Raw genomic sequence first — 41,036 nt, 5'->3', positions numbered from 1 at the left:
TGGCAAGCGGGCCGCAGGCTCCGAAATACAGAGGGGTTCAGCCCCGCTTGCGGGGAATCAGCAGCAGCTGGTCCCGGGGAAGGGCCTCCTCCCCCTCCAGCTGGTTGGCTGCCAGGATGGCGGGGATGGTGGTGTTGTATCGCTTCGCCAGGTCCCATGCATTTTCCTGCTTCCCCAGGCACCGCAGCACCAGAGACGGCGCTCCGGAGAGGTCCTTGGGGTGTTCCGTGTCCACCCGGGCGGCGGTGATGCACACCCGCTTGCTCCGGCTGGCGGCCTCTGCCCGGAAGTCCACCGGGAAACGGACTTCAATGCCGCCGGCAGTGAGACTTCCCTGGACCTCGTCGGCGCAGACGGCCCGGGCGGAGACGGTGCAGTCCTCTGGAAGCTCCAGCTGGCAGGAGACTTCTACGGTCCGCTCCGCTACCAGCGGTACGCCGCCCTCGTCCAGGTACAGCGCCCGCACTGCGGCGCCGGTGCGCAGCACCACCGACTCCCCTTCCCGGCTGACGTTTACCGTGCCGCAGGTCACCGACAGCGAGAGAACCGTGTCCGCCACCACGCCGATCTCCAGCACCTCCCGTACGTTCTGGCGGCGGGTCATGGGCTCCCAGAACCCGGTGAGGGCCAGGGGCGCGGCGTCGTAGGCCACATCGTAGGCGGTGGAGTACAGATCGCTCAGCAGTGTCACCTCCAGTTCCTGGCGCAGCAGCACCGTGGCGTGGAGATACAGCGTGACGGCGATTTGACGGCCCTCCGGGTCTCCCCCGTCAATCTGCAGGTCCGTACCGGTGAGCTGTAGCATCACAGAGGCCACGGCGCCCTCGGCGGCGCCTTCCACCTCCATAATCTGGGAGAAAGGCAGCTCGCCAGTGCTGGAACAGCAGCGGCCGTCGGCGGTCCGGTACAGAAGACTCACCGTAAAGACGCCTTTGAGGATCAGCTTGCTGCCCACCAGCTTGGTCTCCGTGACGGAGCTGGTGACCTGGCTGCTGAGCAGCTCGGCGGCGCCGTCCCGCCCGGGAGAGAGGTTCATCTCCTCCGAGCAGGTGAAGTCCTTTTCCGCGATGTGGGTCAGCAAAAATACCCGCTGCCGCTCCTGCCGCTTTTCCAGGCACAGCGTCTCATCCTCCGAGGCTGCATCCGTACAGAATTCCACCGGGAGGCGCCGGTAGCCGGTGAGGCGGCTGACCAGTTTGCAGTGAGTGAAGATCTTGCGGGGGTTGAGCATCCGAGACTCCAGAAACTCGGACTGGGTCTGGGCGGTGAGTACCGTACACTCCGGCAGCGCCCTGGATTCGCTCTCCACCGTGAAGGGCATGGCGAATTCCAGAGTGCGAATGCCGCCCTCCGCCTCCGGCGTATACAGGACCGTCACTCGGACCGTGCCGGAGAGCTCTGCCTTTCCGTCCCGCAGTTCCCGGCTATGTAGAAAGACCCGTCCCTCCGTCTCGATGATCCGGGCGATGTCCGGGCAGTAGTCCGGGACGATGGTCTCCGCCGTCTCCTCCTGGGTCAGCGTCAGCTCTCCGCCGATCTCATAGGTGTCGAACCCTGCTTTTTTCAATTCCAGTTCCATCTTGCGCCCTTCCTTTCCGGCTGTTCATGTTCTGCTCTACTGTATGAACCGCCGGTCCGGCTTATTCATGGACTTTGAAGAGTCTGCGCAAAATACCCCGCAGCGCCTTGGGAGACTTCCAAACCACAATATTCATTGCAATACCCCTTTCTCAATGTCTGCAGCAGGCGCAGCCGCACGCGATCAGCAAAAAGGCCACCAGAAACAGCAGCGCGCCTACCGGGAAAATCGCCGCGATTAGGATTCCGGCGCCCAGCGCCACCGCGCACACGCCCAGAACCCAGCAGCTTCCGCCTCTTCGAAACATGCCGCATACACCCCTTTCTCAGTACCAGTATATCCGCCGTGCCGCTGAAGCGTGCGAAAAAAACCGCCGGGCACCATGGGTGTCCGGCGGCTGGGGCTACTTTTTCCGTTTTTGCTGCCACTCCTGCAGCGGCTTGAGTTCCTCATACAGCCGCAGATAACTCTCGTGACGGCTCTTCTGGATGGCGCCGCTGCGAACGGCCTCCAGCACGGCGCAGCCCGCCTCTTTGGTGTGGCTGCATCCCACGAACCGGCACTTGCCCAGATACGGCACAAACTCCCGGAAGGTCTCCGGCAGATGGGCCTTAAGTTCCAGGTTCAGCGCATCGGTTTCGAAGGAGGAAAAGCCTGGGGAGTCCACCACGTCCGCCCCGCAGTCAAGGCGGTAGAGCTCCACATGGCGGGTGGTATGGCGTCCCCGGCCGAGAGCTGTGCTGACCTCTCCAACCTGGATATGGAACGTAGGGTCCAGAGCATTTAAAATGCTAGATTTCCCTACGCCAGAGTTCCCTGTAAAGGCAGATAGCTTTCCGGAGATCAGGGGCTTTAATTCCTCAATTCCCTCCCCGGTCTCGGCGCTCACCCGCAGAGTCTGGAAACCGGCGGCCCGGTAGAGGTCGTAGAGACTGTCCGCACTGTCCAAGTCACACTTGTTGAGTACCACGATGACGTCGCACTCTTTCAGCGCGGCGATGGCCGCCACCCGGTCGATGAGGAAGGGGTCTGTTTTGGGAATGGCGGCGGAGCCGATGACCACCAGTTGGTCGATGTTGGCTACCGCCGGCCGGTCAAAGGCGTTCCGGCGGGGCAGGATGGCCTCCACGAATCCTTCCTGGTTTCCCAGGGGGCGGACCTCCGCCCAATCCCCTACCAGGGGAGAGATGCCCTCCTTACGGAACTTGCCCCTGGCGCGGCAGGTCAGAAGGCCATCCTCCGTCTGTACATAGTAGAAGCCGCTGAGGGCTTTGACGATCCTTCCCTTAGCCATTGCTAAAATCCAGCGAATAGGTTTTATAGGGAGCGCCGTCCAGATAGACCTCCGCCTCTGCCGTACCGGAGCCATCGAAGGTGTGGAAGAAGGTCCAGTTCAGATCCCGGAAATTCAAGTCCGAATCATAGACGCTCTCTCCATTGATATAGACGGTGATCCGGCCGCTGTCCTGATCCGTGGGCAGCGGGACGGTGATGGAATCGGTTCCCTGGGAACCGGAGTCGGAGCTGCCGCCCTCCTCTCCGGTAGAGGGACCAGAACTGATGACGAAGTCGATTTCCGTATCCTTTTCCACTTCGGAATCTGCGGGGATACTCTGCTCCAGGATGGTGCCTTTGGGCTTGTCGCTCTCCTCCTCGGAGATCTTGCCTTCCGCCAGGCCCAGAGTCGGCAGCTGCTTGAGCGCGGTGTCAATCTGCATGTCCTTGAAGGGCGGGACTTTGACCTTTTCCTTGCCGCTGCTGATGATGACCTGGATGTTCCGGCCTTCCTCCAGGGGTTCGCCGGGGGCCGGGTCCGTGGAGAGGATCATGCCGGCCTCCACGTCGTCAGAGGGTTCCTGACCGGCCTCCTCGATCTCAATGTCGTACTTTTTCAGCAGGTCCGCCATTTCCAGACGGGCGCTGGCAAGACTGTAATTCTTGGAGGAGACCAGATCGGGCATCACGTCCTCCTCCATGCCGGAGCTGACCCAGATCTTGATGGTCAACAGCTCCTCGTCGGGCTTTTTGACCGCCTTGTCAGCCTCCGGACTCTGGCGCAGGATGTCACCGGCGTCCACGTCCTTGCTCTCCTCACTACCCTGGTAATCCAGGGTGAAGACGGTGTCCAGCCCCTGCTCCTCCAGCAGATCTTCCGCTTCCTCCTGGGTCATGCCCGTCACCTCCGGGACCGTGTACTCATCCACGGAGCCGAAGGAGCCCAGAATGGCCCGGAAGAGGAAGATAATGATGACCACGGCCACCACCGCCGCGCCGGCGATGATAGCGGTGCGCTGTTTGTTGTGCTTGGGGGCGGGCTCGTCATAATAGTAGTCCTCCCGGCGGCGCTCCCGTTCATGAGCGGGCTCCCGGGCGGAAGAATGATTGGAGGCGGCTGCCGCGGCGTAAGACCCGGTCCGCAGCAGGCGGGTGGGTTCGTCTGACTCCTCCGGCCGCAGATCGTCCATCTGGAAGTCCAGGTTCACGCCGGGATTTTTGCGGAAGGCCTCCAGATCGGCGATCATGGCGTCCGCCGAAGGATAGCGCTTCTCCAAGTCCGCTGCCATGGCCTTCATGCAGATCAGCTCCAGCTGTTCGGGAATATCGGGATTGATCTCTCGAGGGGCCAGGGGGATGGAGCTCAGGTGCTGGATGGCCACGGACACGGCGCTGTCTCCTTCAAAGGGCAGCCGTCCGGTAAGCATCTCATAGAGAACGACACCGGCAGAATAGATGTCGCTGCGGGCGTCGATCCGGTCTCCCCGGGCCTGTTCCGGGGAGATATAGTGCACGGAGCCCAGGGCCTCCTGCGTCAGAGTCTGGGCGGCGTTTTCCAGACAGGCGATGCCGAAGTCGGCCACCTTCACGCTGCCGTCCCGCAGCACCATCACGTTCTGGGGCTTGATATCCCGGTGGACGATGCCCCGGCTGTGGGCATGGCTCAGGCCCCGCATGATCTGGGTGATGAAGTGCAGAGACTCCCGCCAGTTCAGCTGGCCCCGCTTTTCCATATACTGCTTGAGCGTGATGCCATCGATGAGCTCCATGACGATATACTCGGTGTCCCCGCCCCGGGAGACGTCATACACCGAGACGATGTTGGGATGGGAGAGCTGCGCGACAGCCTGGGATTCGGCGTTGAAACGACGCCGGAAATCCTCGTCCTGTGCAAGGTCTGCCTTTAAGATCTTGATAGCCACCAACCGGTTGAGCCGATGGCACTTGGCCTTGTAGACCACGGCCATACCGCCGGTCCCGATACGCTCGAGGATCTCATAGCGGTTATCCAGCATCCTTCCGATATACGGATCTTTGTGTTCCATGTCTCTCCCCCCTTACTGCTTTTGCATCAGCACGGCGGTCACATTGTCCGCGGCGCCGCGGCTCTTGGAGATCTCCAGCAGCCGCCCCAGACAGGTGTCCGGCTCGCTGCCGTGGATCACTTCAAAGAGCATCTCCTGGTCCGTCACCGTGTCCACCAGTCCGTCTGTGCACAGCAGCAGGAAGTCTCCCGCTGCCATGGGGCATATGTACCCGTCGCAGACAGCGCTGATGTCCGGTCCCAGAGCCCGGGTGATCAGATTGCGGTTGGGATGGCGGCGGGCCTCCTCCGCGGTGATGTCGCCCCGGTCCACCATGCTCTCCACCAGGGAGTGGTCCTTGGTGACCCGGACGATGCCGCCCTCCGTGATGTGGTAGGCCCGGCTGTCGCCCACGTTGGAGATCACCGTGCCATCGGTATAGCTGACGGCAGCCACCAGTGTGGTGCCCATGTTGCGGCACTCCGGAGTGCTGCTGGCAGCTTCCCGTACCGCCCGGTTGGCCAGGGCCACCGCGTAGGAGGAGGCCTCCCGCAGCTGCTCCGGCGTCATCTCCGGCTTCAGGACCTTCTCCAGCTCGGATATGAAGGTCTCCGCCGCGATGTGGCTGGCCAGCTGACCACCGGCGGCGCCGCCCATACCGTCGCATACCACGCAGATGGTGCAGCCGTCATCCAGCTGCCGGGTGGCGAAGGCGTCCTGGTTGTCCTTGCGGACCAGACCCACGTCCGTCATGGTCCATAATTTCATCGGGTTCATTGGGATCACTCCCCTTTCTTTGCTTGTTCCAGCATGGCCTTCCGGCGGAGCTGTCCGCAGGAGGCGTCAATATCCCCGCCCAGGCTCCGGCGGACTGTGGCGGTAATATGATGGGATTCCAGCCGCTTTTGAAATGCCTCGATCCGGCGGGAGGGCTTGAATGGGCTCTCCGCCACGTCGTTGAGGGGGATCAGATTCACGTGCCCCGGCATGCCCCGGAGCTTTTGGGCGATGAGATCCGCCTGCCAATCGTGGTCGTTGACCCCGTCGATCATGGCATATTCAAAGGAGATGCGCCGTCCGGTCTTCTGGAAGTAGTCGTGGCAGGCATCAAAGAGCTCCTCCACGTCGTAGGCCCGGTTGACCGGCATGATCTTGGAGCGGGTCTCACTGTCCGGCGCATGCAGGGACACGGACAGCGTCAGCTGCAGTCCCAGCTCCGCCAGGCGGCGGATGCCGGGGATGACGCCGCAGGTGGAAAGGGAGATATGCCGCATGCCGATGTTCAGCCCGTCGGGATGGTTCACCAATTCCAGAAACCGCAGCACGTTGGCCAGGTTGTCCATGGGCTCGCCGATCCCCATCAGCACGATATTGGAGATCTCCAGCCCGGAGTCCAGCTGGGTGAAGAGCACCTGATCCAGCATCTCCGACGGGGTCAGGTCCCGCACCTTGCCGGCGATGGTGGACGCGCAGAAAGCGCAGCCCATCCGGCAGCCCACCTGGGAGGAGATGCACACGGTGTTTCCGTGGTGGTACTGCATGAGAACGGTCTCGATGCAGTTGCCGTCGGAGAGCTCCCACAGGTATTTCCGGGTCCCATCCAAGGCGGAGACCTGCTTGCGGGCTACGGTGGGGGCGGTGATGACGCAGGTCTCCGCCAGCTGATCCCGCAGCGCCTTGGGGAGATTGGTCATCTCCTCAAAGGAGCGGACGCCCCGGTGGAGCCAAGTGAACACCTGTTTGCCCCGGAATGCCGGCTGCCCCATGGATTTGAGAAAGTCGGTCAGCTCCGGCAGTGTTTTGGATTTCAAGTCAGTCATAGGAGTTTTCCCCCGGATGCTTGCCGCCGCATGCGGCAGATGTAAAAGCCGTCGGTGTCGTGGCGGTGGGGCCACAACGTCACTTGGCCGTCCGTCTGGCCGGCCTGAGCCGGCAGCGAGAGGTCCTCCCGGGAAAAGTCCGGGTGTTGGGCCAGGAACGCGTCCGTGATCTGCTGGTTCTCCTCCGGCAAAATGGTGCAGGTGGAGTAGACCAGCACGCCGCCGGGCTTCACATACCGGCAGGCATTGTCCAGAATGGCCTGCTGCACCACAGGAAGGGTAAACAGGTCATCGGCCTTTTTATACCGGATATCCGGCTTTTTTCGGATGATGCCCAGGCCAGAACAGGGGGCGTCCACCAAAACGGTGTCAAAAGCTGCCTCCCATTCCGACCGGAATTCCCGGCCGTCGGCGGCCGCTGTGCGGATGCAGGTGAGCCCCAGCCGCTGAGCGCCTTCCCGGATGCGCTTGAGCTTGTTTTCGTGGAGGTCGCAGGCCAGGATCTCGCCCCGGTCCTCCATGGCGAAGGCGGCGCCGAAGGACTTTCCGCCGGGGGCGGCGCACACATCCAGTACCCGCTGGCCCGGCATCACTGCTGCGGCCCGGGCCGCCAGCGCCGCCGCGCCGTCCTGGACCAGGAAGTGTCCCGCCCGGAAAGGCTCCAGAGCAGTCAGATCACCGGTGCCGGAGAGCTCCAGACAGCCGGGCACCCAAGCGTGAGGTGTCACACGGACGCCCAGGGCCTCCAGCTCCGCTGTCAGCGCTTCGGGGGTGGTTTTCAGGGGGTTGACCTGCACCGTCAGGGGTGCGGCGGTGTTGTCCGCCGACAGGAAGGCTTCCGCCTCCTCCCTGCCCAGCAGCTCCAAAAGCCGCTTGACCAGCCACTTGGGATGGCTGTACCGGATGGAGAGGAATTTGGCCTCATCCCGGTCGGGAATGGGCGGCAGAGCGTTTTTATTCTGGGAGAGCTTGCGCAGCACGGCATTCACCAGACCTGCGGCCTGGCCCCGGCCGGACCGTTTGGCAAGTTCCACCGCCTCACTGACGGCGGCCCGGTCCGGCACTTTGTCCAGAAAGAGGATCTGATAGGCGCCCAGGCGCAGGATGTCCAGCAGCGGAGGCTGGAGATGGTCCGGCTTCTGGGAGCAGTAGGCGGCGAGATAGAAGTCCAGCAGCAGACGGTTTTGCGTCACGCCGTACACCATGCGGCTGCAAAGGGCCGCATCCTGAGGGGACAGGCGGTCTCGGGCCAGCTGAGCCTTCAGCGCAGCATCCGCCCACGCGCCGTGAGTCCGGCAGGCAACCAAGACTCCCAGCGCAGTATCACGGGCAGAATGGCTCATTCACGACCTCCTCCCCGGTTCCCGCTGTTGCCGCCCCGAGCCAGAAAGATCAGCACGAACCGCAGCAGCTGCACCAGCGACATCAGAAGCGCCGCAACATACGTCAGCGCGGCGGCCCGCAGGACCTTGCGGGCACCGTAGAGCTCATCCTCATCCAAAAGTCCGCTTCCGCCGATGGTCTCAATGGCCCGGTGGGAGGCGTTGAACTCCACCGGCAGCGTCACCAGCTGAAAGAAGGTGGTGAAGGAAAAGAGAATGATTCCAAACAGAAACAGCGTCTGACTGTACAAAAACAGCCCGATCAGCAGCAGGATCATGGACAGGTTGGACCCCAGCTGCGTGATAGGGATGATGGCCGTCCGCAGCCGCACGGGGCCGTAATGTTCCGCGTACTGCACGGCATGGCCAGCCTCATGGGCCGCCACGCCCACCGCCGCGATGGTGGGAGCGTTGTACACCTCCTCGGAGAGGTAGATGGTGTTGTCCCGGGGGTCGTAGTGGTCCGTCAGGTGCCCCCGGCACATGCGGATGCCCACGTCAAAGACCCCGTGGGCCCGCAGCACTGCCTCTGCCGCCTGGGCGCCGGTGATGTGCCGGCGGTTGTTGACGGCGTTGTAGCGCCGGAAGTTGCCGGACACCTGGAACTGTGCCCACAGCGAGAGCAGCAGTACCGGAATCAGCACCAGCACATAGAGGTTGTTGGCCAGAAAGTCTCCGTAGCCGTAATAGCCATAGCCGTAAGGGTAGAACATAAAACGTTATCACTCACTTTTCAAAGGGAAATAGGGTGACCCAGCAGATAGGCTGCGGCGCTCATGCGCTTCCCGCCCTGGGCTTGCAGTTCTGTGACGAACAGGCTCATCCCATCGCCGCAGGCCACCTCGATCCCCTGTTTGCCGGCGGAAAGAATGGTGCCGGGTGCTTGGGTACAGGGGGCACCGGGGGTGGTTCGGTAGATCTTGAAGGACGTCCCGGCCAGCTCTGCCGTAGCGCAGGGCCAGGGCTGCAGGCCCCGGACCTGACAGTCGATAGCCCGGGCGGAATGGCTCCAGTCGATGGGAGAGAGCTCCTTGCTGAGCATGGGAGCGTAGGTCATCTGGGTCTCGTCCTGGGGCATGCGGACGGCGGTCCCGTCCGCAAGGGTGGGAATGGTCTCGGAGAGCGCTTGGGCGCCCAGCTGGGCCAGCCGGTCCCAAAGAGAGGGAAGATCCTCCTCCGGGCCGATGGGCGTCCGGGCCACCCGGAGCACATCGCCGGCATCCAGCGCCTGGGCCATATACATGATGGACACACCGGTCTCCGGCTCGTCATTTAGTATTGCCCAATTGATAGGCGCCGCACCCCGGTATTTCGGCAAAATCGATGCGTGGACGTTGATGGAACCGTACTTAGGGGTTTCCAGAATGTCCACCGGCAAAATCCTTCCGTAGGCCGCTACCACGATCAGCTCCGGTGCCAGCTCCTGCACAATGGCCAAGGCCGTGCCGTCCCGCATCTTTTCCGGCTGGTAGACCGGAAGATTTTGCGACAGGGCATATTCCTTTACAGGCGTTGGGAGCAGCTTGTGCCCCCGGTTTTTTGGCTTGTCGGGCTGAGTGAATACACCGCAGACCTCATGGCCGTCCCCCACCAGCCGCCGCAGCGAGGCAACGGCGAAGTCCGGTGTTCCCATAAACAGGATGCGCATGGACTCACTCCTCTCCCTGCTGGGCTTGGCGCTCCTCCTGCTCCAGATATTCCTGGAGCTCCTCGTCGGAGAGGAAGTGGTCGATGTGTTCCACAAAGAGGTGGCCGTCCAAATGCTCGATTTCGTGGCAGAAGGCCCGGGCCGTCAGACCCTCACCCTGTGCCTCAAACCAGTTGCCGTTCCGGTCCTGGGCGCGGACCCGTACCACCTTGGGCCGGGTGACGATGCCCCACTTCCCCGGAACGCTCAGGCAGCCCTCCAGGCCCGTCTGCTCACCGCTCCAGGTGATGATCTTGGGGTTGATGAGCTCAATGTATTCCCCGCTGTCCTCGTCCAATACCAGGCAGACCCGGCGCAGCACGCCCACCTGGGGCGCGGCCAGACCGGCGCCGTTGGCGTCCGCCAGGGTCTCTGCCATATCGTCCAGCAGGACATGCAGATGGGGATTAAACTCCGTGACGGGACGGCAGACCTTATTCAGGCAGTCCTCCCCGATTTCCACGATCTTACGCAGTGCCATGATTTGTCTCCTCCTTGACTGCGTCACTCCATGGTGTTGCAGTCCACAAAAATATTCAATCCGCGGTTTGCGCGGTCGCTTGCAAATTCTTTCAGCAGGCAGCTGAGGGATTCCCGGGTGGCGCGGTCATTGTGCCCCACCAGGGTGCAGCGGTAGCGGAAGCGGTTGTTGAGCTTCAGAACCGGTGCCGGGGCGGGGCCCAGGACCTCGTTTTCCGGTCCGGGACAGAGCTGGCGCAGTCTCTTCCGCACCAGGGCAGCTCCCCGCAATACCCGCCCCTCCTCCGTTCCGGAGACAGTGACGGTAAAGAGGTCCGCAAAAGGCGGGCAGCGCCGCAGCTGCCGCAGCCGGATCTCCCCACGATAGAAAGACTCGTAATCCTGCCGGGCGGCGCATTGGATGACGTCGTTTTCTGGGGTGTAGGTCTGGATGACCGCCCTCCCCTGTCGGGCGCCCCGCCCGGCCCGGCCCACCACTTGGGTGAGCAGACTGAACGTCCGTTCGGCGGCACGGTAGTTGTCTACATACAGGGAGAGGTCCGCCGCCAGGACCCCCACCAACGTCACATTTTCAAAGTCCAATCCCTTGGCCACCATCTGGGTGCCCAGGAGAATGGGAATTCGCTCCTTTTCAAAGCGGCTTAGGATCTGCTCGTGTCCGCCGGCGGCGGTGTCGGCATCCATCCGGAGGATGGGCGTGTCGGGGAACCGCTCGTGCAGCTCCTCCTCCACCTTCTGGGTTCCAGTGCCCACATGCTTCATGATACCACCGCAGACGGGGCAGGTATCGCTGGAGCGCTGGGAGTGGCCGCAGTAATGGCACATGAGCCGCCCGTTGGCAGAGTGATACGTCAGCGCTACGCTGCACCGGGGACATTCCGGCACATAGCCGCACTCGCCGCAAAGCAGCATCCGGCTGCTGCCCCGGCGGTTCAAAAAAAGAATGCTCTGTTCGCCCCGTCGGAGGTTTTCCTCCAGCTCCGCCTGGAGCGATGTCCCAATCAGGCCGGGGTTTCCGGAGCGGACCTCCTGCCGGAGATCTGCAATCACCACCTGGGGAAGGCTGCGGTCGTTGTATCGCCTGCGCAGCAGCGCGTGGTGGTAGATTCCCTGCTCCGCCCGCCAGGCGCTCTCCACCGCCGGGGTGGCAGAGCCCAGCACCAGCGTGGCATGATCCCGGGCGCAGAGGTACTTGGCGATGTCCCGGGCGTGGTAGCGGGGGGCGTTTTCCGACTGGTAGCTCCCCTCCTGCTCCTCGTCCAGCACGATGAGCCCCAGATTTTTCAGCGGGGCGAACACAGCGGACCGGGTGCCCAGAACCACCTGGACTTCACCCCGGCGGATGCGTTTCCACTGGTCATACCGCTCTGTCATCCGCAAACCGCTGTGGAGCATGGCCACCCGGTCTCCGAAGTAGGAGGCAAACTTGCGCATCATCTGAGGCGTGAGTACGATCTCCGGCACCAGCACGATGGCAGTGCGTCCGGCGGAGAGCACCTCCTGCACCAGCCGCAGATAGACCTGGGTCTTTCCGCTGCCGGTGACACCCTGGAGCAGCACCGCCTCCGGCTTTTGGCTGCGGGTCAGACTGAGAATTTGGGAAAAGGCTGCCTGCTGCTCATCGCTGAGTACGATGGGCGGCCCGGGAGGAACGTCCCGGGGCGGCGGCAGCCGCAGCGCCTCCTCCTGGGAAAAAGTCACAAGACCCGCCTTTTCCATGTTTCGGAGGGTTGACATCCCCACGCCGGTGAAGTAACACACCTCCTGGGCGGGCACGCATCCGGCAGCGGCCAGCAGCATGATGACATCCCGCCGCTGGGGGGAGATGCGCCGGCCCTCTCCCAAGGAGAGCAGTTCCCCGGCGTCTGCCGCCAGGGAAACCATCCGCCGGGTCCGGTCCCCCACCTTCCGCTGCGCCGCGGTCTCACAAATCACGGCTCCCGTCCGCTTCATGGCGGAGAGGGTGGCGGAGACCTCATCTCCGCACAGGTCCCGGAGGGTCTCCAGCTCCGCGGAACCGCCGTGGGCCTCCAAAGCGTCCAGCACGGCGCCGGCGCGCTTCATGCGCCCGCACAGTGCCTCTGCGCCGGAGCGGTCCAGGCCGTCCGCCAGACGCCAGATCTCCCGCAGCCGGTACCAGAGTCCCGCCGGCAGGATGGTCTTGACCGCCTCGAACATGGTGCAGAAATAGCGCTGGCGCATCCACAGGGCCAGGGCGATCCCCTGGCTGTCCAGCACCGGAGCGTCATCCAGCACCGCCTCCAGCGGCTTGAGTCTAGGCAGCTTTTCTCCGCTGCCCCGGGCCAGGATGATGCCCTCGCTGGTGCGGTTGCCCCGCCCAAAGGGGACGGTGACCCGCACGCCGGGCAGCGCCCGCTCCAGCAACGGTGCCGGAACCTGATAGTCAAAGGGCCGGTCAATGGAATAGGGCGCGGCGCTGACCGCGACTTTTACAATCTCTGCGGTCTCCATGCCTCGCCCCTCCCTTTCGTGTTTACGCCTCCATATCCTCCGGCTCTTCAATGGTCAGATCCATATGGCTGGCATCCAGTTTGCCGTCCGCCACCTCGTGGATGGCCAGTGTCACCGGCTTTTCATCCAGATGCTCACCGGTCTCCTCCGCAAGATCTGCGATCTGGCGGGCCCGGCGGGCCACCACGTTGACCAGCATATAGCGGTTGGGGATATAAGAGGTCAGTTTGTTCATTGCGGGATACAGCATCATAATAATCAACTTCCATTCTGCCGTTTACGGCTCAAAATATCAGAGAAAGCGGGAGAGGACGTCAGCGTCCGCTGATGATCTCCATCCGCTCCTTGGGTTTGCAGTGCTCCGCCGTCATGATGGCGTTGAGCTCTTCCACGGCATTTTCCACCGTGTCATTGATGACGAAATAGTCATAGGTGTGGGCGGTCTGGAACTCCACCTTGGCCCGCAGCAGGCGCTTTTGGATCTTCTCCTCGGTGTCCGTGCCCCGCTCCGTGAGACGGCGCTCCAGCTCAGACCAGCTGGGCGGCGCGATAAAGATGCGCACGGCGTCGGGCCGCTTGCTGGTGACCTGGATGGCACCCTGGACCTCAATGTCCAGAATCACGTCCTGGCCCTCGTTCATGGCGGCGTCCACGTACTTTTTGGGGGTACCGTAGAAGTTGCCCACGTACTCCGCATACTCCAGGAACTCGTCCTTTGCGATGCAGCTGCGGAAGGTGTCCACGTCCAGGAAGTGGTAATGTACGCCGTCGATCTCGCCGGGACGGGGGTCCCGGGTGGTGGCGGACACGGAGAAATACACGTTCTTGCGCCGCTCCATCAGGGCGTGGAGCACGGTGCTCTTGCCAACCCCGGAGGGGCCGGAGATGATGAAGGTTCTTCCTCTTCTCATTGGTCAGGTCTCCTCTCGTTCACTCTGGGCCCGCTGGCCGAATTTCTCCGGCGGCAGGGCGGAAAGAATCACATGATCGCTGTCCATGATGAAAATGGACGCGGTTTTGCGGCCGTAAGTAGCGTCGATGAGCATACCCCGCTCCCGGGTCTCCTGGACCATTCGCTTGATGGGGGCGGAATCCGGGCTGACGATGGCCACCAGACGCTCCTCCGACACCAGGTTGCCGAAGCCGATGTTGATGAGTTTCATGGGCGGGGCCTCACTCGATGTTCTGGACCTGCTCGCGCATCTTTTCCACTTCAGCCTTTAGCTGGACCACCACCTGGGCGATGGCCACATCATTGCACTTGGAGCCGATGGTGTTGGACTCCCGGTTGACTTCCTGGATGAGGAAATCCATCTTCCGGCCCATGGGCTCGTTGGACTCCAGCATGGTCCGCAGCTGGGAGATGTGACTGCGCAGGCGGACGGTCTCCTCATCCACAGCCACCTTGTCGGCGTAGATGGCGGCTTCCAGCAGAATGCGCTGGGGGTCAACAGAGGCACTTTGCAGGACCTCCTCCATTCTGGCCGTCAGCTTCTGACGGTACTCGGCCACGGTCTCCGGAGAGCGTTCCTCCACCTTTGCGGTGCAGGTGAGGATGGTGTCCAGCCGGCCGGAGATGTCGGCGGCCAGCTTCTCTCCTTCCACGGCGCGCATTTCGTTATATGCACCCAGGGCCTCTTCCAGCACGGCACAGAGGTCCGCACTGACGGTCTCCAGATCCTCGTCCTCCTTCGTGACGGTCAGAACGTCCGGGAATCGGGCCAGCGTCTCCGGCGTCAGCTTGTAAGCGGTGGGGCCGCACAGTTCCGCCAGCTCTCCCAGGGCGGCGGCGTACTGGGCTGCCAGCTCCCGGTTGACGCTGACCTTGGCTACGTCGGCGGCGGATGCGTCCACCGTGATGAACACGTCCACCTTGCCCCGGGAGACGGCCCGCTGGACGCAGGCTTTCACGGCCTCTTCCGCAAAGCTGTACATCCGGGGCATCTTCACCGTGCAGTCCAGATACCGGTTATTGACGGAGCGGACCTCCACGGTGATATCCCGCTTGTGGAGCTCCTTCCTTGCCCGGCCGTAGCCGGTCATACTTTTGATCAAAATGCTCTCCCTCTTTCCTGGTTAGATAAAGCAAAAGCGAATCCCGCCGTAGCCGCAGCTGTTGCACAGCAGGTACGCGCAGCACATCTTGGAGCAGAGGTTCCCGCCGCCGCACAGTTCCGTGCCGAAGGGGCCGTTGTCCGGGCGGTAGGCGTTCTGCGTCCCGTTTTCCATATATTCCAGTGCCTGCCGGTATTCGGCGTTGCTGGGGTCCATCTGGCAGGCGGTCTGGTAGTAGCGTTTCGCCTCGTCCATCCAGCCCCGGCGGTAGCAGATGGCGCCTTTCAGGAAGTTCCACTCTGCGTTGTGGTCGGAATAGTTGGCAAGCAAAGCCTCTGCCCGGGTCAGATTGCCGGTGGCGATGGCCATGCGCACCTGCTGGAGCACGGAGCTGCCGGAGGCGGAACGGCCGTACTGCTGCCCGTATCCCCCGTAGCCTGAACCGCCGTATCCGCCATAGGAGGATCCATAGCCGGCTCCACCGTAGGACGACGACCCGTAACCGGCGCTGCCGCCGGAAGAGGCGGAGGACCGTCCGCTGCGCTCCTTGGTGATCTGCTCGTAGGCGGCGTTGATCTCTTTCATCTTCTCCTGTGCCAGATCTGCCAGAGGGCTGTCATGGTAGTTGTCCGGATGGTATTTCCGGGCCAGGTTCAGGTATGCCTTTCTGACCTCTGCGTCCGTTGCGGTCTCGGGAACCCCCAAGACCTGATAGGGATCATTCATGTGGTTTCCTCAAATCCTTGCTTTTCTTTCTATCTTTTCCGGAGGGGGCGTCGTGAAAGGTGCCGTCCAGCACCGCCCGGCCCACCCGGAACAAGCCGTGGTAAAATGTGGCCTCCAGCAGCCGTCTCCAGCAGCCGAAATCCGCCAGCTCAAAGGCGGTGGTCATCATGTGGATGGAGTGATCCAGCGTATTGGCAAACGCGTGCCGGCTCTCCTCCGTCCAGACGCCATCCGTCAGACCGTAGCGCAGCGCCACAGGGTTATAATTCCCGGATGCGGCGTCTTTTTGCAGATCATCTGCCGCGTCGATCAAATATACCCAGCGGCCGAGATGATATAAAAGCTGTCCCAGGACCCTTCGCCGGATGGGATCGTCCACTTCCTCAGCGGCAGCCCCCAGCAGCACGGCAAAGGCGTCTGCCGCCGGGTCCAGGGCTGGGGTTTGCTCCATTTCCAGCCGGGCCAGCTTGTCCAGCTGAAGGCGGGTGTTCCGGTCAAACTCCGGCCGGGCCGCCGCCGCCCGCCGGTAGGCCCGGCGCAGCAGCCGGGAAAGCAGTCGGTACATGAGTCCCTTCCAGAAGCCGTGATCTGCCACGCCGTCCCGCAGCTGCCAATAGGCCAGGATCACGCTCTCGTCCGCCGCCAGCTCCATGGCAGCATCCGCTTCCAGATAGGGACGGCGGCGCAGCGGGCTTGCAGGACAGCGGGCACAGGCCACCGGGGCCGTCTCCCGCTGGGAGAGCAGAATCGCGAGAAACGTAAAGTCGTAGTTCAGAATGAACCGCGCCGCCAGGCCGTGCCGTCTTGCCAGTGTGTGGCACAGACCGCAGTAGGCCTGCCGGAACCGCTCGGTATCCTCCGGAGGAAGGTCCTCCAGAGGCGGGCGCACATAACCAAACATACCGCCGGCTGCTCAGAACAGCCGGACGATGCGGAAGGACAGTCCTCCCTGCCGGCGCAGAAAACGGTCATAGCGCACCGCAATCAAAATGCCGGCTACAAAGCCCAGTACCGCGATGAAGATGGAAAGGCCAGTGCTGGCGGAGAGCATGGTGGGAATTACATAGCCCGCCAGGAACAGCACCACCGGGATGAGATAGACCAACGCCACGATGCGCAGCATCTTCTGGGTGTCGCTTTGTACCACCACCTTCTGCCCGGGACGGGCGCCGATGGGGTTGCTGGCCTTGGCCCGGACCGCGGCACCGGTGACACCGCAGCCGGCGCACTCCTCGCAGTCGTGTCCGCATGCGGACTTTCTCGGCACGGAGACCTCCGCGTAATCCGCGTCCAAAATCCGTTCAACCGTTGCAATCTGTGTCATGTGAAAGATCTCCTTTTGTCATTGTGCGGGTTCTTCTGCGTCGCCTTCACTGTCGGAGCCGGTGTCCCCTCCGGAGTCGGAATCCTGGATGTTGACCCGGACCTGATAGCTGCCGGAGACGCCCACGTCTGTTCCGTTTTTCACCCGTACGGTGGCGGGGACAGTGTATCCGCCGGCGGCGGAGCCGAAATCCGACAGGTCCACGATGACCTCCAGGTCATCGCCGCTGAGGGACGCCACATCCCCGGAGGTTCCGAACACCGTCACGGACAGTGCCTCCGTGAGCAGGGAGACATCCTTCCCCTCCGGTTCATTGCGCAGAGAGAAGTTTGTCGTCGTCAGTACGGCGGAAATGCGGTCCTTGAAGGAAGCCCGGAAAGTGGCTGTGGTGACGCCGCTGAGGTTTTCGCAGCCTTCCGGCAGCGGAATGGTGTAATTATAAAGGGTGGCGCTGTTGAGCTTGGTCAGGTCGAAGGACGTCAGCGTGATGGTGTCCACGTCCCGGAGCTTTTCCGCATCGCCGCAGACCGTGATGGACTCCGGCTCGATGGTATAGTTGAGGTTGCTTGCTCTGGCGCCGGGGGATTCAATGAAGTCCACCACCAACTTGAGTTCCTTGGTGACGTTGACCGGCAGCGTGGCCTCGATCTGGTCCACGGTGGCGTGGATACCGGTGGAGTCCAGCAGCTGGTCGTTCTTATCGTAGAACTGGTAGTCCAGTTTGCCGGTGTAGGTGGCCTCGGCATTGTCCAGGTTGATGGTGACCTTGGCATAGCTGACAGGGTCGATGTCCTCCGGCTGGCCCCGGATCTCCAGCTGTGCGGGAGAGAGCAGCAGCTCGCCGGCGGTATACCCTTCCGCCACGCTGCCGACGATCTCCGCCTTGACATCCACGGTGCGGGTGTTGAGCTCGCCGATATTGACCCGGACCATATAGGCACTGGCGTCAGAGGTGGTGAAACTGCTGGAAAGACCGTCGGGATAGCGGATCGTGTATTTGATCAGCTGAGAGCCGGTGGTGGTGATGTCCGCCAGGCTCACCTGGACCCGCAGCTCATCTGGGTCCAGTCTTGCGATATTCCAGCGGGAACCGGAGAGCGTCAGGTCGATGGAGGTGGTGGTGCCATCCTCCAGCAGCATCAACCCCCGCTCTGCCAGGACAGTGTCCTCGTCCAGAAACTCCACGGGCACATCGGTAAAGGTCTTTTTGACATTCCGGTCCCCGGTGACGTCCACATAGACCCAAATCGCCATCGCCACCACCAGAGACAAAGCAATGTAAAGGATTTTACGTTTACTCATCTTACTCTGCATCGTCCTTGCCTCCGTTCTTTTTGGGCTGGAGCAGGTTCAGCAGGGAGAAGAACTTTTGCTTGTCCGAATCGGACTCCTCCTGCGGAAGCAGTTCATTCCGCAGGAGGTTTTCCAGCGTCTCCGGTTTGAGATGGCGCTTGAGCATGCCGCCGATGGCCACGGAGATGGAACCGGTCTCCTCGGAGACGATGACCACCACCGCGTCAGAGTTCTCACTCATGCCGATGCCGGCACGGTGCCGCATACCCAGGTCCCGGCTGAGATTGACATTCTTGCTCAGGGGCAGCATGCAGCCGGCGCCCAGCACCCGCCCGTTGCGGATGATGACGGCGCCGTCGTGCATGGGTGCTTTGACAAAAAAGATATTTTTCAAAAGCTCACTGGAGACCGAGGCATCCAGCACCGTGCCGCTGCGGACCATGTCGTCCAGCAAAATCTCCCGCTCGAAGACGATCAGGGCGCCGGTGCGGGACTGGGACATCTCCGAGCAGGCCAGCACGGTCTGGCTGATGGTGGTGTCCATAGTGTTGCCGGTTTCGGCGTGGGTGAAAAAGGCGATGAAGCGGCGGCTGCCCATCTGCTCCAGGACCCGGCGGATCTCCGGCTGGAACAGGATGATGAGGGCCAGCACACCCCACTCCACCATCTTGCTCATGATATAGTTGATGCCGTTGAGATGGAACAAAGAGGACAGGGCCAGCGCCGCCAGAAAGACGAACAATCCCTTCACCAGGCTGGCTGCCTTGGTACTTTGCACCAGCGTCAGGACTTTATACAGAACGAACACCATGATCGCGATGTCCAGCAGATCCGTGATCTGGATCGTCAGCAGATAGCGGACGATCACAGCCGGCAGCTGCGCGAAGCTCACTCCCATGTTGCACCTCATCCCTTCCAGGTCATGAATACTGATATTATATAAAATATACCAGTGGATTGCAAGGTGAACCGGATGAAAATTCACGGTCTGTTCAGAAAAATACCCTTATCCCCGAGATAGTTTGCGCAGAATCGTCAGAAAGCGGCAGACTTCGGCGGGCGTATTCAGGGCGGAAAAGCTCAGCCGTACCGTTCCGCTCTCCAGCGTGCCGGCGGTGCGGTGGGCCAGCGGTGCGCAGTGCAGGCCCGCCCGGACAGCGACCCCCTGTTCTCCCAGGGCACTGGCCAGATTCTCCACGTCCCGGCCATCGGCGGTGAAGGAGACCACCCCGGCCTGGGCCGTCAGATCCGGCGTTGCCCAGACGTGGACGCCGGGGATGGTCCGCAAGCCCTCCGCCGCCAGCTGAGCAAGGCGCCGCTCCTTCCGGCAGATGGACTCCAGCCCCTGCCGCCGGACGAATCGGACCCCTGCCAGGAGTCCCGCGATGCCGGGCATGTTGTGGGTCCCGGCTTCCAGGCGGTCCGGTAGAAACTCCGGCATGGATTGCTGGATGGACTGGCTGCCGGTGCCTCCCTCCAGGAGCGTGGCGGTCGTCTGCCCCTCTTTGCATAGCAGGACACCGGTGCCCTGGGGGCCGTAAAGGCCCTTATGCCCCGGCATAGCGATGAAGGCAGCCCCCAACGCCGTCATGTCCAGAGGCACGATACCTGCCGACTGCGAGGCGTCGATGATCAAAGGGACGCCCTTTTGCCGGCACAGTGCGGCGATCTCCTCCACCGGTTGTACGAAGCCGAAGACGTTGGAGACGTGGTTGCAGATCACGGCGTCCGTGTCCGGCGTAATCAGGCGGTCAAAGGCCGCTGTCACCGCCGCCGGCTGGAACAGCGGCCCGGCGGCTACGTCGATCCGGGCCCCCAGAGCGGCCAGCGGACGGGTGACGGCGTTGTGTTCATAGCCGGAGATCACCGCCTTTCCTCCCGGCGGCACCAGGGTCTTGATGGCGATATTCAGCGCGTGGGTGGCATTGAGGGTAAAGACCACCTGTTCCGGGCTCCCCACGTGGTACAGTTCCGCCAGCTCGCTCCGGCAGGCAAAGGCGGTGTCGGCGGCCCGCATGGCCGCCGGGTATCCGCCCCGGCCCGGAGAGCTCATGGTGGCAAGCGCATCCGTCATGGCGGCGGCCACTGCGGGGGGCTTTTGGAAAGTGGTGGCCGCACTGTCGAAGTAGATCATGGCTCCACCTCGCGGTAGAGTCCCTTTTGCTGGGTCATGAAAATCTGAACGGGGTCCAGAGACGCCCGGTGCAGTGTGGTCAACGCCCGGGAAATATCCGACGACTGGATCTGTACCGCATAGGCGCAGCCCAGATCCGTCAGATCCCGGGGGGCGCGGAAGATCCGGCAGCGGACCCCGGCCCGGCTGAGCGCGTTCTGCATCCGCTGAGCATAGGTTACCGAGCGGGCAATGATGAGATAGTTCTCCACAGACACTCCTCCTCTCCCCCCCATCCTATGGGACGGGACAGGGAAGGTGTCAAAAAGATTTCCAGCGGGGCTGTCTGCCAAGGGGAAGAGCGGAATCTCCGCCGCGGGACAGATGCTTTTACCGGGCCCGCTGCGGCGCACCATTCTCTGCCCCGCCGCTGTTCCCAAACAGGGAAACAGCGATGCGGAGAGCACTTCCCCGCATCGCTGCATGCTTACTTGATTCGCTCCACCAGAACCACAGCGTGGGCGGCCATGCCGGAGCCGTCCCCTGTAAAGCCCAGACGCTCCTCGGTGGTGGCCTTGACATTGACCTGCTCGGCGCTGATTCCCAGGGCCCGGGCAAGATTTTGGGACATCTGCTGCTTGTAGGGGCCCACCTTGGGAGCCTGGGCGATCAGCGTGGCGTCGATGTTTACCACGGCATAGCCTGCCTCTGCCAGAAGACGGCCCACCTGCGCCAGAAGGCCCAGACTGGAGGCCCCTTCATAGGTTGGGTCCGTGTCCGGGAAGAGCTGGCCGATGTCCCCCAGCCGGGCGGCCCCGGTGAGGGCGTCCATGACAGCATGGGTCAGCACGTCCGCGTCGGAATGACCCAGCAGTCCCCGCTCATAGGGGATCTCCACGCCGCCCAGGATCAGCTTGCGTCCCTGGGTCAGTCGGTGCACATCATATCCGTGTCCGATCCGCAGTGGTGTCATCGCGTTTCCTCCTCCGCCGCCAGCAACGCCTCCGCCAGGATTAGGTCGGTGGGCGTGGTGATTTTCAGATTGGTCTCCTCTCCTTCGATCAGGTAGACCACCTTTCCCAGCCGCTCCACGGCGGAGCAGTCGTCGGTGAGGGCGGCGCCCTCTTCCAGCGCTGCCTGCAGTGCAGCCTTGAGCAGGGATGCCTCGAATACCTGAGGCGTCTGCACCGCCCGCAGGCGGCTGCGCTCCAGCGTCTCCGCTACGGCCCCATCCTCCCGGACGGCCTTGACCGTGTCCTTTACAGGAACGGCAGGTGCCGCGGCGCCGCAGCGCTGAGCCGCTTCGATCACACGGTCCACCAGGGTCGGGGACACCAGTGGCCGGGCGCCATCCTGGACGGCCAGCAGCTCCGTGTCCGGCTCTGCCTCCAGCGCCGCCAACAATACGGAGTGCTCCCGGTCCTCCCCGCCCCGGATCACCTTTTTGCACTTGGTGATGCCATAGGTTTTGCAGAGCTGGGAAACGGTGATGAGATCCTCCTCCCGGGTGGCGATGACGATGCTGTCCACCCGCTGGGCCCGTTCCAGAGCAGTCAGCGTCCGCACCAGCACCGGGATGCCGTCCAGCGGCTGGAGCAGCTTGTTGATGCCGCCCATGCGGGTGGAACTGCCGGCGGCCGCAACTAAGGCGGCGCAGCGGGGTCGCTGGGCCGCCTGGAATTTTTTGAAAAATGGGATCATGCCATTCCAATCCTCTCTACTGTACCGGGGACTGCATCATAGCCCGGTCCACCCGGGTCTCTATAACGTCATATGCCTCATGCTCGGATAAAACCAGCTCGGAGAGCAGGATCTGCCGCGCGGCGTGGAGCATTTTCCGCTCCCCGGTGGAAAGGCCCCGGCGCCGGTCCCGGTGCATCAAACCCTTGATGACACGGGCCACCTGATATAAATCGCCGCTTTTCAGCCGCTCCAGATTCTCCCGGTAGCGCTTGTTCCAGTTGTTGTCCTGATCCACGGCGATTCCCGGGATGGAGCTGATGAGCCGCTCTGCCTCTGCCGGACCAATGATGGCGCGCAGGCCGATGAGCTGGCTCTTTGCGATGGGAATCTTCAGCAGCAACCCTCCCACAGGCATCTTAAAGACATAGTACTCCTGTGTGCTGCCTGCCACCCGCTCCCGCACGATGTCGTCAATGACGCCGGCCCCGTGCATCGGGTGGACGACCAGATCTCCAACGCTGAACATGGCGAACTCCTTCCCTCCGGCCGTTCGGCCGGGTCCCGTCCCCATTACTTCCGTCGCAACCTGTATATATCTGTTTTTTATTATACAGGGTCTTTTCCTGCTTGACAAGCTGTTCCCAAAAATTTGAATAAAAAGGCCCCCGGCGGGCCGCAAGGTCTGCCGGGGGCGGGATTTTAAGCACTTATTTCTTGTTGGAACGACGCCAGATGTGCATCTTCTCCGCCTCGGCGATCAGCTCCTCCCGGAACTGGGGATGCGCGATGGAGATCAGGCCCTCGGCCCGCTCCCAGGTGGACTTGCCCTTGACGTTGAACTTGCCGTACTCCGTCACGATCCAGTGGAGATTGGTGCGGGTGGCGGTGACCACGGAGCCCTCCAGCAGGGTGGGACGGATGCGGGACTTGAGCTGGCCGGTCTTTTTGTCCATGAAGGAGGAGGAGCAGCAGATGAAGCTCTTGCCACCCTTGGACAGATATGCGCCCATGACGAAGTCCTGCTGGCCGCCGGCACCGGAGATGTGGTGGGTGCCGGAGGACTCGGAGGAGACCTGGCCGTAAAGATCGATGTCCACCGCGCCGTTGATGGAGATGAAGTTGTCGATCTGAGACACCCGCGCAATATCGTTGACATAGCTCACGGGGGCAGCCATGCACTCGGGGTTATTGTTCAGGAAATCGTAGAGCTTCTGCGTGCCCGCAGCAAAAGCGTAGGTCTGGCGGCCCCGGTCAAAGGGCTTGCGCAGGCCCGTGATGCGGCCGGCCTTGGACATGTCCACGAAGGCGTCCACGTACATCTCGGTGTGTACGCCCAGATCCTTCAGATCGGACTCGGCGATCATCTTGCCGATGGCATTGGGCATGGAGCCGATACCCAGCTGCAGGCAGGCACCGTCGGGAATCTCAGGCACCACCAGCTTGGCCACGGCCATATCCACATCGGAGGGCTCACCGCCGCCGCCCAGCTCGTCCATGACCGGGTTGTCGCCTTCCACGATCATATCCACGTCACTGATATGGACACAGTTGTCAAAACCGCCCAAGCAGACGGGGATATTTTTGTTGACCTCCACGATGACCTTCTTGGCCACCTCGCACACAGCCTTCAGGTGAGAGCCGCCGGGGCCGAAGTTAAACCAGCCGTGCTCGTCCATGGGGGGCACCTGGAACATGGCCACATCCACGGACTTGATGCAGTCGCGGTAGTAGCCGGGCAGCTCGGAATACCGCAGGGGGATGTAATAAGAGAATCCCTCCTTGACGGCCTTGCGCTCCACGCCGCTCATATGCCAGGAATTCCAGGCAAAGTGCTCAGCTGCGTTGGGAACATCAAAAATGGCGGGACGGTGGGTCAGAATGCCGCCGCGGATATTGACGTCCTTCAGGCCCTCCATCCGCTTGGCCAGCGCCTTGTCCAGCGCCACCGGGGTGCAGACGCTCCAACCGTAGTCCAGCCACATGCCGGAGTCCACACATTCGACGGCCTTCTCTGCCGTGGTCAGCTTCTGCTGGTATTCCTCCTGATAGCTCATGATACTTCCTCCTGTTGATCATTATGTTGTATGACATCAGTATGGTGTAGTCAGACCTCTTGCTGCCAGGATTATATCATGGCCAGCCAAGAAATGCAATGGGCTTGTCAAAAAAATCACATTTTTTTCGAAAAAAGAGGCAGCCCCAGGGGACTGCCTCTTTCCAATTGGATTGGGAACTTACTCCTCGTCCTCAGCGGGGACCTCTTCCTCAGCGGGAGCGGTCAGCAACGCACGGATGGACAGGGAGATCTTCTGCTTCTCCTCGTCGATAGCGGTGATCTTGGCATCGACGATCTGACCCTCGGACAGCACGTCCTCGGGCTTCTCGATGCGGCGGTCCGCGATCTGAGAAATGTGGATCAAGCCGTCCACGCCGGGAACGACCTCGGCGAAGGCGCCGAAGCTCATCAGCTTGACGATGCGCACGGAAGCCACATCACCAACCTGATACTTGTCCATGAACACCTGCCAGGGATCAATGCTGCGATCCTTGACGCCCAGGGAGATCTTGCGCTTTTCGGGATCGTAGGAAATGACGTACACATCCAGGGTGTCACCCACCTTGCAGACCTCGGCGGGAGTCTTGATGCGGCTCCAGCTCAGCTCGGAGATGTGGACCATGCCGTCCACGCCGCCGATGTCCACGAACACGCCGTAGCTGGTCATGGACTTGACGGTGCCGGTGTAATGCTTGCCCACCTCGATGTTGGCCCACAGCTCGTCCTGCGCGGCCTTGCGGGCCTCGTCGGTGACGGAGCGGATGGAGCCCACCACGCGGCGGCGGGCACGGTTGACCTCAGTAATGCGCAGCTGGACCTTCTGCTTGATCATCTTGGACAGATCAGCGCCGCGGGGCTGACCGCTCTGGGAAGCGGGAACGAACACCCGCACGCCCTTGACGGAGACCACGATACCGCCCTTGTTTTCCTCGGTGACAACGCCCTCGAGGATCGTCTTGTCCTCCACGGCCTGCTCGATGTTCTCCCAGACCTTCACGGCATCCAGACGCTTCTTGCTCAGCTCAGCATAGCCCTCGATGTCGTTGACGCGGACGATGTAGGTCTCGATCTCGTCGCCGACCTTCACCACGTCCTCGGGCTTGACGTTGGGATCGTCGCTCAGCTCGCTGAGCTTGATGTACGCAGCCTGCTTGGCACCCACATCCACCTGGACCTCGGTGGGGGTGATGGCCGTGACAATACCGGTGACCTTCTCTCCTGTATTTAAAGTTTTAAAAGACTGATTCAGTAATTCCTCGAAGGACTCCTCTTTGCCCTCGGCCGCTTTGATTTCTTCGCTCATCGTTGCATATACCTCCTTAATGATGCCCGCAGGCGTGGAGGCACCGGCCGTAAGACCCGCAACAGAGCAACCATTGAACCAATCCGGCGAGAGCCCGTCCGCATCCTCCACCTGGAAAACCCGGGGGCAGCTCATCTTGCAAATTTCTGTCAAATGTTTGGTGTTTGCGCTTTTACAGTCTCCCACCACGACCATCACGTCCACTTTGGAGGCAATTTCCGCCGCCTCGGTTTGACGTCTATGCGTAGCATTGCATATTGTATCAAATATTTTTACGTTTGTACACTCTTTTTTCAGAATTTCTGAAGAAGTTTCAAAAAGTTTTCGAATACACGTGGTCTGTGCCACCACTGTCAGGGGGATTTCACGGTGATTTTCGTCCTCGGCAAGCCAGGCGCGAACCGCATCCGGCCCGTCGAAGATCAGCGGGTCCCGGCACCAGCTGGCCACGCCCATCACCTCCGGGTGGTGGGGCTCGCCGATGATGACGGCACGGCGTCCCTCCTGCTCTGCCTGAGCCACCAGCGTCTGGATGCGCATGACGTTGGGACAGGTGGCGTTGACGCAGCGGATGCCCCGCTGCTCCAGATCATCCAGCACACTCTTGAGCTCCCCGTGGGAGCGGATGATGACGGTGTTCTCCGGTGTCAGTTCCCCGCTGTCTGCCACCTTGCGGACCCCCTGCTGGGCCAGATCTTCCACCACATGGGTGTTGTGGATCAGGTCCCCCAGCATCCGGCACCCGCCGGATGACGATGCTGCGGTCTCCTCTGCCAGCTTCACGGCCCGGCGGACGCCGTAGCAGAAGCCGGCGCTTTCCGCCAGAATCACTCGTTGCACAGCGGCTTCCCTCCCACGGCCTGGCCGCCCAGGGCATAGGCGGCGGTCAGAATGTCGTCTGCAATCTTCTGCATCTCTTCGGATGTGCCGTGGCGGCCGGTGTACACCGGCGTGTAGGGCTCGCCGAAGATGATCCGGGTGCGATGGAAGAGCCGCTTGGGTCCGTCCACGAACACAGGGACCAGGATGGCCCCTGTGCGCACGCCGATGACCGCTACGCCGGCCTTGGCATGGGCCGGCAGGCCGTCCACATAGCCGATGCCGTTGTGGATGGTGGTGCCCTCCGGGAAGATCAGCAGATTATCGCCGGATTTGATGGCCTGCATGGCGGTTTTGACGGACTGGATATCAGAGCTTCCACGGCTGACGGGAAATGCGCCCAGCCGCCGCAGAATCCAGGCGAGGACAGGGTTTTTGAAAAGGTCCACCTTGGCCATGATGTGGAGCCGGTAGTTCACCGGCAGTCGCAGTGCCACCAGGATGGGGTCCCAGTTGCTGGAGTGGTTGGGGCACAGCAGCACGCCGTTGCGGGGCAGACGGTCCAGCCCCTCCACGGTAGTTGGGAAAAGTACGCTGACCAGCACGCGTGCGACGTAGTAGACAACGGTGAAAAAGGGATTGAAGGGTTTCATAGTGCCGCCTTTCCCCGGACGACGGTCAGCAGCGCCGCCAGGCTTTCCTCAAAGTTCAGTTCTGTGGTGTCCACCACCACGGCGTCCTCCGCCTGCCGGAGCGGGGCCGTCTCCCGGTGGGAGTCATCCCAGTCCCGCTGCTGGATCTCCGAGAGCACCTGGTCAAAGGGCTCCGGCGTCCCCCGCTGTTCCAGTTCCAGGCAGCGGCGGCGGGCACGGGCCTCCGGGGAGGCCGTCAGGAAGATCTTCACGTCCGCGTGGGGCAGCACTACGGTGCCGATGTCCCGTCCGTCCATGATGACGCTCCCCTTCCGAGCAAAATCCCGCTGCATTTCCAGCAAAAAGGCCCGGACGCCGGGGTACGCGGATACCACGGAGGCGTACTGGGAGATCTGGGGCAGGCGGATGGCGTCTGTCACATCTTCTCCATTGAGGATCATGCGCTGCAGTCCCTCCGTGTCATGGCACAGTTCGATGCGTATGTCCGGCAGTGCTGCCAGCACTGCCGCCTCATCCGACGGGTCCAGATGATTCGCATAGGCATAATAGGCAATGGTCCGGTAGATCGCGCCGGTGTCCACATACAAAAAGTGAAGCGCTGATGCCAGCTGCCGGGCCAGCGTGCTCTTGCCGGCGCCGGAGGGGCCGTCAATGGCAATGCTGATGGGATGGGTTTCGTTCATGCTTGTTCTCTCCTTACTCTCCTTGCTCGGCGGCGGCCATGCCGGCCGCACGTCCGGTAGCCCAAGCGATCTGCAAATTAAATCCGCCGGTATAAGCGTCCACATCAATGAGCTCGCCTGCAAAGTATAATCCCTTTACAAGTTTTGATTCCATGGTTTTGGGGTCGATCTCCTTGGTCTTGACCCCGCCTGCGGTGACGATGGCGTCTGTCACGGGGCAGGGGCCGGAGATCTCCACGGGGAAATGCTTGAGCAGATGCACCAGATTCCTGCGCTGCTCCCGGGTGAGGTCGTGGACCTTTTCGTGGGGCGGGATCTCCGAGAGCCGCACCACCACTGGAATCATCTTCTGGGGCAGCAGGTCATTCAGTGCGTTGCAGAAATCGTGGTTTGCGTATTTGGCAAAGTCCGAGAGCAGCCGCTTGTCCAGCTGGGTCTCCTCCAGCGCCGGCTTGAGGTCGATCTCCAGCCGGTATTTTTTCTGGCCGAAGCGCCGCATATGGGCGGACGCTGAGAGCACCAGCGGGCCGCTGACGCCGAAGTGGGTGAAGAGCAGTTCCCCAAAGTCTGAATAGAGCTTCTTGTCATTTTCAAACACCGTCAGCTCCACGTTCCGCAGGCTCAGCCCCTGCAGTTCCCGGCAGGCGCCGTAGTCCCGCAGGGGCACCAGAGACCCCCGCAGGGGCGTCACGGTGTGGCCGGCGGCCTCCGCCATCCGGTGGCCCTCTCCAGTGGAGCCGGTGGCGGGATAACTGACACCGCCGGTGGCCAGGATCACCGCCTCTGCCGGATAATTTCCCCGCTCCCCCTGCACGCCGCGGATGGTACCCTCTTCGATCTCCAGTCGGACCGCCCGGTCCCGGACCAGCCGGACCCGCAGCGCCTTGAGCCGCCGCTCCAGAGCGGCGCTGATGTCAAAGGAGCGGTCACTGATGGGAAACACCCGATTGCCCCGCTCTGTCTTCAGGGGAACGCCCAGCGCCTCGAAAAAGGCCATGGCGTCCCGCCCGTCAAAGCGGGAAAAGACGCTGTACAGGAATTTTCCGTTGCCGGGTACGTTGGCCAGCAGTGTTTCCAATCCCGCGTTGTTGGTCACATTGCAGCGGCCCTTTCCGGTGATATTGAGTTTTTTGCCCAGACGCTCATTGGGCTCCAGCAGCGTGACCTGGGCCCCCTGTTCCGCCGCGGTGATGGCAGCCATCATGCCGGCGGCACCGCCGCCTACCACTGTGATCCGTTTACTCATCGTCCGTCCTTCCGAATACGCCGTACTCGTTCCAAATATCCTCCAGCTCTCCAAAGGTCTTGGAGACATCCTTCCCCATCCGGTATCCGATGGCCACCAACAGCGCGTTGATCAGCGACAGCGGCGCCACCATGGAGTCCACGAAGGAGATCATCTCACTGGGGGCCAGCAGTGCCGCGTCGGACATCTGATACACCGGGGAGAGTTCGTTGTCCGTGATGGCCACGATGGTAGCTCCCCGGTCCCGGGCAAATTTCACGGTGTTCACCGTCACGTTGGAGTAGCGGGGGAAACTGATGGCCAGCAGCACATCTCCCGGCCCAATGCGGAAGAGCTGCTCGAAGATCTCGCCGGCGGCGTTGGACTGGACCAGCGTTACATTCTCTGAGAGCAGATGCATGTAAAAATTCAGATAGCCCGCCACAAAGTAGGACGAGCGTACGCCCAGAATATACAGATGGCGGCACTCCATCAGCAGGTGGACCACCTTGTCGAACTCTTTGCGGTCCGCCTCGTCCACCACCATCCGCAGCTTGTCCATATCCGTCTGCACCACCGCCGTCAACAGATCCTGGCCGGAGAGCATGTTCCCCGCCTGCTGGATGCGCTGCGTGGAGGTCAGGCGGCTGCGGATCATCTCCTGCAGGGCCCGCTGCATGCTGGGATAGCCGTCATAGCCCAGTTCCGAGGCAAAACGGACCACCGTGGATTCGCTGACGCCCACCAGACGGCCCAGCTTGCTGGCGGTCATGAAGGCGGCCTTGTCGTAATTTTCCAGGATGTAGTGGCCGATCCGCTTCTGTCCCTTGGAGAAGCTGCCCATATTGGTCTCAATGATATGTAAAATGCTTTTTGCCACGGTGTCATCCTCCCTCCAACCGCTGCCGGAGACATGTTCGGGGTGTTGCTTGCGGTAAGGTATTGTACCACAATTCCCGCCAAATTCAAACTCATTTTTGCAAGATTTTATCTTGCTCTTGCAAAAAAGAAGGTGCGGAGCAATTCCGCACCCCTGATGAACTGTTATGCCTCCCGCAGCGCGGCAACCTCATCCTCCGTCAGATACCGCCAGGCCCCGGCAGGCAGGTCTCCCAGCTCCAGCGTATGCTCCTGGACCCGCCGCAGCCGCTGGACTTTCCAGCCGCACTGGGCGCACATTCGCCGGATCTGCCGGTTTTTTCCCTGATGGATGGTAACGGCCAGCTCCGCTTTGCGGCCGCTCTGCCGCAGAAGTGACACCCGGGCGGGGCAGATAGGTTCTCCATCCAGGTCGGTCACAGCTGCCAGACGGGCAGCTGCGTCCCGGATATCGCCGAAGACCGTCACATGATAGGTCTTTTCCACCTGATGCCGGGGATGCAGCAAGTGCTGCATCAGTGCGCCGTCGTTGGTCAGCAACAGCAGTCCCTCGGAGTCCAGATCCAACCGGCCCACAGGGTATACCCGGGCACCGCAGTCCGACACCAGGTCCGCCACCGTTTTGCGCCCCTTCTCGTCGGAGAGTGTGGTGACATATCCCCGGGGTTTATTGAGCAGCAGATACAGCGGCGCTGCCTTCCTGCCCAGGGGTTGGCCGTCCAGGCGGATGTCGTCCCGGTCCGGGTCCGCCCGCTGGCCCAGCTGCGCGGTCTCGCCGTTGATGCTGACCCGCCCGGCAGTGATATAGGTCTCTGCCGTCCGCCGGGAGCAGATTCCCGCGGCGGAGAGCAGTTTTTGTACGCGTTCTTCCATATGTTCTCTTCCTCATTCCGGCAGGGCCAGGTGCAGCTGGTGGAGCGCCGGTTCCAGCCGGGGCGCCACACCGGCGCCGCACAGCAGGTCCACACGGCCCACCTCTTTTCCGTTCAGGCGGAACACCGCCTCCCCCACCCGGGTGCCGGCGCTCAGCGGTGCGGTCAACGGCTGGTCCAGCTCCACCTCTGTCGTCAGCTTCTCTCCTTCCGCCAGAGGCCAGGCAAAGCTCTCCGCCGCCACCAGCGGTACGGTATCCTCCGCACCGCCCAGGACCTCCGCCGTCTCCAGAGGCTGTCCCAGCACGGCTGCCCGGCTGATGGGATAGGCGGCAAAGCCGTATTCATACAGCGCCTGATGATCTGCCCAGTCATTGCCGTCCTGCAGCGTCACCGCCACCAGCCGCTGACCGTTTCGCTCCACGCAGCTCACCAGCGTTCGTCCTGCCGCCATGGTGTATCCGGTCTTGAGGCCGATGCACCCGTCGATATAGCTCAGGAGCTTGTTGTGGTTGGTCATCGTGCGTCCGCCGATGGTGATCTGGAGGGTGGAAGCGATGCGGACCAACGTCTCGTTTTCTACCGCCGCACAGGCGAGAATCGCCATGTCCCGGGCGGTGGAATAGTGCTTTTCGTCGTCCAGGCCGTTGGGATTTGCAAAGGAGGAGTGGTTCATCCCCAGGGCCTTGGCTTTTTCGTTCATCTGGTCCACAAACTTGTCCACGCTGCCGCTGACCCCCTCCGCCACCGCCACGGCGGCGTCGTTGCCGGAGCACAGCAGCAGCCCGTAGAGCAGCGTCTCCAGCGTCACCGTCTCCCCCTCCTTCAAGTACATGGAGGAGCCCTCGGTGTAGGCAGCCTCGCGGCTGACCTTCACAGTGGCGGAGAGATCTCCCTCTTCGATGGCCACCAGGGCGGTCAGAATCTTGGTGGTGCTGGCGATCAGCATTTTTGCGTCCGCGTTCTGCTCATACAGCACCCGGCCGCTGTCCACGTCCATCAAGATCGCGGAAGTCGCAGACGTACTGACCGCCGCGGCCTGACAAGGAAACATACCAGACAGCAAAACCGCTGCCAGCAAGCAGGCACAGATCCGAAGGGGCTTCAACAACCGCCATCACCTCACAAACAGAGTGATGGTAGTATACCCCTTTCAGCAGGTGGGATCTTCCTGTTTCTTGTCGAAATATTTTTCCGCTTTATCCAGAATATCGGGAACCATCTCCACAATGCGGTCCACGGTGGACACCGGGGGCACCGCCACCGGCAGCACCCGGGTGGTGCCGTCCTTGATGACCAAGAATGCCACCGGGTCGATCTTCACACCCGCGGCGCTGCCGCCGCCGAAGTTCTCCTTGGGTGTGGTCTTGCCATAGTCCCCGCCGCCGCTGCCAAAGCCGAAGCTGACCTTGGAAATAGGGATCAGCGTCACGCCATCAGGGGTGGTGATGGGCTGCCCCACGATGGTATTGGTGTCCACCATCTCCCGGATCTTGGCCATAGTTTCCCGCATCAGATCATTGAGGGGATGCTTTTTCTCCATCGAATCGTCCATAGTTTTCGTCCTTTCTTTATGCACGTGCGTCAGCGGTTTTGGGTGCAGCCTCTTTGGGCGGCTGCTGCTTTCTCTTTTGGTACTTCATCAGCCAGCGCAGCACGGGAATCCCCGCGCCCAGCGCCACTGCCAACAGCGTTCCCAGCCGGATGGTCACCGCGGCGGTTCCGTCCACCCGGTTTTTCCCGGCGTCAAAGTCCACCCCCACATGGATGTGGGGGTCCGGGACCACCAGAAACTGCTCCAGAGGCGGCATCACCGTCCAAACTACCATCTCCAGAATCCCGTAGGTCTCGGCGGCCTGCGCCGGGTCCTCCGCTCCGCCTACCGTGACGGAGAGATTCAGAGGATCGATACGGATTCCCCGCCGGGTCCGTTCAAGCGCCCGCCGGACGGGGGCCCGCAGAGTCTTCCAGGCGTCCTGCAGGTCAGCCCGGGTGGGCTTTGCCAGCTTTCCCCTGCTGCCCTTGCTTTGATCGGCCTTTTTCGGCTTCTGGGAGGAACTGCCGCTACTGTATGCCTCCGGAGGGCGTCGTCAAACAGAACCACGGGGACATGCTCTCCCTGGAGGAGCTGGCGGAGATCGCCGAGGCGGCGGTGCGGGTCGGCGTAAAGAAAATCCGCCTCACAGGCGGAGAGCCTCTGGTGCGCCGGGGGATCGTGGAGCTGTGCCGTCGGCTGCGCGCCATCCCGAGGCTGGAGGAGCTGTGTCTCACCACCAACGGTGCGCTCCTTCCCCAGCTGGCCGCCCCCCTGCGAGAGGCCGGCGTGGACCGGCTGAACATCAGCCTGGATACCCTGCAGCCGGATCGGTTTGCCGAAATGACCCGACTGGGACGCCTTTCAGACACCCTGGCAGGCATTGAAGCGGCAGAGGCCGCAGGTTTTCACAATTTGAAGCTGGACACCGTCCTCATCGGCGGTTTCAACGACGATGAAATTGAGGATTTCGTAAACCTCACCCGAGAGCACCCCTGGGAAGTACGGTTCATTGAGCTGATGCCCATGGGGCCCTGCGCCGAATGGGACAAAGGCTGTTTTCTGCCCGATGACACCGTTCTGCAAAAAATTCCCGCTTTACAGCAAATCGAGCCCTGCGGTGTGGCCCGGCGGTACCGGCTGCCAGGTGCTGCAGGCACCGTGGGACTCATCTCCCCGGTCCATCACGACTTCTGCGCCCAGTGCCGCCGCATCCGGGTGACGGCAGATGGAAAATTAAAAGGCTGCCTTCACTCGGCGGAGGAGCTGCCGCTGCGGGGGCTTCACGGCCCGGAACTGAAGGACGCAATCCGGCAGGGAATCCTCCACAAGCCGGAGCGCCATCATCTGGCCGAGCGCCGGAGCGACACACCCCGGAACATGAATCAGATCGGAGGCTGAACCGTGAGCGAGCTGACCCATTTCAATGAACAGGGGCGGGCAAAGATGGTGGATGTGACGAATAAAGCCGTTACACACCGCACCGCCGTGGCCGCCGGGGAGATCCATATGGCCCCGGGGACCCTGGAAAAAATCAAATCCGGTACCATGAAGAAGGGCGACGTGCTGGCGGTGGCTCAGGTTGCGGGCATCCAGGCCGCCAAGCACAACTGGGAGCTGATCCCCATGTGCCATCCCCTGCCCCTGACCGGCATCGACATCACATTCGCGCTGTCGGAGGAGCCCTGTATGGTGGAGATCAGGGCCGCCGTCACCTGCACCGGCGTCACCGGCGTGGAGATGGAAGCCCTTACCGCCGTATCGGTGGCAGCCCTGACCATCTACGATATGTGCAAGGCCGTCCAAAAGGACATGCACATCGAAAACATCCGCCTGCTGGAAAAATCCGGCGGCAAAAGCGGAGATTACAGAATAAAGGAGTGAGCCACTTGGCCACTGTTGTATCCGTCAATATCAGTGAGCGGAAAGGGACCCAGAAACACCCCGTCCCGGAAATCCAGCTCAAGCTGCACCACGGCATCGTGGGCGATGCCCACGCCGGGGACTGGCACCGCCAGATCAGCCTTCTGGCGGAGGAGAGCGTGGACACCATGCGTGCCGTCTGTCCCATCCCCCTGGACGCCGGGGTCTTTGCCGAGAACATCAACACGGAGGGCCTCGACCTCAAGAACCTGCCCGTGGGCACCCACCTGAAAATCGGTGAGACCGAGGTGGAGGTGACCCAGATCGGCAAGGAATGTCACAGCGACTGCGCCATCAAAAAGGCCGTAGGAAAGTGTGTCATGCCCACGGAGGGTATCTTTGCCGTGGTGGTGAAAGAGGGCACCGTCCGGGCAGGCGATGAAATCGAGATTCTGGAGGCGGAGAAATGAAGCTCATCAAAACCGAGGAGGCCGTGGGGCATGTGCTCTGTCACGACCTGACCCAGATCATCAAGGACCAGTACAAAGACGCCCGTTTCCGCAAGGGCCATGTGGTGACCGAGGAGGACATCCCGGTACTGCTCTCCATGGGCAAGGAGCACCTGTACGTCTGGGAGATGACGCCGGGCATGCTCCACGAGAACGACGCCGCCAAACGGCTCTATGCCCTGTGCGCAAACGAACATATGGACCGCAGCGAGGTCAAGGAGGGCAAGATCGAGCTCAAGGCCGCCTGTGACGGCCTGTTCCGGGTGAACTCGGAAAAACTCATCGCCGTCAACTCTATTGAGGATATCATGATCGCCACCCGCAAGGGCGGCACTGCCGTCCGCAAGGGGGACAAGCTGGCAGGCATGCGGGTGATCCCCCTCGTCATCCCGGAGGAGAAGCTCCAGGCGGCGGAGGCTGCCGCCGGAAACGCCCCCCTGCTGGAGCTCAAGCCCTGGGTCCGGCGCACCGCCGCCATTGTGGCCACCGGCAGTGAGGTGAAAAAGGGCCTCATTCAGGATACCTTTACGCCGGTGGTCAAGGATAAGCTGGCCGCCTACGGCATTGAGACCATTTCCGTTGCCTACTCCGGCGACGGGGTGGAAAACGTGGCCGACGCTGTCACGGAGGCCCGGAAAACCGGCGCTGACATGATCCTCTGCACCGGCGGCATGAGCGTGGACCCCGACGACAACACCCCCGGCGGCATCAAGGAAAGCGGGGCGAAGATCGTCACCTATGGCGCCCCGGTGCTGCCCGGCGCCATGTTTTTGCTGGGCTACTATGAGGACGGCACCCCCGTCATGGGCCTCCCCGGCTGTGTTATGTACGCCGGTGCCACCATCTTCGATCTGATCCTGCCCTGGGTGGCGGCGGACGTCCCTGTGACCCGGGCACAGATCGTGGCCCTGGGTGAGGGCGGATTGTGTCTTGGGTGCAAGCCCTGCCACTGGCCGGAATGTCCCTTTGGAAAATAACCTGTCTCAAAAGCGCGCCGGAGAACCGGCGCCGCTTTTCGGGAGCCGTTCACCTCAAACGAGTATCACGAAGTGTACCTTGCGGCGAATGGTGAAATCCTGTAAAATCAGAAAGGAATATCTGCCATGAAGAAGTTGTTTGCCCTGCTGATGTCCCTGAGTCTGATCCTGGCCCTCACCGCCTGCGGCGAAAGCCAAACCGATGAGACCGCCTCCAACGGGGACAACAGTACCCAGTCGGAGCCGGTGGAGCTCTATGTTTTTGCTGCCGCCTCCATGGAGGAGTCTTTGGACCAGGTGATCGCCGACTATGAAGCCGCCCATGAGGGCATCACCATTGTCCCCACCTACGATTCCTCCGGCACCCTCAAAACCCAGATCCAGGAGGGGGCCGACTGCGACGTCTTCATCTCCGCCGCTCCCAAACAGATGAACCAACTGGACGCCCAGGGCGGTGAGGAAAACACCGAGGGGCTGGACTTCGTGGCCAGCAACACCCGGCTGGACCTGCTGGAAAACAAGGTGACGCTGGTGGTTCCTGAGGGCAACCCCAAGGGCATCGAGAGCTTCGATCAGCTCGCGCAGCTGCTCCGCAGCGGCGATGTGCTGCTGGCCATGGGCAACAGCGACGTCCCCGTGGGCCAGTACACCCAGAAGATCTTTGCCTATTATGGACTGGATGAGGCCGCCCTGGCCGATGCCCAGGTCCTTTCCTACGGCAGCAACGTCAAGGAGGTCGCCACCCAGGTAGCGGAGGCCGCGGTGGACTGCGGCGTCATCTACGCTACCGACGCCTTCTCCGAAGGACTGACCGTGGTGGATGAGGCCACCTCCGAGATGTGCGGTCAGGTGATCTATCCCGCCGCCGTCATGAAGAACAGCCAGCATCCCGACGAAGCCAAGGCATTTTTGGACTACCTCTCCACCGACGAGGCCATGGCCCACTTTGAGGGCGTGGGCTTCTCCCCCATTGCCTGATTCGGAGAAATTCAGCGGTGATCGTTCCTCCCGCTGATCACTGGGTTTCCCTGCCGCATCCTCGGATGAGGTACGTCCTGATTGGGCTCTTCCCCACCGGGACCCGCACAGTTTGACCGGGCGGGCTTTGCCCGCCCGGCTCTATTTTCCACCGCCCGCTTTTCCCCCATGGCCCGGCAGCGGACTTCATCTTCCCTACCAGGAGGTTTCCCATGGATTGGTATCCTCTTTTCAACTCTCTGCGCATCGCCGCCATCTCCACGGCGGCTGTGTTCTTTCTCGGTATCCTGGCCGCCTATTACATTGCCCGGCTCCCCCGGCTTGTAAAAGGCGTGCTGGATGTGGTGCTGACGCTGCCGCTGGTGCTTCCGCCCACGGTGGTGGGCTGGCTGCTGCTGATCCTGCTGGGTCCCAAACGCCCCTTGGGCTCCTGGGTCCTGGAAACCTTCGGCGTAAAGCTGGTAATGACTTGGTGGTCCGCGATCTTTGCCACCATTGTGGTGGCCTTTCCGCTGATGTACCGCACCGCCCGGGGCGCCTTTGAGAGCTTCGACCACACCCTGGCCGACGCCGGCCGGACGCTGGGACGGTCCAATACCTGGATCTTTTGGCGGGTCCAGATGCCGGTGTGTCGGCAGGGCATCCTGGCGGGGGCGGTTCTGGCCTTTGCCCGGGCACTGGGGGAATACGGCGCCACCTCCATGGTGGCCGGATACACCCCCGGTCGGACCGCCACCATCTCCACCACCGTCTACCAGCTCTGGCGCACCAATGACGACGCCGGCGCCGCCCGGTGGGTACTGGTGAACGTGGCCATCTCCGCCGTATTCCTGCTGGCAGTGAACCTGCTGGAGACCCGGCAGCGGCAGACCAGAAAGGAGGTGCGGTGATGGCGCTTTCCGTCGATATCCGAAAGGAATTGGGCTCTTTCCGTCTGGATGTCCGGTTTGAAGCGGAGCAGGGCACGCCTCTGGCGCTGCTGGGTGCCTCCGGCTGCGGAAAATCCGTGACGCTGCGCTGCATCGCCGGTATTTTGAAGCCGGATGAAGGACGGATCACACTGGACGGAACCGTCCTCTATGACAGCGCCGCCCGCATCGACCTGCCGCCCCAGCGGCGGCGGGTGGGATATCTCTTCCAGCAGTACGCCCTCTTCCCCAACATGACCGTACGGCAAAATATCGCCGCAGCGGTCCCCAACCGGCAGGAACGCAGCGTGCAGACCGCGGAACTGCTGCGCCGCTTCCGGCTGGATGAGGTGGCCTCCCAGCGGCCCTGGCAGCTCTCCGGCGGTCAGCAGCAGCGCTGCGCGCTGGCCCGGATTCTGGCCTCCGCCCCCCGGGCCATCCTGCTGGATGAGCCCTTCTCCGCCCTGGACGGCTATTTGCAGGACCAGCTGGAGGTGGAACTGGCGCAGACGCTGGAGCAGTTTTCCGGCCCGGTGGTCTGGGTCTCCCACGACCGGGGAGAGGTCTTCCGCAACTGTCCCCAGGTGTGCGTCATGGACCGGGGCACTTCCCAACCGGTGACCAGTCTGGAAGCCTTGTTCCGCTCCCCCGGGACCGAGGCCGCCGCCCGCCTGTCCGGCTGTCAGACCTGCGTCCGTGCCGTTCCCGACCGTGACAATGTGTTCCTGCCGGAATGGGGTCTGACCCTCTTCTGCGGCCGCAGTGTGCCGCCGGAGACCCGGAACGTGGGCATCCGTGCCCAGCACGTCCACCCCGCCGCCCCCGGGGAGAAAAACGCCTTCACCTGCGTCGTTGTGCGGCAGATTCGGGACGAAGCCGCCGACATGATACTGTTGCGTCCCGAAGGCTCCACCCCCCAGGCACCCCTGCTGCGGATGGAACTTTCAGATCACCGCCAGATCACGGAAAACCGGATCACCGTGGCCGTCGCCCCGGAAGATCTCTTGCTGCTGCGCTGAACAAAAAAAGGAGGAACCGATCATGTACAAAGCCGCCGTGTTAACGGTCAGTGACCGTTGTTCCCGGGGAGAACGCCGGGACGAAGGAGGCCCGCTGACCGCAGAGCTGCTGCGCCAGGCAGGCTATCAGGTGCTGGAGACCGCCGTGGTACCGGACGAACAGCCGGAGATTGAAGCCGCGCTGCGGCACCGGTGCGACGCGGGAACAGTGGATCTGCTGGTCACCACCGGCGGCACCGGCTTTTCTCCCAGAGACGTGACCCCGGAGGCCACTCTGGCCGTCTGCGACCGGCTGACCCCCGGCATCCCGGAAGCCATGCGCTACGCCTCCATGCAGATCACGCCCCGGGGCATGCTCTCCCGGGCCCAGGCAGGCATCCGAAAGCGGACCCTCATTGTGAATCTGCCTGGTTCCCCCAAGGCCGTCCGGGAAAACCTGGAGGCCGTTCTGCCCACCCTTGCACACGGCCTGGAGATGCTCACCGGAGGACCGGCGGATTGCGCCAGGCTGACGGACTGAGCAGATGGGAGACCCTTCAAGTTCTCTAGTTTACTTTGCTTTAAAAAAAGCACCCCGAAAAATTCGGGGTGCTTTTCCATTTTATTTTGGTTCAGGGTTCATTGGCCCAGAAATCGCTCCACCAATCTCCCCCGCCGGAAGGCTCCGTCGCATCAGGCTCGGTGGGTTCTTCCGGTTCGGTTCCCTCCCCGGTGGAATCATCCGTGGGCGGGATATAATTGGGATCGTTGGGATCTGTCGCGGCATCCGGATTTTCCGGTTCCTCCGCCGCCTGGGTGTGGACAGGACAGCCGCTTTCCGCCGCCTTTTCCATGTTGGCGATCAGGTATGGATCATCCTCTGCGGAAATCCCGGAGCCGTAATCCGTCCGCTGGTAATCCAGGAACGCCTTCTGCACCACAGACTCTGCCGGGCAGAACTCACCGGCCAGACACTTGCCCTCCGTGCAGTAATCCCGGAGCACGTGCATGGAGCAGGTCTCCTTGGGACCGGTGCCGGCGGCTACCTCCACGGAGACAATCCGGCTGCCCCGCACGTCCTGCGAGCAGGCATCCGAGGGCCGCAGGCCGCTGTCCAGGCAGACCTGAATGGTCTCCAAACCGGTGGAGGGCTTGTCAAAGTCTTTGTTGGGCAGCTCCTCATGGATCTTCTGCATCACCTTTTTCCACATGGTGATGGCCGGGTTTCCGGAGTAGCTGATCTTCTCGTTGGATTTGTAGCCCGTCCAGACCGCCGCGCAGTAATAGGGGGTATAGCCCACAAAGTAACGGTCGTAGTTATCGCTGGTGGTACCGGTCTTGCCGGCGATGGTCATGCCGCCGAAATTGGCAGAGGTAGCGGTACCGCTGGTGACCGCGCCCTTGAGCATCTTGGTCATGAGGTAGGCGGTTGTCTCCTTCATGGCCACATGGCTCTCCGCCTCATTCTCCAGGATCACCGTCTCTTCGCCGGTAGTGCTGTCGGTCTTGGTGACCCGGACATAGGTCCGGGGAGAATTGTAAACACCGTTATTGGCAAAGGCCGCATAGGCCGCTGCCATCTCCTCGGTGGTCAATCCGTAGGTCAGACCGCCCAGGCCCAGAGACGAGAGGTTCATATCCTCCGCCACCAGGTTCAGGTTCAGCTTTTCCGTGGCAAAGGCAAACGCGTCCGCCACGCCCACGCTTTGAAGCGCCTGAATGGCGATGGTGTTGATGGACTTGGCAATACCGGTGGAGAGGATCGTCCGCCCCGTATAGGTATTGGGCGAGTTCTTCGGCCACGGGTTGCCGTTGAGCAGCTGGACCGGGTAGTTGTCAAACACGGTGGCCGGGGTGATGGCTCCCTCGTCCAATGCCGGGGCATAGGCTGTCAGCGGCTTCATAGAGGAGCCTACCTGCCGGGGCAGTCGGGCGTAGTTGGTCAGAAGGTTGCCCTCTTTCTCCCCCACGGCACCCACCATGGCCACGATATTGCCGGTGGAGGGATCAATGATGGTGATGCCGGACTGGAGCTGCTGGCCGTTGCGGGAGGTGACGTTCAGATTGCTGCGGTCGCCGTAGACTTCCTCCGCGATGTCCTGAATCTCCGGGTCCATGGTGGTATAGATGTTATAGCCGCCGTTGTAGACCCGCAGCAGCGCCTCGTCCTCGGTGATCTTCAGCTCCTCCGCCAGATCGGAGGACACGTCCCGGATCACCTCATCCACAAACCAGTTGTTGATCTGGGTGCCGCCGGTGGCCTGTTCCACCAGATCCTCGGCAGAAGTGGAGCCGTCCGTGAACTGCAGCACCTCGTCCTTGGCGGCCTGAGCCTCTTCCTCCGTCAGGAAGGGCTCTCCCGTCTCCGGGTCCTTGATCTTGGTCATCTTGTCCAGGATCCGCTCCTGACGCTCCTTGTTCAGCTCCCGGGGCGTGACGGTGGAGCCGTCCTCCCGGGTGATGGTGATGTTGGACATGGGACCATACAGGGAGGGATTGTTGGTGATGGCGATCAAACTGGCGCACTCCGCCACACTCAGCTCGCTGAGGTCCTTGCCGAAGTAATACTCTGCCGCCGTCTGGACGCCGTAGCAGCTCTTCCCCAAGTAGATGAGGTTGAGGTACATCTCCAGGATGTCGGTTTTGGTGTAGTGCTTTTCAAACTCCAGCGCCCGGAAGATCTCCCGGACTTTCCGGTTGACGGTGGGCTGGTTGTCCTGGGTCATGTTGCGGATCACCTGCTGGGTAATGGTGGACCCGCCGTAGGTGTCGTTGCTGGTGAACATGTTCAGCGTCGCGCCGATGGTCCGCTTCCAGTCCACACCGTTGTGGGAGAAGAACCGTTCGTCCTCAATGGCCACGGCGG

The 41,036-nt window shown here is 62.1% G+C and carries 44 protein-coding genes; 8 read left to right on the top strand and 36 right to left on the bottom strand.

Translation table 11 applies throughout. The annotated features are described in order from the left end of the window. Nucleotides 1–37 precede the first annotated feature (37 nt). From QZL67_RS04575 to QZL67_RS04405, 35 genes are all read right to left on the bottom strand, one after another. Nucleotides 38–1,579 carry an SPOCS domain-containing protein gene (locus QZL67_RS04575; protein ID WP_022289585.1) on the bottom strand — a complete coding sequence of 514 codons (1,542 nt, stop codon included), beginning with the start codon at nt 1,577–1,579 and terminating at the stop codon, nt 38–40. Nucleotides 1,580–1,730: 151 nt separating this feature from the next. Continuing rightward, the gene (locus QZL67_RS04570; protein ID WP_022289584.1) at nt 1,731–1,886 is read right to left on the bottom strand and encodes a hypothetical protein; all 156 of its coding nucleotides are present in this window, start codon (nt 1,884–1,886) and stop codon (nt 1,731–1,733) included. Nucleotides 1,887–1,982: 96 nt separating this feature from the next. Beyond that, nucleotides 1,983–2,873 (bottom strand): ribosome small subunit-dependent GTPase A, encoded by an 891-nt coding sequence (gene rsgA / locus QZL67_RS04565; protein WP_022289583.1) that lies wholly within the window; start codon nt 2,871–2,873, stop codon nt 1,983–1,985. Further along, entirely contained in the window at nt 2,866–4,899 is a 2,034-nt protein-coding gene (gene pknB, locus QZL67_RS04560; RefSeq protein ID WP_022289582.1) for a Stk1 family PASTA domain-containing Ser/Thr kinase, read from the bottom strand. Before pknB ends, rsgA begins: the two co-directional genes overlap by 8 nt. Before the next feature lie 12 nt (nt 4,900–4,911). Next, nucleotides 4,912–5,655, bottom strand: coding sequence for a Stp1/IreP family PP2C-type Ser/Thr phosphatase (locus QZL67_RS04555; protein WP_022289581.1), 744 nt, complete (start codon nt 5,653–5,655; stop codon nt 4,912–4,914). 5 nt (nt 5,656–5,660) lie between these two features. Further along, nucleotides 5,661–6,698, bottom strand: coding sequence for a 23S rRNA (adenine(2503)-C(2))-methyltransferase RlmN (rlmN, locus tag QZL67_RS04550; protein WP_022289580.1), 1,038 nt, complete (start codon nt 6,696–6,698; stop codon nt 5,661–5,663). Then, nucleotides 6,695–8,041, bottom strand: coding sequence for a 16S rRNA (cytosine(967)-C(5))-methyltransferase RsmB (gene rsmB / locus QZL67_RS04545; protein ID WP_022289579.1), 1,347 nt, complete (start codon nt 8,039–8,041; stop codon nt 6,695–6,697). Before rsmB ends, rlmN begins: the two co-directional genes overlap by 4 nt. Next, complete coding sequence (locus tag QZL67_RS04540; RefSeq protein ID WP_022289578.1) at nt 8,038–8,793, bottom strand: zinc metallopeptidase; 756 nt, start codon at nt 8,791–8,793, stop codon at nt 8,038–8,040. Before QZL67_RS04540 ends, rsmB begins: the two co-directional genes overlap by 4 nt. A gap of 20 nt (nt 8,794–8,813) precedes the next feature. Then, nucleotides 8,814–9,728: a methionyl-tRNA formyltransferase gene (gene fmt / locus QZL67_RS04535; RefSeq protein ID WP_022289577.1), complete on the bottom strand. Its 915-nt coding sequence runs from the start codon at nt 9,726–9,728 to the stop codon at nt 8,814–8,816. Nucleotides 9,729–9,732: 4 nt separating this feature from the next. Then, a complete protein-coding gene (gene def, locus QZL67_RS04530; RefSeq protein WP_022289576.1) occupies nt 9,733–10,248 on the bottom strand; it encodes a peptide deformylase in 516 nt (171 codons plus the stop codon). A 23-nt stretch (nt 10,249–10,271) separates the two neighbouring features. Then, a complete protein-coding gene (gene priA / locus QZL67_RS04525; protein ID WP_022289575.1) occupies nt 10,272–12,719 on the bottom strand; it encodes a primosomal protein N' in 2,448 nt (815 codons plus the stop codon). Between the two features lie 22 nt (nt 12,720–12,741). After that, entirely contained in the window at nt 12,742–12,972 is a 231-nt protein-coding gene (gene rpoZ, locus QZL67_RS04520) for a DNA-directed RNA polymerase subunit omega (RefSeq protein WP_022289574.1), read from the bottom strand. Nucleotides 12,973–13,033: 61 nt separating this feature from the next. Further along, nucleotides 13,034–13,630, bottom strand: a complete 597-nt coding sequence (gene gmk / locus QZL67_RS04515; protein ID WP_022289573.1) for a guanylate kinase — start codon at nt 13,628–13,630, stop codon at nt 13,034–13,036. Between the two features lie 3 nt (nt 13,631–13,633). Beyond that, nucleotides 13,634–13,882, bottom strand: coding sequence for a DUF370 domain-containing protein (locus tag QZL67_RS04510; RefSeq protein WP_022289572.1), 249 nt, complete (start codon nt 13,880–13,882; stop codon nt 13,634–13,636). A 10-nt stretch (nt 13,883–13,892) separates the two neighbouring features. Continuing rightward, a complete protein-coding gene (locus tag QZL67_RS04505) occupies nt 13,893–14,774 on the bottom strand; it encodes a YicC/YloC family endoribonuclease (RefSeq protein WP_022289571.1) in 882 nt (293 codons plus the stop codon). Between the two features lie 21 nt (nt 14,775–14,795). Next, nucleotides 14,796–15,500 (bottom strand): J domain-containing protein, encoded by a 705-nt coding sequence (locus QZL67_RS04500; RefSeq protein ID WP_022289570.1) that lies wholly within the window; start codon nt 15,498–15,500, stop codon nt 14,796–14,798. Then, nucleotides 15,493–16,401 carry a DUF5685 family protein gene (locus QZL67_RS04495; RefSeq protein ID WP_022289569.1) on the bottom strand — a complete coding sequence of 303 codons (909 nt, stop codon included), beginning with the start codon at nt 16,399–16,401 and terminating at the stop codon, nt 15,493–15,495. The genes QZL67_RS04500 and QZL67_RS04495 overlap by 8 nt, the downstream gene beginning before the upstream one ends. A 12-nt stretch (nt 16,402–16,413) precedes the next feature. Then, nucleotides 16,414–16,824 carry a SoxR reducing system RseC family protein gene (locus tag QZL67_RS04490; RefSeq protein ID WP_022289568.1) on the bottom strand — a complete coding sequence of 137 codons (411 nt, stop codon included), beginning with the start codon at nt 16,822–16,824 and terminating at the stop codon, nt 16,414–16,416. A gap of 18 nt (nt 16,825–16,842) precedes the next feature. Beyond that, the gene (locus tag QZL67_RS04485) at nt 16,843–18,126 is read right to left on the bottom strand and encodes a YbbR-like domain-containing protein (protein WP_292919859.1); all 1,284 of its coding nucleotides are present in this window, start codon (nt 18,124–18,126) and stop codon (nt 16,843–16,845) included. Nucleotide 18,127: 1 nt separating this feature from the next. Beyond that, nucleotides 18,128–19,015 (bottom strand): diadenylate cyclase CdaA, encoded by an 888-nt coding sequence (gene cdaA, locus QZL67_RS04480; RefSeq protein ID WP_022289566.1) that lies wholly within the window; start codon nt 19,013–19,015, stop codon nt 18,128–18,130. 108 nt (nt 19,016–19,123) lie between these two features. Continuing rightward, nucleotides 19,124–20,251, bottom strand: coding sequence for an aminotransferase class V-fold PLP-dependent enzyme (locus tag QZL67_RS04475; protein ID WP_022289565.1), 1,128 nt, complete (start codon nt 20,249–20,251; stop codon nt 19,124–19,126). Then, nucleotides 20,248–20,502, bottom strand: coding sequence for a DUF3343 domain-containing protein (locus tag QZL67_RS04470; protein ID WP_022289564.1), 255 nt, complete (start codon nt 20,500–20,502; stop codon nt 20,248–20,250). The genes QZL67_RS04475 and QZL67_RS04470 overlap by 4 nt, the downstream gene beginning before the upstream one ends. A 215-nt stretch (nt 20,503–20,717) precedes the next feature. Then, on the bottom strand, nt 20,718–21,203 hold the full coding sequence (gene ispF / locus QZL67_RS04465; protein ID WP_022289563.1) for a 2-C-methyl-D-erythritol 2,4-cyclodiphosphate synthase: 486 nt from the start codon (nt 21,201–21,203) through the stop codon (nt 20,718–20,720). After that, a complete protein-coding gene (gene ispD, locus QZL67_RS04460) occupies nt 21,200–21,931 on the bottom strand; it encodes a 2-C-methyl-D-erythritol 4-phosphate cytidylyltransferase (RefSeq protein WP_022289562.1) in 732 nt (243 codons plus the stop codon). Before ispD ends, ispF begins: the two co-directional genes overlap by 4 nt. Nucleotides 21,932–21,947: 16 nt before the next feature. Then, on the bottom strand, nt 21,948–22,439 hold the full coding sequence (locus QZL67_RS04455; RefSeq protein WP_022289561.1) for a CarD family transcriptional regulator: 492 nt from the start codon (nt 22,437–22,439) through the stop codon (nt 21,948–21,950). A 181-nt stretch (nt 22,440–22,620) separates the two neighbouring features. Then, the gene (locus tag QZL67_RS04450) at nt 22,621–23,967 is read right to left on the bottom strand and encodes a butyryl-CoA:acetate CoA-transferase (protein ID WP_022289560.1); all 1,347 of its coding nucleotides are present in this window, start codon (nt 23,965–23,967) and stop codon (nt 22,621–22,623) included. 180 nt (nt 23,968–24,147) lie between these two features. Next, the gene (locus QZL67_RS04445; protein ID WP_022289559.1) at nt 24,148–26,112 is read right to left on the bottom strand and encodes a bifunctional 4-hydroxy-3-methylbut-2-enyl diphosphate reductase/30S ribosomal protein S1; all 1,965 of its coding nucleotides are present in this window, start codon (nt 26,110–26,112) and stop codon (nt 24,148–24,150) included. Continuing rightward, on the bottom strand, nt 26,100–26,744 hold the full coding sequence (locus QZL67_RS04440) for a 1-acyl-sn-glycerol-3-phosphate acyltransferase (RefSeq protein WP_022289558.1): 645 nt from the start codon (nt 26,742–26,744) through the stop codon (nt 26,100–26,102). Before QZL67_RS04440 ends, QZL67_RS04445 begins: the two co-directional genes overlap by 13 nt. Continuing rightward, on the bottom strand, nt 26,741–27,427 hold the full coding sequence (cmk, locus tag QZL67_RS04435) for a (d)CMP kinase (protein ID WP_022289557.1): 687 nt from the start codon (nt 27,425–27,427) through the stop codon (nt 26,741–26,743). The genes QZL67_RS04440 and cmk overlap by 4 nt, the downstream gene beginning before the upstream one ends. A 13-nt stretch (nt 27,428–27,440) precedes the next feature. Beyond that, on the bottom strand, nt 27,441–28,673 hold the full coding sequence (locus QZL67_RS04430; RefSeq protein WP_022289556.1) for an NAD(P)/FAD-dependent oxidoreductase: 1,233 nt from the start codon (nt 28,671–28,673) through the stop codon (nt 27,441–27,443). Next, entirely contained in the window at nt 28,666–29,532 is an 867-nt protein-coding gene (locus QZL67_RS04425) for a MurR/RpiR family transcriptional regulator (protein ID WP_022289555.1), read from the bottom strand. Before QZL67_RS04425 ends, QZL67_RS04430 begins: the two co-directional genes overlap by 8 nt. Before the next feature lie 164 nt (nt 29,533–29,696). Further along, a complete protein-coding gene (locus tag QZL67_RS04420) occupies nt 29,697–30,404 on the bottom strand; it encodes a pseudouridine synthase (RefSeq protein ID WP_022289554.1) in 708 nt (235 codons plus the stop codon). A gap of 12 nt (nt 30,405–30,416) precedes the next feature. Continuing rightward, a complete protein-coding gene (locus tag QZL67_RS04415) occupies nt 30,417–31,511 on the bottom strand; it encodes a D-alanyl-D-alanine carboxypeptidase family protein (RefSeq protein ID WP_292919857.1) in 1,095 nt (364 codons plus the stop codon). 45 nt (nt 31,512–31,556) lie between these two features. Further along, complete coding sequence (gene ytfJ, locus QZL67_RS04410) at nt 31,557–31,958, bottom strand: GerW family sporulation protein (RefSeq protein ID WP_022289552.1); 402 nt, start codon at nt 31,956–31,958, stop codon at nt 31,557–31,559. A gap of 16 nt (nt 31,959–31,974) precedes the next feature. Beyond that, a complete protein-coding gene (locus tag QZL67_RS04405) occupies nt 31,975–32,304 on the bottom strand; it encodes a DUF2953 domain-containing protein (protein ID WP_292919863.1) in 330 nt (109 codons plus the stop codon). 98 nt (nt 32,305–32,402) lie between these two features. On the opposite strand from QZL67_RS04405, the gene moaA reads away from it, so the two are divergent. The 8 genes from moaA to QZL67_RS04365 all read left to right on the top strand — a co-directional run bounded on the left by moaA (nt 32,403) and on the right by QZL67_RS04365 (nt 38,711). After that, the gene (gene moaA / locus QZL67_RS04400) at nt 32,403–33,338 is read left to right on the top strand and encodes a GTP 3',8-cyclase MoaA (protein WP_292919855.1); all 936 of its coding nucleotides are present in this window, start codon (nt 32,403–32,405) and stop codon (nt 33,336–33,338) included. A gap of 3 nt (nt 33,339–33,341) precedes the next feature. Further along, nucleotides 33,342–33,821 (top strand): cyclic pyranopterin monophosphate synthase MoaC, encoded by a 480-nt coding sequence (gene moaC / locus QZL67_RS04395; protein WP_022289549.1) that lies wholly within the window; start codon nt 33,342–33,344, stop codon nt 33,819–33,821. A gap of 5 nt (nt 33,822–33,826) precedes the next feature. Then, the gene (locus QZL67_RS04390) at nt 33,827–34,270 is read left to right on the top strand and encodes an MOSC domain-containing protein (protein WP_022289548.1); all 444 of its coding nucleotides are present in this window, start codon (nt 33,827–33,829) and stop codon (nt 34,268–34,270) included. Beyond that, on the top strand, nt 34,267–35,286 hold the full coding sequence (locus QZL67_RS04385) for a molybdopterin-binding protein (RefSeq protein WP_022289547.1): 1,020 nt from the start codon (nt 34,267–34,269) through the stop codon (nt 35,284–35,286). The genes QZL67_RS04390 and QZL67_RS04385 overlap by 4 nt, the downstream gene beginning before the upstream one ends. Nucleotides 35,287–35,412: 126 nt before the next feature. Next, nucleotides 35,413–36,264: a molybdate ABC transporter substrate-binding protein gene (modA, locus tag QZL67_RS04380; protein ID WP_022289546.1), complete on the top strand. Its 852-nt coding sequence runs from the start codon at nt 35,413–35,415 to the stop codon at nt 36,262–36,264. Between the two features lie 212 nt (nt 36,265–36,476). After that, nucleotides 36,477–37,154, top strand: coding sequence for a molybdate ABC transporter permease subunit (modB, locus tag QZL67_RS04375; RefSeq protein ID WP_022289545.1), 678 nt, complete (start codon nt 36,477–36,479; stop codon nt 37,152–37,154). After that, complete coding sequence (locus tag QZL67_RS04370; protein ID WP_022289544.1) at nt 37,154–38,191, top strand: sulfate/molybdate ABC transporter ATP-binding protein; 1,038 nt, start codon at nt 37,154–37,156, stop codon at nt 38,189–38,191. Before modB ends, QZL67_RS04370 begins: the two co-directional genes overlap by 1 nt. Before the next feature lie 22 nt (nt 38,192–38,213). Further along, nucleotides 38,214–38,711: a molybdenum cofactor biosynthesis protein B gene (locus QZL67_RS04365; protein WP_022289543.1), complete on the top strand. Its 498-nt coding sequence runs from the start codon at nt 38,214–38,216 to the stop codon at nt 38,709–38,711. 91 nt (nt 38,712–38,802) lie between these two features. On the opposite strand, the gene QZL67_RS04360 is transcribed toward QZL67_RS04365, so the two are convergent. After that, nucleotides 38,803–41,036, bottom strand: a 2,234-nt coding sequence (locus tag QZL67_RS04360; protein ID WP_292919853.1) for a transglycosylase domain-containing protein, incomplete at its 5' end; no start/stop codon positions are given.

Source organism: Oscillibacter sp. CAG:155, assembly GCA_000436875.1.
Classification (GTDB): domain Bacteria; phylum Bacillota; class Clostridia; order Oscillospirales; family Oscillospiraceae; genus Oscillibacter.
This window is presented reverse-complemented; position numbering and strand designations above follow the sequence as displayed.

Coding starts and splice junctions, on each gene's coding strand:
- QZL67_RS04575 (WP_022289585.1), bottom strand. CDS start 1,579: ATGGAACTGGAATTGAAAAAAGCAGGGTTCGACACCTATGAGATCGGC.
- QZL67_RS04570 (WP_022289584.1), bottom strand. CDS start 1,886: ATGTTTCGAAGAGGCGGAAGCTGCTGGGTTCTGGGCGTGTGCGCGGTG.
- rsgA (WP_022289583.1), bottom strand. CDS start 2,873: ATGGCTAAGGGAAGGATCGTCAAAGCCCTCAGCGGCTTCTACTATGTA.
- pknB (WP_022289582.1), bottom strand. CDS start 4,899: ATGGAACACAAAGATCCGTATATCGGAAGGATGCTGGATAACCGCTAT.
- QZL67_RS04555 (WP_022289581.1), bottom strand. CDS start 5,655: ATGAACCCGATGAAATTATGGACCATGACGGACGTGGGTCTGGTCCGC.
- rlmN (WP_022289580.1), bottom strand. CDS start 6,698: ATGACTGACTTGAAATCCAAAACACTGCCGGAGCTGACCGACTTTCTC.
- rsmB (WP_022289579.1), bottom strand. CDS start 8,041: ATGAGCCATTCTGCCCGTGATACTGCGCTGGGAGTCTTGGTTGCCTGC.
- QZL67_RS04540 (WP_022289578.1), bottom strand. CDS start 8,793: ATGTTCTACCCTTACGGCTATGGCTATTACGGCTACGGAGACTTTCTG.
- fmt (WP_022289577.1), bottom strand. CDS start 9,728: ATGCGCATCCTGTTTATGGGAACACCGGACTTCGCCGTTGCCTCGCTG.
- def (WP_022289576.1), bottom strand. CDS start 10,248: ATGGCACTGCGTAAGATCGTGGAAATCGGGGAGGACTGCCTGAATAAG.
- priA (WP_022289575.1), bottom strand. CDS start 12,719: ATGGAGACCGCAGAGATTGTAAAAGTCGCGGTCAGCGCCGCGCCCTAT.
- rpoZ (WP_022289574.1), bottom strand. CDS start 12,972: ATGATGCTGTATCCCGCAATGAACAAACTGACCTCTTATATCCCCAAC.
- gmk (WP_022289573.1), bottom strand. CDS start 13,630: ATGAGAAGAGGAAGAACCTTCATCATCTCCGGCCCCTCCGGGGTTGGC.
- QZL67_RS04510 (WP_022289572.1), bottom strand. CDS start 13,882: ATGAAACTCATCAACATCGGCTTCGGCAACCTGGTGTCGGAGGAGCGT.
- QZL67_RS04500 (WP_022289570.1), bottom strand. CDS start 15,500: ATGAATGATCCCTATCAGGTCTTGGGGGTTCCCGAGACCGCAACGGAC.
- QZL67_RS04495 (WP_022289569.1), bottom strand. CDS start 16,401: ATGTTTGGTTATGTGCGCCCGCCTCTGGAGGACCTTCCTCCGGAGGAT.
- QZL67_RS04490 (WP_022289568.1), bottom strand. CDS start 16,824: ATGACACAGATTGCAACGGTTGAACGGATTTTGGACGCGGATTACGCG.
- QZL67_RS04485 (WP_292919859.1), bottom strand. CDS start 18,126: ATGAGTAAACGTAAAATCCTTTACATTGCTTTGTCTCTGGTGGTGGCG.
- cdaA (WP_022289566.1), bottom strand. CDS start 19,015: ATGGGAGTGAGCTTCGCGCAGCTGCCGGCTGTGATCGTCCGCTATCTG.
- QZL67_RS04475 (WP_022289565.1), bottom strand. CDS start 20,251: ATGATCTACTTCGACAGTGCGGCCACCACTTTCCAAAAGCCCCCCGCA.
- ispF (WP_022289563.1), bottom strand. CDS start 21,203: ATGACACCACTGCGGATCGGACACGGATATGATGTGCACCGACTGACC.
- ispD (WP_022289562.1), bottom strand. CDS start 21,931: ATGATCCCATTTTTCAAAAAATTCCAGGCGGCCCAGCGACCCCGCTGC.
- QZL67_RS04455 (WP_022289561.1), bottom strand. CDS start 22,439: ATGTTCAGCGTTGGAGATCTGGTCGTCCACCCGATGCACGGGGCCGGC.
- QZL67_RS04450 (WP_022289560.1), bottom strand. CDS start 23,967: ATGAGCTATCAGGAGGAATACCAGCAGAAGCTGACCACGGCAGAGAAG.
- QZL67_RS04440 (WP_022289558.1), bottom strand. CDS start 26,744: ATGAAACCCTTCAATCCCTTTTTCACCGTTGTCTACTACGTCGCACGC.
- cmk (WP_022289557.1), bottom strand. CDS start 27,427: ATGAACGAAACCCATCCCATCAGCATTGCCATTGACGGCCCCTCCGGC.
- QZL67_RS04430 (WP_022289556.1), bottom strand. CDS start 28,673: ATGAGTAAACGGATCACAGTGGTAGGCGGCGGTGCCGCCGGCATGATG.
- QZL67_RS04420 (WP_022289554.1), bottom strand. CDS start 30,404: ATGGAAGAACGCGTACAAAAACTGCTCTCCGCCGCGGGAATCTGCTCC.
- ytfJ (WP_022289552.1), bottom strand. CDS start 31,958: ATGGACGATTCGATGGAGAAAAAGCATCCCCTCAATGATCTGATGCGG.
- QZL67_RS04385 (WP_022289547.1), top strand. CDS start 34,267: ATGAAGCTCATCAAAACCGAGGAGGCCGTGGGGCATGTGCTCTGTCAC.
- modA (WP_022289546.1), top strand. CDS start 35,413: ATGAAGAAGTTGTTTGCCCTGCTGATGTCCCTGAGTCTGATCCTGGCC.
- modB (WP_022289545.1), top strand. CDS start 36,477: ATGGATTGGTATCCTCTTTTCAACTCTCTGCGCATCGCCGCCATCTCC.
- QZL67_RS04370 (WP_022289544.1), top strand. CDS start 37,154: ATGGCGCTTTCCGTCGATATCCGAAAGGAATTGGGCTCTTTCCGTCTG.
- QZL67_RS04365 (WP_022289543.1), top strand. CDS start 38,214: ATGTACAAAGCCGCCGTGTTAACGGTCAGTGACCGTTGTTCCCGGGGA.